At 63.6% G+C, this 55,546-nt stretch carries 53 protein-coding genes and 3 tRNA genes (2 of these 56 cut by a window edge); 30 read left to right on the top strand and 26 right to left on the bottom strand.

Annotation, left to right across the window (positions count from 1 at the left end):
- On the top strand, positions 1-934 hold the 3' portion of the coding sequence (locus LRQ04_RS01405; RefSeq protein WP_235517212.1) for an APC family permease. The gene continues 620 nt to the left of window position 1, outside the view; the window shows 934 of its 1,554 coding nt (coding positions 621-1,554); the start codon falls outside the window, past its left edge; the stop codon is at positions 932-934.
- Between the two features lie 126 nt (positions 935-1,060).
- Here the strand turns inward: LRQ04_RS01405 and LRQ04_RS01400 are convergent, their stop codons facing one another.
- The 4 genes from LRQ04_RS01400 to LRQ04_RS01385 all read right to left on the bottom strand — a co-directional run bounded on the left by LRQ04_RS01400 (position 1,061) and on the right by LRQ04_RS01385 (position 4,572).
- On the bottom strand, positions 1,061-1,696 hold the full coding sequence (locus tag LRQ04_RS01400; protein WP_235517211.1) for a DUF2461 domain-containing protein: 636 nt from the start codon (positions 1,694-1,696) through the stop codon (positions 1,061-1,063).
- Positions 1,697-1,808: 112 nt separating this feature from the next.
- Positions 1,809-3,290, bottom strand: coding sequence for a catalase (locus tag LRQ04_RS01395; protein ID WP_235517210.1), 1,482 nt, complete (start codon positions 3,288-3,290; stop codon positions 1,809-1,811).
- Positions 3,291-3,357: 67 nt separating this feature from the next.
- Complete coding sequence (locus LRQ04_RS01390; RefSeq protein WP_235517209.1) at positions 3,358-3,780, bottom strand: Fur family transcriptional regulator; 423 nt, start codon at positions 3,778-3,780, stop codon at positions 3,358-3,360.
- Between the two features lie 30 nt (positions 3,781-3,810).
- Positions 3,811-4,572: a hypothetical protein gene (locus LRQ04_RS01385; protein ID WP_235517208.1), complete on the bottom strand. Its 762-nt coding sequence runs from the start codon at positions 4,570-4,572 to the stop codon at positions 3,811-3,813.
- 85 nt (positions 4,573-4,657) lie between these two features.
- On the opposite strand from LRQ04_RS01385, the gene LRQ04_RS01380 reads away from it, so the two are divergent.
- Together LRQ04_RS01380 and htpX are read left to right on the top strand one after the other, a co-directional pair.
- Positions 4,658-5,929 (top strand): MFS transporter, encoded by a 1,272-nt coding sequence (locus LRQ04_RS01380; RefSeq protein ID WP_235517207.1) that lies wholly within the window; start codon positions 4,658-4,660, stop codon positions 5,927-5,929.
- Positions 5,930-6,033: 104 nt separating this feature from the next.
- Positions 6,034-6,903 carry a zinc metalloprotease HtpX gene (gene htpX / locus LRQ04_RS01375; RefSeq protein ID WP_235517206.1) on the top strand — a complete coding sequence of 290 codons (870 nt, stop codon included), beginning with the start codon at positions 6,034-6,036 and terminating at the stop codon, positions 6,901-6,903.
- A gap of 122 nt (positions 6,904-7,025) precedes the next feature.
- Here htpX and efeB read toward each other — a convergent pair whose 3' ends face one another.
- The 4 genes from efeB to LRQ04_RS01355 form a co-directional block, all read right to left on the bottom strand.
- A complete protein-coding gene (efeB, locus tag LRQ04_RS01370) occupies positions 7,026-8,462 on the bottom strand; it encodes an iron uptake transporter deferrochelatase/peroxidase subunit (RefSeq protein ID WP_374198915.1) in 1,437 nt (478 codons plus the stop codon).
- On the bottom strand, positions 8,459-9,646 hold the full coding sequence (efeO, locus tag LRQ04_RS01365) for an iron uptake system protein EfeO (RefSeq protein ID WP_235517205.1): 1,188 nt from the start codon (positions 9,644-9,646) through the stop codon (positions 8,459-8,461). The genes efeB and efeO overlap by 4 nt, the downstream gene beginning before the upstream one ends.
- A 43-nt stretch (positions 9,647-9,689) precedes the next feature.
- Entirely contained in the window at positions 9,690-10,544 is an 855-nt protein-coding gene (efeU, locus tag LRQ04_RS01360; protein ID WP_235517204.1) for an iron uptake transporter permease EfeU, read from the bottom strand.
- Between the two features lie 1,382 nt (positions 10,545-11,926).
- On the bottom strand, positions 11,927-12,418 hold the full coding sequence (locus LRQ04_RS01355) for a YajQ family cyclic di-GMP-binding protein (protein ID WP_017200185.1): 492 nt from the start codon (positions 12,416-12,418) through the stop codon (positions 11,927-11,929).
- A gap of 182 nt (positions 12,419-12,600) precedes the next feature.
- Here LRQ04_RS01355 and LRQ04_RS01350 point away from each other — a divergent pair, with 182 nt between their 5' ends.
- Complete coding sequence (locus LRQ04_RS01350) at positions 12,601-12,867, top strand: hypothetical protein (RefSeq protein ID WP_211712039.1); 267 nt, start codon at positions 12,601-12,603, stop codon at positions 12,865-12,867.
- Between the two features lie 128 nt (positions 12,868-12,995).
- Positions 12,996-13,077: transfer RNA gene (locus tag LRQ04_RS01345), tRNA-Tyr, on the top strand.
- Positions 13,078-13,212: 135 nt separating this feature from the next.
- Here LRQ04_RS01345 and LRQ04_RS01340 read toward each other — a convergent pair.
- Entirely contained in the window at positions 13,213-13,971 is a 759-nt protein-coding gene (locus tag LRQ04_RS01340; RefSeq protein ID WP_235517203.1) for a potassium channel family protein, read from the bottom strand.
- A 36-nt stretch (positions 13,972-14,007) separates the two neighbouring features.
- Positions 14,008-14,229, bottom strand: a complete 222-nt coding sequence (locus tag LRQ04_RS01335; RefSeq protein ID WP_235517202.1) for a hypothetical protein — start codon at positions 14,227-14,229, stop codon at positions 14,008-14,010.
- Positions 14,230-14,394: 165 nt separating this feature from the next.
- Here LRQ04_RS01335 and LRQ04_RS01330 point away from each other — a divergent pair, with 165 nt between their 5' ends.
- Complete coding sequence (locus LRQ04_RS01330) at positions 14,395-14,940, top strand: thioesterase family protein (protein WP_235517201.1); 546 nt, start codon at positions 14,395-14,397, stop codon at positions 14,938-14,940.
- Here the strand turns inward: LRQ04_RS01330 and LRQ04_RS01325 are convergent.
- The 3 genes from LRQ04_RS01325 to LRQ04_RS01315 are packed head-to-tail and all read right to left on the bottom strand — an operon-like array spanning position 14,937 to position 17,428.
- Positions 14,937-15,737 carry an ABC transporter permease subunit gene (locus LRQ04_RS01325; RefSeq protein WP_235517200.1) on the bottom strand — a complete coding sequence of 267 codons (801 nt, stop codon included), beginning with the start codon at positions 15,735-15,737 and terminating at the stop codon, positions 14,937-14,939. The two genes, LRQ04_RS01330 and LRQ04_RS01325, sit on opposite strands and share 4 nt — an antisense overlap.
- Positions 15,730-16,755 carry an ABC transporter ATP-binding protein gene (locus tag LRQ04_RS01320; RefSeq protein WP_235517199.1) on the bottom strand — a complete coding sequence of 342 codons (1,026 nt, stop codon included), beginning with the start codon at positions 16,753-16,755 and terminating at the stop codon, positions 15,730-15,732. Before LRQ04_RS01320 ends, LRQ04_RS01325 begins: the two co-directional genes overlap by 8 nt.
- Positions 16,721-17,428 carry a TetR family transcriptional regulator gene (locus LRQ04_RS01315; RefSeq protein WP_235517198.1) on the bottom strand — a complete coding sequence of 236 codons (708 nt, stop codon included), beginning with the start codon at positions 17,426-17,428 and terminating at the stop codon, positions 16,721-16,723. Before LRQ04_RS01315 ends, LRQ04_RS01320 begins: the two co-directional genes overlap by 35 nt.
- A 126-nt stretch (positions 17,429-17,554) precedes the next feature.
- Between LRQ04_RS01315 and LRQ04_RS01310 the strand changes: the two genes are divergently transcribed.
- A complete protein-coding gene (locus LRQ04_RS01310; protein WP_235517197.1) occupies positions 17,555-17,932 on the top strand; it encodes a co-chaperone YbbN in 378 nt (125 codons plus the stop codon).
- Between the two features lie 97 nt (positions 17,933-18,029).
- Here the strand turns inward: LRQ04_RS01310 and LRQ04_RS01305 are convergent, their stop codons facing one another.
- The gene (locus tag LRQ04_RS01305) at positions 18,030-18,308 is read right to left on the bottom strand and encodes a putative quinol monooxygenase (RefSeq protein WP_211712056.1); all 279 of its coding nucleotides are present in this window, start codon (positions 18,306-18,308) and stop codon (positions 18,030-18,032) included.
- An 83-nt stretch (positions 18,309-18,391) separates the two neighbouring features.
- On the opposite strand from LRQ04_RS01305, the gene LRQ04_RS01300 reads away from it, so the two are divergent.
- Complete coding sequence (locus LRQ04_RS01300; protein ID WP_235517196.1) at positions 18,392-20,068, top strand: AMP-binding protein; 1,677 nt, start codon at positions 18,392-18,394, stop codon at positions 20,066-20,068.
- Here LRQ04_RS01300 and LRQ04_RS01295 read toward each other — a convergent pair.
- Entirely contained in the window at positions 20,065-21,036 is a 972-nt protein-coding gene (locus LRQ04_RS01295) for a DNA-3-methyladenine glycosylase (protein WP_235517195.1), read from the bottom strand. The genes LRQ04_RS01300 and LRQ04_RS01295 overlap by 4 nt on opposite strands.
- A gap of 142 nt (positions 21,037-21,178) precedes the next feature.
- Between LRQ04_RS01295 and LRQ04_RS01290 the strand changes: the two genes are divergently transcribed.
- The 3 genes from LRQ04_RS01290 to LRQ04_RS01280 all read left to right on the top strand — a co-directional run bounded on the left by LRQ04_RS01290 (position 21,179) and on the right by LRQ04_RS01280 (position 24,244).
- Complete coding sequence (locus LRQ04_RS01290; RefSeq protein ID WP_235517194.1) at positions 21,179-21,571, top strand: VOC family protein; 393 nt, start codon at positions 21,179-21,181, stop codon at positions 21,569-21,571.
- Between the two features lie 64 nt (positions 21,572-21,635).
- A complete protein-coding gene (locus LRQ04_RS01285; RefSeq protein WP_235517193.1) occupies positions 21,636-23,021 on the top strand; it encodes a cystathionine beta-synthase in 1,386 nt (461 codons plus the stop codon).
- Between the two features lie 59 nt (positions 23,022-23,080).
- Complete coding sequence (locus LRQ04_RS01280; RefSeq protein ID WP_235517192.1) at positions 23,081-24,244, top strand: cystathionine gamma-synthase; 1,164 nt, start codon at positions 23,081-23,083, stop codon at positions 24,242-24,244.
- A gap of 82 nt (positions 24,245-24,326) precedes the next feature.
- Here the strand turns inward: LRQ04_RS01280 and LRQ04_RS01275 are convergent, their stop codons facing one another.
- Positions 24,327-26,444 (bottom strand): phosphocholine-specific phospholipase C, encoded by a 2,118-nt coding sequence (locus LRQ04_RS01275; protein ID WP_235517191.1) that lies wholly within the window; start codon positions 26,442-26,444, stop codon positions 24,327-24,329.
- A gap of 158 nt (positions 26,445-26,602) precedes the next feature.
- Between LRQ04_RS01275 and LRQ04_RS01270 the strand changes: the two genes are divergently transcribed.
- Positions 26,603-27,133: a helix-turn-helix domain-containing protein gene (locus LRQ04_RS01270; protein ID WP_235517190.1), complete on the top strand. Its 531-nt coding sequence runs from the start codon at positions 26,603-26,605 to the stop codon at positions 27,131-27,133.
- A complete protein-coding gene (locus LRQ04_RS01265; RefSeq protein ID WP_235517189.1) occupies positions 27,130-28,527 on the top strand; it encodes an MFS transporter in 1,398 nt (465 codons plus the stop codon). The genes LRQ04_RS01270 and LRQ04_RS01265 overlap by 4 nt, the downstream gene beginning before the upstream one ends.
- Positions 28,528-28,602: 75 nt before the next feature.
- On the opposite strand, the gene LRQ04_RS01260 is transcribed toward LRQ04_RS01265, so the two are convergent.
- Genes LRQ04_RS01260 through LRQ04_RS01245 form a run of 4 tightly spaced genes read right to left on the bottom strand, consistent with a single transcriptional unit; the run spans position 28,603 to position 33,246 of the window.
- A complete protein-coding gene (locus LRQ04_RS01260; protein ID WP_235517188.1) occupies positions 28,603-29,778 on the bottom strand; it encodes an acyl-CoA dehydrogenase family protein in 1,176 nt (391 codons plus the stop codon).
- 17 nt (positions 29,779-29,795) lie between these two features.
- Entirely contained in the window at positions 29,796-31,322 is a 1,527-nt protein-coding gene (locus LRQ04_RS01255; RefSeq protein WP_235517187.1) for an APC family permease, read from the bottom strand.
- On the bottom strand, positions 31,319-32,524 hold the full coding sequence (locus LRQ04_RS01250) for a glutathionylspermidine synthase family protein (protein ID WP_235517186.1): 1,206 nt from the start codon (positions 32,522-32,524) through the stop codon (positions 31,319-31,321). Before LRQ04_RS01250 ends, LRQ04_RS01255 begins: the two co-directional genes overlap by 4 nt.
- A 2-nt stretch (positions 32,525-32,526) precedes the next feature.
- A complete protein-coding gene (locus LRQ04_RS01245) occupies positions 32,527-33,246 on the bottom strand; it encodes a Tat pathway signal protein (RefSeq protein WP_235517185.1) in 720 nt (239 codons plus the stop codon).
- A 151-nt stretch (positions 33,247-33,397) separates the two neighbouring features.
- Here LRQ04_RS01245 and LRQ04_RS01240 point away from each other — a divergent pair, with 151 nt between their 5' ends.
- From LRQ04_RS01240 to LRQ04_RS01225, 4 genes are all read left to right on the top strand, one after another.
- Entirely contained in the window at positions 33,398-34,897 is a 1,500-nt protein-coding gene (locus tag LRQ04_RS01240; protein ID WP_235517184.1) for an ATP-binding protein, read from the top strand.
- A complete protein-coding gene (locus LRQ04_RS01235) occupies positions 34,894-35,568 on the top strand; it encodes a response regulator (RefSeq protein ID WP_235517183.1) in 675 nt (224 codons plus the stop codon). The genes LRQ04_RS01240 and LRQ04_RS01235 overlap by 4 nt, the downstream gene beginning before the upstream one ends.
- Before the next feature lie 30 nt (positions 35,569-35,598).
- On the top strand, positions 35,599-36,252 hold the full coding sequence (locus tag LRQ04_RS01230; protein ID WP_235517182.1) for an MOSC domain-containing protein: 654 nt from the start codon (positions 35,599-35,601) through the stop codon (positions 36,250-36,252).
- Between the two features lie 398 nt (positions 36,253-36,650).
- A complete protein-coding gene (locus tag LRQ04_RS01225; RefSeq protein ID WP_235517181.1) occupies positions 36,651-38,798 on the top strand; it encodes a DEAD/DEAH box helicase in 2,148 nt (715 codons plus the stop codon).
- 155 nt (positions 38,799-38,953) lie between these two features.
- Here LRQ04_RS01225 and LRQ04_RS01220 read toward each other — a convergent pair whose 3' ends face one another.
- Positions 38,954-39,103, bottom strand: coding sequence for a hypothetical protein (locus tag LRQ04_RS01220; RefSeq protein WP_235517180.1), 150 nt, complete (start codon positions 39,101-39,103; stop codon positions 38,954-38,956).
- A gap of 9 nt (positions 39,104-39,112) precedes the next feature.
- On the opposite strand from LRQ04_RS01220, the gene LRQ04_RS01215 reads away from it, so the two are divergent.
- The 5 genes from LRQ04_RS01215 (at position 39,113) to LRQ04_RS01195 (ending at position 41,939) form a co-directional block, all read left to right on the top strand.
- Complete coding sequence (locus LRQ04_RS01215) at positions 39,113-39,229, top strand: LysM peptidoglycan-binding domain-containing protein (protein WP_235517179.1); 117 nt, start codon at positions 39,113-39,115, stop codon at positions 39,227-39,229.
- A gap of 118 nt (positions 39,230-39,347) precedes the next feature.
- A tRNA-Thr gene (locus tag LRQ04_RS01210) sits at positions 39,348-39,419 on the top strand.
- Positions 39,420-39,480: 61 nt separating this feature from the next.
- Positions 39,481-39,554 (top strand) — tRNA-Met (locus LRQ04_RS01205).
- Positions 39,555-39,619: 65 nt separating this feature from the next.
- Entirely contained in the window at positions 39,620-40,276 is a 657-nt protein-coding gene (locus tag LRQ04_RS01200; RefSeq protein ID WP_235517178.1) for an NAD(P)-binding oxidoreductase, read from the top strand.
- Between the two features lie 94 nt (positions 40,277-40,370).
- Complete coding sequence (locus LRQ04_RS01195) at positions 40,371-41,939, top strand: Na+/H+ antiporter (protein ID WP_235517177.1); 1,569 nt, start codon at positions 40,371-40,373, stop codon at positions 41,937-41,939.
- 13 nt (positions 41,940-41,952) lie between these two features.
- Here the strand turns inward: LRQ04_RS01195 and LRQ04_RS01190 are convergent, their stop codons facing one another.
- The gene (locus LRQ04_RS01190) at positions 41,953-43,164 is read right to left on the bottom strand and encodes an ROK family protein (RefSeq protein ID WP_235517176.1); all 1,212 of its coding nucleotides are present in this window, start codon (positions 43,162-43,164) and stop codon (positions 41,953-41,955) included.
- Positions 43,165-43,397: 233 nt separating this feature from the next.
- On the opposite strand from LRQ04_RS01190, the gene LRQ04_RS01185 reads away from it, so the two are divergent.
- From LRQ04_RS01185 to LRQ04_RS01165, 5 genes are all read left to right on the top strand, one after another.
- Complete coding sequence (locus tag LRQ04_RS01185; RefSeq protein WP_235517175.1) at positions 43,398-44,669, top strand: extracellular solute-binding protein; 1,272 nt, start codon at positions 43,398-43,400, stop codon at positions 44,667-44,669.
- Between the two features lie 22 nt (positions 44,670-44,691).
- A complete protein-coding gene (locus LRQ04_RS01180) occupies positions 44,692-45,606 on the top strand; it encodes a carbohydrate ABC transporter permease (protein WP_235517174.1) in 915 nt (304 codons plus the stop codon).
- Entirely contained in the window at positions 45,606-46,517 is a 912-nt protein-coding gene (locus LRQ04_RS01175; RefSeq protein ID WP_235517173.1) for a carbohydrate ABC transporter permease, read from the top strand. Before LRQ04_RS01180 ends, LRQ04_RS01175 begins: the two co-directional genes overlap by 1 nt.
- Before the next feature lie 78 nt (positions 46,518-46,595).
- Positions 46,596-48,350, top strand: coding sequence for a glycoside hydrolase family 13 protein (locus LRQ04_RS01170; RefSeq protein ID WP_235517172.1), 1,755 nt, complete (start codon positions 46,596-46,598; stop codon positions 48,348-48,350).
- A 15-nt stretch (positions 48,351-48,365) separates the two neighbouring features.
- The gene (locus tag LRQ04_RS01165; protein ID WP_235517171.1) at positions 48,366-49,319 is read left to right on the top strand and encodes an aldo/keto reductase family oxidoreductase; all 954 of its coding nucleotides are present in this window, start codon (positions 48,366-48,368) and stop codon (positions 49,317-49,319) included.
- A 97-nt stretch (positions 49,320-49,416) separates the two neighbouring features.
- On the opposite strand, the gene LRQ04_RS01160 is transcribed toward LRQ04_RS01165, so the two are convergent.
- The 4 genes from LRQ04_RS01160 to LRQ04_RS01145 are packed head-to-tail and all read right to left on the bottom strand — an operon-like array spanning position 49,417 to position 53,228.
- Complete coding sequence (locus LRQ04_RS01160; protein ID WP_235517170.1) at positions 49,417-50,349, bottom strand: TauD/TfdA family dioxygenase; 933 nt, start codon at positions 50,347-50,349, stop codon at positions 49,417-49,419.
- Between the two features lie 55 nt (positions 50,350-50,404).
- Positions 50,405-51,313 carry an ABC transporter permease gene (locus LRQ04_RS01155; protein WP_235517169.1) on the bottom strand — a complete coding sequence of 303 codons (909 nt, stop codon included), beginning with the start codon at positions 51,311-51,313 and terminating at the stop codon, positions 50,405-50,407.
- Positions 51,313-52,203 (bottom strand): ABC transporter ATP-binding protein, encoded by an 891-nt coding sequence (locus LRQ04_RS01150; RefSeq protein WP_235517168.1) that lies wholly within the window; start codon positions 52,201-52,203, stop codon positions 51,313-51,315. Before LRQ04_RS01150 ends, LRQ04_RS01155 begins: the two co-directional genes overlap by 1 nt.
- Before the next feature lie 2 nt (positions 52,204-52,205).
- Positions 52,206-53,228, bottom strand: coding sequence for an ABC transporter substrate-binding protein (locus LRQ04_RS01145; RefSeq protein WP_235517167.1), 1,023 nt, complete (start codon positions 53,226-53,228; stop codon positions 52,206-52,208).
- A gap of 376 nt (positions 53,229-53,604) precedes the next feature.
- On the opposite strand from LRQ04_RS01145, the gene LRQ04_RS01140 reads away from it, so the two are divergent.
- The 3 genes from LRQ04_RS01140 to LRQ04_RS01130 all read left to right on the top strand — a co-directional run.
- Positions 53,605-54,468, top strand: coding sequence for a CoA ester lyase (locus LRQ04_RS01140; RefSeq protein ID WP_235517166.1), 864 nt, complete (start codon positions 53,605-53,607; stop codon positions 54,466-54,468).
- A 2-nt stretch (positions 54,469-54,470) separates the two neighbouring features.
- Positions 54,471-55,385, top strand: coding sequence for a DUF2797 domain-containing protein (locus tag LRQ04_RS01135; protein WP_235517165.1), 915 nt, complete (start codon positions 54,471-54,473; stop codon positions 55,383-55,385).
- Between the two features lie 105 nt (positions 55,386-55,490).
- On the top strand, positions 55,491-55,546 hold the start of the coding sequence (locus tag LRQ04_RS01130; RefSeq protein WP_211712085.1) for a DUF3188 domain-containing protein. It continues 169 nt past the right edge of the window; only the first 56 of its 225 coding nucleotides appear in the window; it begins with the start codon at positions 55,491-55,493; the stop codon falls past the right edge of the window.

The following is a 55,546-nucleotide window of genomic DNA, read 5'->3' as shown; positions in this document are numbered from 1 at the left end:
GCCGTTCGTCCCGGCCTCGCAGCCCACTGATTCCGGAGCTGCCGATGTCATGAAGCAGTCCTTCTTCGGCTTCCTCACCGGCGCCGCCCCGGCCCAGTACGGAACGTTGGGCGTCTTCGCCGGCGCCGCTCTGGTGTTCTTTGCCTTCATCGGCTTCGACGTGGTGGCAACCTCCGCCGAAGAGGTCAAGAACCCGCAGAAGACCCTGCCGCGCGGCATCTTCGGTGGCCTGGCCGTTGTTACGTTGCTTTACATCCTGGTCTCCCTGGCGCTTACCGGCATGGTCTCCTACACGCAACTGGCAGAGGTCAAGAACCCAACCCTGACCACAGCCTTCGAGGCCGTCGGCAACACGGATGCAGCCAAGGTCATCGCGTTTGGCTCCCTGGTTGGCCTGACCACCGTAATCATGGTGCTCCTCATGGGCCTGTCCCGGGTTGTCCTTGCCATGAGCCGCGACGGCCTGCTGCCGCGCTCCCTGTCCAAGACCAGCGACAAGCGCTCCACTCCAGCCCGTCTGCAGATCATCTGTGGTGCCGCAGTGGCAGTGGTGGCCGGCGTGACCAAGGTGGATCTGCTCGAGGAAATGATCAACATCGGTACGCTCTCCGCATTCGTGATGGTCAGCCTGGGCATTTTGGTGCTGCGCAAGAAGCGCCCGGACCTGAAGCCTGCCTTCCGTGTCCCTCTCGGCAAGGTCATCCCCTGGGTCTCCGCTGTACTCTGCCTTTACCTGATGACCAACCTGGCTGTGGAAACGTGGATCTTCTTCGCGATCTGGCTGGTTATCGGCATGGTCATCTACTTCTCCTACGGCCAGCGCCACTCACGCCTCAACGAGAGGTTCGCTTCTGCCAAGGCTTCTGTCAACGCTCCGGCCGGAAGCAAGCAGTCCAAGGGCGACGAGGACGAAGACACCTTCACCAAGGTCTGACACGACCTACGCCTGACCGTCAGAGCGGCTGCCTGTCAGAGCGTCTGCCTGTCAGACAGCCATGACGAATCAGCCACAAAAGCGTCCGGAAACAACAGTTTCCGGGCGCTTTTGGGTGTCACCACCCTACGGCGCTGCATGCTCACTGACCCACTCCACCAAAGGCCTCAGCACTTCCCAGCGGGCAGCGATCTCATCCTTGGCCCCGGGGGTGGCCAACCATTCAGGCTGGCCCACCTCAACGCCCGCTGACAGGGACTTGTGTTTGAGCAGCTCAGCCCGTGGGTGGTCCTTGTCGAAGCCCCGGGGTACGGTCTTCAGCTTTTCGCCTTCGATGACGAAGCCTGACGCCGCCACAGCATCAACAATGCCCTCCAGTTCTTCACCACTGGCAGGAGCGTCCACTGCGGCCCGGAAACGTGCGAGCTGCGCCGGCGTGTGGGAGTGGTATCCGCCGCCAATCAGCAGGCCATCCGCGCTGATCTGGACGTAGAACCCCACACCTTCCTGGGTTGCCGCGAAGGCTCCCTGCGCTGTCTTATACGGTGACTTGTCCTGGGAGAACCTGATATCCCTGTTCGGCCGGAAGATCTTTGCCGGGCCGAACTGCGGCTCCAGCTCCGAAAGGAGGGCCGTCAGCGGTGCCTTGACCTCGTCGTCGTACGTTGCTTTATGCTCCAGCCACCACTCACGGTTGTTGTTCTCTTCAAGCTCCTCGTAGAAGCGGAATGCGGCCGGGGAAATGCCTTTGAATGTGCTCATGCAAGGATCCTATGAACCGCGCGGTGGTCGGAGCCATAGGTTCAAAGCGCTATGTGGAAAAAGAAACACCCCGTTGCGGAGATCCGCAACGGGGTGTTCCTGAAGGCAACGCTTAGAGCTTGTTGGCTGCTTCGGCGTCGGACTCGGTCTGGCCTGCGCCGAGGTTGGCGCGGAGCTTGGCGCCGAGGTCGGCGTCAACGTTGGTCCAGTACTGGATGGCGCGTTCCTTGATATCGGCGTTCTTCACGCCGCCAACAGCACCGGTGATGGTGTCCAGGAGGCGGGCCTTGGCGGCGTCATCGTAGACCTCGCGGTACAGCGTACCGGCCTGGCCGAAGTCGTCGTCCTCAGCGTGCAGGGTGTGGGCGGCGAGGGTGAGCTCGCCGTCGTTCTCCCAGCCACCTGCGGGTGAGGTGGGCTCGACAGCAGCCGGGCCACCCACGGAGTTCGGTGCGTAGACCGGCGTGGAGGGGGAGTTGAACAGGTAGCGTCCCTGTCCGTCCTGGCTGTAGTTGTTCACAGCGTTCTTCGGCTGGTTCACGGGGATCTGCGCGTGGTTGGTGCCAACGCGGTAGCGGTGTGCATCCGCGTAGGAGAAGATGCGGGCCTGCAGCATCTTGTCCGGGGAAGCAGCGATGCCCGGTACGAAGTTCGACGGCGCGAAGGTGGCCTGTTCGATCTGCGCGAAGTAGTTCTCCGGGTTCTTGTTCAGCTCCATGGTGCCCACGTGGATCAGCGGGTAGTCCGAGTGCGGCCAAACCTTGGTCAGGTCGAACGGGTTGAAGCGGTACGTCTTGGCGTCTTCGTACGGCATGACCTGGACGTGCAGTTCCCAGGAGGGGAAGTTGCCGGCGTCGATGTTTTCCTTGAGGTCGCGGATGTAGAAGTCCGCGTCCGAACCGGCAAGCTCTTCAGCCTGGTCGCCGGTGATGGTCTTGACGCCCTGGTTGGACTTGAAGTGGTACTTGACCCAGAAACGCTCGCCTGCGGCGTTGATCCACTGGTACGTGTGCGAGCCATAGCCCTGCATTTCACGCCAGGAAGCCGGGAGGCCACGGTCGCCCATGAGCCAGGTGACCTGGTGTGCGGACTCGGGAGACAGGGTCCAGAAGTCCCACTGCATGTCGGCGTCGCGCAGGTGGCTGCCCGGGAGGCGCTTCTGGGAGTGGATGAAGTCCGGGAACTTGATGCCGTCGCGGATGAAGAAGACGGGGGTGTTGTTGCCAACGAGGTCGTAGTTGCCCTCGGAGGTGTAGAACTTCACGGCGAAACCGCGGGGGTCGCGCCACGTGTCGGGGGAGCCGTTCTCGCCTGCGACGGAGGAGAAACGGATCAGCATCTCGGTCTCGGCGCCCGGCTGCAGGAAAGCCGCCTTGGTGTAGGCCGAAACGTCCGAGGTGGTCTTGAACGTACCGAATGCGCCGCCGCCCTTGGCGTGCACTACACGCTCCGGCACCCGCTCGCGGTTGAACTGTGCGAGCTTTTCCACCAGGTAGTGGTCGGTGAGGATGATGGCACCGTCAGCGCCGACGGACTTCGAGTGCGCGTCGGAGGTAACGGGGGCACCTGACTGGGTTGTTGAAATGGCAGTCATTGTTCTCCTATTTCTATTTCTGAGTTACGGAAGTTGCGGGAAGCTGTTGTTTGGACTGGCAGTCCTGTCAGATGCCTTGGTACAGGACATCTGCGATCTGGATGGTCATTGGCTTGGAGTTTTCATCCCAGTGCGGTGTGAGGCACGGGGCGTGTCCAACGGCGCAATCCACGTCTTCCACCCTGCCGCAGCTGATGCACACAGCGTGGTGGTGGTTATCGCCAACCCGGGTCTCATAAAGCGCCGGGGAGTGCGGAGGTTCGAAGCGGCGCAGCATCTGCAGGTCCGTGAGATCGCTAAGCACTACATAAACGGACTGCGCCGTCAGTTCAGGAAGCTCTTTGCGGGCAGCAGCAAGGATGCCTTCCGCCGGGGAGTGCGGGTGGTGCTGGACGGCGGCGAGGACTGCCAGACGCTGTTTGGTCACACGCCGGCCGTGGGCATGCAGGGCTGCGGCCCATTCTGCTTGCTCGGCTGTGTGATCGGTCATGTATTCAGTAAAACACTTATTATGAGGAGTTCACAATAAGGCAAGACTAACTTCGGGTGAACACAGCAAAGACTCCAAGGGATTCGCTTCCTCTGCGGCCGACCGTCCCATTGCATGGACGCGTACTGTGGCCCCGTTGTCTGGCGCCAGGCAGCTGAACCCGCTGAGCCCGCCGGCCAGGGGCAGCGAGCCCAGGGCAGCGCCCATGGCCAAGAGCTCCGCCGGAGAGACTTCCGCGATCGACCCCACGGCCCTGATCGGTTGGATCACTGCGTGGTTGCGCCCCGCGCCCGTCGATTCAACCAGCCCGCCCGGGTCCAGGACAGGCTCGACGGCGGTACCCACCCCGTCCGGCAACGGAGCCGTTGCTGCTGGTCGGGCACGTACCAGCGCATCCCTGATCGCATCGTCGGTTGCTTCCAGCCGTTCCAGCGGTTCCCCCACGCGTCGGTGCGCCGGCAACAGCAACTGGTGTCCCGGCGTCGTGGTTTCACCCGGTCCACGCCCGAAGAGGTGGAAGGTGGGTGTGGAGGATTCGGCGACGGGTTCGCCGATCGCAGCACCGAGCGGGTGCCAACGGTAGCTGAACATGATGGGGCAACGGACAACGCCCATGACATCGCGGAGTGCCGTCCGGATCAGGTTGTGGCAGAGCAGCCAGTCGGTCGCCGAGGGGTAGGCGAACTCCGTGGAAGGGTCAGACAACCTGAGCAGCACATGGCCGGCGGTGAGGGGATGGCGCGGCCGGGCTATCTCCCAGAAGGCCGAACGGTACAGCAATCGTCGCGACATGACGTGTCAACTCCCTCCCCGGGGTGAGCCTACCAAGCAGGGAGCCGCGTGCGGGAGGCGCCCTCATGCTGGTTAGGGTTGGACGGTGGCGAAACTACTGGCAGACATCACTCCGTTGAAGGAGAGTCCCGCTTTCCGACGACTCTGGCTGGGAGCCTCGGTGGCCGCCATTGGTACCCAACTGACGTTGGTGGCCGTCAGCCTGGAGGTTTACAGGCTGACCCAGGAGAGCTTCTACGTTGGTCTACTGGGGATCTTCGCACTGGTTCCCTTGGTCATTGCAGGGCTCTACGGAGGCTCTGTCTCGGATGCCTACGATCGCCGCAAGGTGGCGATCATCGCTTCACTGGTCCTCTGGGCAACCACGGCAGGACTGGCGTTGCAGGCCTGGCTGGGGATTGGCAACATCTGGATCCTCTACGCCCTGGTGGCGATCCAAAGCGGAGCGCAGGGCATCAACGGTCCGGCCCGTAGCGCCATCATTCCGCTCCTTGTCCGGAAGGACCTGCTTCCGGCCGCCAACGCCCTGAGCATGCTGACCTTTGGCTTGTCCATGACGGCCGGACCACTGCTGGCCGGTGTCCTCGTTGCCACCATCGGGTTTGGTTGGACCTACACCATTGACGTCATCAGCTTCACGTTTGCCCTCTGGGGGCTCTTCCTGCTTCCGCCACTGCCACCGTCCAAGGACGCGGTGCGGCCGGGGCTGCGTTCAGTGGTGGAAGGCTTCCGCTTCCTGGGAACCCGGCCCAATGTCCGCATGACCTTCATCATCGACCTCATCGCCATGATCTGCGCCCAACCCAGGGCGCTCATGCCTGCCATTGGCGCCGTCATGATCGGCGGAGGCGAAACAACGGTGGGCGTATTGCTGGCGTCCACAGCCGTGGGGGCCTTCCTTGCCGGGCTCTTCTCCGGGCCCCTCGGCCGGGTACGGAAACAGGGGAGCGCCGTGGTGTGGTCCGTGGTTGGCTGGGGAGCCTCGATTGCCGGATTCGGACTGGTGGTGCTGCTGGCCGGGGACTCGGGCCGTGAAGGCGTCACGCCCTGGTTGCTGCCTGCGGCCCTGTGTTGCGCGCTCGCGGGGATCTCCGACTCCATCAGTGCCGTCTTCCGCACCACCATTCTTCAGTCGGCTACCCCCGACCATCTCCGGGGACGGCTCCAGGGCGTCTTTATTGTGGTGGTTGCGGGCGGACCGCGGGTCGGCGACATGCTGGCCGGCGGGGTCACCCAGTTCCTTAGCGAAGGCGGGGTGCTGTTGTTCGGCGGGCTTTTGTGCATTGTCCTGGCATGGCTGACCACGCGCATCCAGACAGGCTTTGTCGCCTACGATGCCAAGCATCCCGTGCCCTAGCTCCGCCAACCGGGCCGCCGACGTAGGCTGATAACGGAACCCGGGGACCGGCGTCGGCGTTAATCCGTACAAAACCCCAGCAAGAGCGGAAGAAAGCGATAACCGTGCATAAACACAACAATGGACTCAAGACAGCAGCGCTTTTCGGTGTGCTGTGGGCTGTGTTGTTGGGGTTGGGCGCCATCATCGCAGCCGGGACCCGGAGCACCACGCCTATCTGGATCATGGCGCTGATCGGCGTCGGGACCACGGCCTACGGATACTGGAACAGCGACAAGATCGCCATCCGCTCCATGGCCGCGTACCCGGTCACTGAAGCGCAGGCGCCGCAGCTTTACCAGATTGTCCGTGAGCTCTCAGTGCGAGCCAACAAGCCCATGCCGCGGATCTACCTTTCGCCCACCATGACACCCAATGCATTTGCCACGGGCCGGAACCCGAAGAACGCCGCAGTGTGCTGCACCGAGGGAATCCTGCATCTGCTTGATGCGCGTGAACTCAGGGGCGTGCTGGGGCATGAACTGATGCACGTGTACAACCGCGACATCCTCACCTCGTCGGTCGCGGCAGCCGTGGCCGGTGTTATTACCTCGGTGGGCCAGATGCTGCTGATCTTCGGCAGCGGTGATCGCCGCAACGCCAACCCGCTTGCCACCATTGCCATGGCATTGCTGGCACCGTTCGCGGCTTCACTGATCCAGATGGCTATCTCCCGGACACGCGAGTACGACGCCGACGAGGACGGCGCCCAGCTGACGGGTGATCCGCTGGCCCTGGCTTCGGCCCTGCGCAAGATCGAGTCCGGCGTGAGCCAACTGCCGCTGCCGCAGGACCAGCAGCTGGTCAATGCCTCGCACCTCATGATCGCCAACCCGTTCCGGGGCGGTGGCATGCGGCGGATGTTCTCCACCCATCCTCCGATGAAGGACCGGATCAGCAGGCTGGAGCAGATGGCCGGGCGGCCGCTCTCCTAGCCAGCGCCTGCTCGGCTGCGGGGTCTCGGCTGCCGCGCCTCGGCTGATCCGTCGCCAACCCGCTGATCCGTCGCTGGCCAACAACGGAACAGCGGGCCAGCGACGTTGCCACTTCCGGCGGACTACGCGAACAGCCCCTGGCCGATAAACCCGCCCGCCTCCACGCCCGGAGGCACCGCGAAGAGACCCGAACCGGTGTGCTTCAAGTACTCCACGGACAGGGTGTCACCCTTGGCCAGTGCCAGTTGCATGGGGACGTAGTGCGTCCGTGGATCCTTGACGAAAGCAATGAAGAACAGCCCTGCGTCCAGGTGTCCCAGGCCGTCTGAACCGTCGGTGAAGTTGTAGCCGCGGCGCAGCATCCTCACACCGCCGTTCTGGTCCGGGTGGGCGAGGCGCATGTGGGAGTCGAGTGGGATGAGCGGAGCGCCTTCCCGGCCGGCCAAGGCAAAGTCGGGGGCGGTAAATTCATCGCCGCCTGACAGGGGAGCGCCCACGCCCTTGGTCCGGCCGATCAGTCCCTCCTGTTCCCGGAGCGAGGTCCGGTCCCAGGTTTCGATGTGCATTTGGATCCTGCGCGCTACCAGGTAGCTGCCGCCGGCCATCCACTGCTCGGACGAACGAGCTGTGGGGGAAACCCAGACGTGCTCGTCCAGCAGTGCATTGTCCTCAACCTTGAGGTTGTTGGTGCCGTCCTTGAAGCCAAAGAGGTTCCGTGGTGTCACCTGCGCCCTGGACGTCGACGACGTTCTGCCAAAGCCCAGCTGCGACCAACGGACCCGGACCTTGCCGAAGCCAATCCTCGCCAGGTTCCTGATGGCATGCACGGCAACCTGCGGGTCGTCGGCGCAGGCCTGGATTACAAGGTCTCCGCCGGTGCGCGCTGGCTGCAGGTCGTCACCCGGGAAATGCGGGAGATCGATCAAAGCCTCGGGGCGGCGCCTCTCCAGACCAAAGCGGACCTTGCCGTCCTTTTCAAACAACCCAGCGCCGAAACCGAACGTCAGGGTCAATTTTGCCGCCGGCAGGTCCAACGCTTCACCGGTGTCCTCCGGTGGGGCATCGTAAGGTCCATCCACCGCGCCGGTTTTACCCGTCGGAGCGCCGGTGGTCATGGCCTCAGCTGCGGCCGTCCAATCCTTGAGGAGCTTGATGAGTTCCTTGCGGTCCTCGGTGGTGACATCGAACGCGGCCATATGTAGACGGTCCTGCGCAGGCGTCGTGATGCCGGCCTGGTGCTGGCCGAAGAACGGGACGACGCCTGACGCAGCATCTGGTGTTGCTGCCTTCGCTTCGGCAGCCGTCACCACGTCGTGGCCGAGGAAACCGGCCGCGAGGCCCGCAACGGCGCCCGCGCCGCCAACACCGGCGAGGGACAGGAGCCCGCGGCGGGAAAAGCGCGACCTGCCGGTTCCCGCAGCAGCTGCCGTACCGCCGTCGGACGCTTCCGGCGAACTCACGACGGCGGCAGTCCCGCCGGAACGTTCGACGCCGGCAACCTCACCAGTGCGGTCCGCGTCGGCGGGACCGCTGGTGTGCCCGTAGGGGCAGCCGCTCACAACACTACGGCTGACGTGAGCCTGGACAGGGGCTCACCCAGCGAATCGACCAAAGCGGCGAGCTGCTGGACCTGCTCAGGGGTCAGCTCGTTGTAGTAGGCGAAGCCCTCGCCCTTTGCGTGCTTCTTGAGCTCAGCCTGGAGGGCGTCGAACTTGCCTGCCAGGGAGGTGGCGAGCTCAGGGTTCTTCTGCTCCAAGGCCGGCTTCAGGCTCTCGAAGGCGATCCGGGCCCCGTCAACGTTGGCCTGGAAGTCCCACAAATCGGTGTGTGACCAGATCTCTTCCTCGCCCGTGACCTTGCCCGTGGCTACTTCGTCCAGCAGTTCCTTGGCTCCGTTGCCCAACTTGTCCGCCGTGAGCTCCTCTGTACGGGTGCGCTTGGCAAGGTCCTCGGTGTCGGCGACGAGCTGCGTGGAGATGGCGGTCCGCTCGGCGGAGGTCATGGCCGTGTAGCCTGCCGGCGAGAAGAGGTCCTTCTCGGCCCGGTGCCAGCCAGTCCATTCCTGGCCGGGCTCAAGGTCCGCTTCGCGGGCGTCGAGCTTGGGGTCCAGATCGCCAAAGGACTCCGCGACGGGTTCAATGCGCTCCCAGTGCATTCGTGTGGCGGCGTACAGGTCACGAGCCTTGGCGGCGTCACCGGCAGCGAAAGCGTCTGCGAACGCCTTGGTGCCCGTGACCAACTGCTCGGTCTGGTCCTTGACGTAGGCCGCGTACTGCTGGGTCCCCGTGTCCACGAGCTTCTGGAGATCGGCATCGACGCTGGGCTTGTTGCCGGACTCAGTGACTTCGAAGGACGCCCGGATGCCGTCACCCTGCATGCCCGGCTTGCACGCCGTGGTGTACTTTCCTGCGGGAGCAGTCACCACCAGGTTTCGGGAAATGCCCGGGCCGATGTTCTCCACTTCACCAATGATCCGCAGGCCATCCTCGGCGAGCAGGTAGAACTCGGTGACTTCGGTGCCCTCATTCTTCACGGAAAAGGTCAGGTTGCCGCTGGGTGCGGTTTCCGTGGACACCTTGCACTCGTTGGCGGTGCTGGAGACCTGGATGGGTCCATCGGTGGCGCTCGCCGGCTTGGTGTTGTCCGTGCAGCCCGTCAGGACCAAAGGCACGGCAGCCGCTGCTCCGATGACGGCAAGGGCCTTTCGGAACGTGGGGGATGAGGGCAGGAAAGTGCCAAACATAGGTGTTTCCTTCGTTGAGGGGGAGTGGCGTCGGGGCGCAGGATCAGGGGTGGGCCGCGACGACGGGAGCGGACGTCTTGCTTGCTGCCTGGGTTGAAGGCTTGCGGTTGGCCCGGATGTACAGGAACAAGACGGGAACAACGTAGAGGAGCCAGGCCGCGGCTTCAAGCCAGGTGGTGGCCGGGGAAAAGTTGAGGGTGCCCTTCAGCAATGTCCCGTACCAGGACGACGGCGGGATGGCAGCTGAGACGTCGAAGGCAAGGTTGTGGAGGCCCGGGAGGATTCCGGCTTCCTGGAGATCATGGATTCCGTAGGCCAGGACGCCGCCTGCGATGACGATCAGGCCTACCCCGGTCCAGGTGAAGAACCGGCCCAGGTTTACTTTGAGGACGCCCCGGTGGAGCAGGTAGCCCAAGCCCGCGGCGGCCAGCAGGCCCAACAACGCGCCGAGCAGCGGGAACGTGGTTTGTCCGGTGGCTTGCGCCGCGGCCCAAATAAACAGCGCTGTCTCCAGCCCTTCCCGTCCCACGGCGAGTGCTGCCACGAGCACCAGGCCCCAGGCGGCGCCGTCGGCTGCTTTGTCGACGTGGGAGCGAAGCTCGCTGCCCAGGCTGCGCGCAGTGCGTGCCATCCAAAAGACCATCCAGGTCACCAGACCTACCGCGACGATGGACAGTCCGCCGCCAATGGCTTCCTGGGCTTCGAACGTCAGGCCGCGCGGACCGAAGGTGAGGACTGCACCGAAGGCGAGGGAAACTGCGATGGCGAGTCCCACTCCGGCCCAGAGCCGGGGGATCAGGTGCCGCCGGTCGGTCTTGACGAGGTAGGCCATCAGGAGGACCACGACGAGTGATGCCTCAAGGCCTTCGCGCAGGCCGATCAGGAAGTTGGCGGTCATGTAGGTTTCTTTCACTAAGGGGAGCCGTACTTAGGCCCGCCTAAGGAAGAAGAATACTGGGTTCCATCGATTACGCAAACTATTCATGTCCTAATTTGGGGCTGCATTACGGTGATCATGTCGCCGAGGGGCTGGGGCTCGCTGCCTGCTTGCCCGGTTCCTTATGGATTCGCAACTCCGTGGCCGACCTTGTATCGAAGTCGGCTGAGCTACCCAGGGAGTTCACTCGGGTAGCCGTCAACCGAATAGAGCCGGCGAGCAGGTCGAGACGCTTCCAGCTTCTGCGGGGGGTCACGACTGACTCCCTGACGCTATGAAGCTATTTAGCCATTTGTTGGATTTATTGGTTGGGTATTGATAGTCTCGGCCATGTCCGGCCCCGGTGGTGTTGCCGCCGGCGGTTTTATGATTGTCACTTTGGGGGTTTCTATGTCGCGTGTGTTGTCTAATGCCAGCGGTTAAGACGCATATAAGGATTCTCACGGCCGCGACGGCTGTGCTCTTGATGGGAACGACAATATCCGCATGCGCTGAGAAGGAGCCAAACGCGACAATGTCAGACAAGCCGTCATCGGAAAATGCAGTCAGCGCCAGAGAAGGGCGGGACCGGGCGGTCGAACTCGTCATCAACACCACCAAACAGCTCGACGCCACAGGCTGGTAGCCCCGCAACGGCGTCGCGTGGGCGCAGGAGTGCTCCCTCGGGTAGGGCGAGAAGGGAGCCAGCTACGGCTACGACCGCTGGGCACCCCAAGGAACTAACCATGTTGAAGACGCCAAACGCGTCGCCGAGTATTGGAAATCCCTGGGCATGACCGTACGCACCGTAAATCCAACGACACACCCGACCGTATTCGCAGAGGGTGGTCCCGTCCTTCGGGCTGAGTTCGATACAGATGCATCTGACAAGTCGTACAGCATAGGAGCTACTGCCCCCTGTTCACCGGGCGACGCAGTTACTTTGAACGACGAAGACGAAACAGAACGTAAACGAGGCAAAGTACTCCCCGGAGACGAAGGCCTGGTCGTTCGAGAAGACCCCACGCAATAGCTCCGCGAGGCGACCACACCCGCTGTCCGCCACGCGGTCCTTACTGTCGCTCCCGCGAGGCAGCCGGGATAGGGGACTTCACCCTTCACGAGTTCAGCCACTTATCATCCGGTCTGATCGCCGATGGCTGCGACGTCGTGACCGTACAGCGGTCGCTGGGGCATGCGGCGCCGTCGACCACGCTAAACACCCACTCTCACCTGTGGCCTACCGCCGAAGACAAAAACGAGGACCGCAGGATCAAGGCTGATCGCTGCGGTCCTCGGAGATTCTGCGGACCCTATGCGGACTACCGGGACAAGTGCCCAATAATCACGCGGCCAGATCCGGCTTAGCTGCGGAAGTTCACGAACTGAAGGTCGGCCTCTTCGAACTTCTTGAGGATGTTCATGGTCTCCTGCAGATCGTCGCGCGACTTGGAGGTAACCCGGAGTTCATCGCCCTGGATCTGGGACTTGACGGATTTGGGAGCCTCGTCGCGGATGATCTTGTTGATCTTCTTGGCGATGTCCTGGGCAATGCCCTCCTTGATGGTGCACTCAAGGCGGAACTCCTTGCCCGACGGGAAGGGCTCACCCTGGTCCAGGGACTTCAGGGAAATGCCGCGCTTGATCAGCTTGGACTGGAAGACATCCAGGACAGCCAGGACGCGGTCCTCGGAGTTGGCCTTCATGAGGATCTTCTCGCCGCTGAAGTCGATCTCCGCGCCGACGCCCTTGAAGTCGTATCGCTGCGCGATTTCCTTCTGGGACTGGTTGAGCGCGTTGGCGACCTCTTGCTTGTCTACCTTGCTGACGACGTCGAATGTGGATTCGCCTGCCATGACTCTCCTTAGGTTTGGGGCCCTGTAGGGCGGGGTTGGTCTGCCATCCAGCCTAATACGGAAGGCGCCTTTAGGGGCGGTGGACGGCTTTCACAGTTCGCTCACAGCACACGCAAGGTTGGAACTGAGGCAATGCCCCGAGAGTTGTACCAGTTGGAAGAGCGCAACGTCGGAGGAACAGCATGAGCAGCAAGGCCGTCCAGTCCATCAGCAAGTCCGCTTCCGCGGCAGCGGGCTCCATTGGGACGGCGGCGGTGGCTGCGGCGAGTGCGGTGGCAGCGGCGGCTGTGGCAGCCTCGATTGTCCTGAGTCCCGTTCCGGATGCAACGTCCCGCATGGACGGTGTGCACGCGGACCTGCTCCGGGCCGTACAGCTCAACCAGATCACTCCTGAGCAGGCCGAGAAGTTCGAAGCGAAACTGGCCGGCCGGATCCTCGGCGAAGCCTGAACCACGTGGAATTTCAGCGTGCTGAGCCTCGATTAGATTCTTCGCACAAACTTCTGTAAGGTTGTCTCTGCCTTCGGTTACCGGATCGAAAAGAAACGGTCTCCGGAAGTGATCTTCTTTTGAAGTTCGGCAGATTACCCGAGCGGCCAAAGGGGGCTGACTGTAAATCAGCTGGCAACGCCTACGGGGGTTCGAATCCCTCATCTGCCACCCAGGAAAAATCCCCGGAACCAATGGTTCCGGGGATTTTTTTGTGCCCAAAAGCGCGCGGGGTCCAGCGCGGGTCCAGCGGGGCGCGCGAGCCCGCGGGATCCAGCGGGGCATGCGAGCCCGCCGGGCCTATAACTAGGGGCGTTCGGTGATCCGCCGGAGCTCGGCGATCTCCATCCTCAGTGCGGCGATTTCAGCAACGAGGTCCGCCATCTCCGCGCGGACGGGCTCCTCGGCCGCTGCGGCCTTCACTTCGGCGGCCGCCGCCATGCCCTCCGCGTTCTCCTCGATCCTCTGCACGAGCCAGGATGCGATGGACGCGGTGACGATACCCAGGACGGCGATGCCGCTCATCATGAGGGCAGCGGCCACCACCCTGCCAATGGGGGTAACCGGGTAGAGGTCGCCGTAACCCACTGTCGTGATGGTGGTGACAGCCCACCAGGCGGCGTCGCCGAAGGTCAGGATTTTGGCGTCGGGGGCATTTTGCTCGACGTCGAGGACCGCAAGAGCGCCAATGAGGATGAGCATCGCGGCGGCCCCCGCCACATAGGTGGCCACGCGCCCTCGCAGCGTTTCTCCTACCGTGCGTTGGAGGACCGAGAGGAGTGTCACCAGCCGCAACAGACGCAGGGGGCGGAAGAAGGGAAGCGCGACGATCAGGAGTTCATGCAGGTTCCACAGGAACCAGCGTGTTCTGTTCTCGGCAAGCCAGAGGTTGACGAAGTAATCCAGCGCGAAGATGCCCCATGTGATCCACATGATGATTTCGAAGGGCGTACCCGCTGCACCGTCGACGCGCCCGATGACCTGCCAGGCGTAGGCAGTGAGGAAGATAAGTGCCGTGGCCATGAGCGGCCATTCCACCAGGTCGCGGTATCGCGATTGAGTCATAGGGGAATACTAGCCACCGCGGAAGCCACGCCTGCGTTAGGCGGCAGGTGCTTCGAGCCAGTAACCATCCAGGTAGTGAATCAGTTGCCGGCCCAGGCCGCCTTTGAGTTGGATCCACAGGGTGCTGCGGTCATTGGTCATACCGTCAATGGTTCCTTCGATGCGGTTGCCGCGTGCATCCTGAAGGACAACGACCTGGTGGCGGGAGAGTTCCGGCCAGACTTCACCGTGAGGCGTGGTGGTTTGCAGCGTGCTCAAAGGGGTCCCCTTGTATGTTCTTCCATCGATACAGTTCCAGATATTGTGCACGGGTTTGATGAACCGGCGGTAAACGTTAGTGCAATCGTTGGACATAAAGTGCGGCATGCGTCCAATCCGGACTCGTCTATTCCCTCGGAAGTTACCCGCGGGTAACATTGCGGTATGCACCTGTTACTTCGCACTCTCATGCTGCTTTTCACCTCGTCACGACGCCCCCGGCTGGGCGTGTGGGAGGAGTCGTCCCTGCCTTTGCGGGTGCTGCCGACGGACATTGACATCGCCATGCACGTCAACAACGGCATGTATTTCTCGCTCATGGACCTGGGCCGGTTCGACCTCATGGTCCGCAGCGGTATCTGGAGCAAGATGCGCAAACGCGGATGGACCCCGGTTGCAGCCGGGGAGACCATTGCCTTCCGCAAATCCCTGCAGCTGTGGCAGCAATACAGCATCGAAACACGCATCATAGGCTTGGACACCAAGGCCATCTACTTTGAGCAGCGGATGGTGGTGGACGGCGAGATCTACGCCCGCGCGCACATCGCTACCCGCTTGGTCCACAAGGGCAAGCCGGTCACGCAGGAAGAAATCATCGCAGAATTCGGTGCACCTCCCGTAGGCCTGGAACTGCCGGAATGGATCCATGAATGGCGGGAGAACAATGCCCTTCCGGGAGCACGCCGCCCCGCCCCGCATGCGTGGAGCTAGACTCCCACATCCCTCCGCTGCATTGCCACGGCCGCCAGCACGATCAGTGCTGCCGAGATCCCGAGCAATCCCGCGGCAACTCCCCAATCGGCCCCATTGACCACCGGGGAGTTGCCGTATGCCCAGTGGTAGGGCGAAAGGTTCAGCAACCACTCAACCTTGGGGCTTTGCCTGCCCACGGCGTTGAAGACGTAGCCCAGGACCGCCACGGCGGCACCAGCCGCGACGCCGAACACCTTCCGGCCCGTCAGGGCGCCCACGAAGAGCGCGGCCGTCGCGCTCAGCAACGCCAGCGCGGCGAACAGCAGGACAGCACCGGCGAGATGCCCGACGTCGATATTCAGTTGCGCCGGACCGTTCAGTCCCAGCACCAACACGAAGACGAGGATGGAGAGGGCTGCAACCCGGACAACGATCGCCAGTGCCCGCTCCAGCACCACCTGAACACGGGTAACGCTGTGCGCCAGAGTCAGTTCCAGCAACCCTGATTCCTCGTCGCCGCCAACAGCGGCCGCGCCCCAGCCAACGGAAGCCATGGACATCAGCAGGAAGCCAATCAACCCGAACAGGGTGGCCTGCGTATAGCCGGGACCGGTCGCGATCTGGTCGTAGTTCAAGGCTTTGGTCATCTGTGGTGGCAACGCATTGATCAGCTCCTGCATCTGCGAGCTGCCCCCGATGGAGGGATAGATCGGCAGGTACAGCATGCACGCTCCGGTGAGGCCCAAAGCCCACGCGAGGGTGGAGCGCCAGGAGTCCGTCAGGGCTTTTGTGAAGAGTGGGAGGATTCTAGGCATGGTGTGCCCCTTCCTTAAGGTTGCGGCCGGCTCCAACGCTGCGGTTCGCTGCGGCGCCGTCAGATATACCAGTGTTGTCCGATTCCGCAACGTCACTTCCTGCGTAAAGCGTCAGCACCGCTTCTTCAAGATCGGGTTCTTCGAGCACAAGGTCCGTGAGGTTCAAACGCGCTAACTCCTGGACAAGGGCCTGGACGGGTCCGGAGAGCGAGGCGGTGGCCTCCACTGTCCTGGCTGCGTGCCCGTCGGCGGGGAGCTCCCGGACCGCCACGTTGGCGACCCCCGGCACCCGGGCCAGCAACGCGCCGACGTCGTCCGTCCGTGTGCCTATTGCGTTGAACTTCAGCTGCCGGACGGCAGCGGTGCGGAGGGCTTCCACCGTGGAAACGGTGACAATGTCGCCGTCGCGAAGGATGGCTACCGCGTCTGCTGCCTGCTGGACTTCGCTGAGGACGTGAGAGCTGAGGAACACCGTGGCGCCGGCATCGACCGCCTCACGGACCATCGCGTGGAACTGTTGCTGGACCAGGGGATCCAGGCCGCTGGTGGGTTCGTCCAGCACCAGCAGCTCGGGTCGGTGCATGAACGCCTGCAGAAGACCGAGCTTTTGTTTGTTGCCCTTGGAGAGCTTGCGGGTCTGCCGGTCCAGATCAAGGTTCAGCCGGTCCGCCAACTCGTTGATGTACCGCGGTTCCACTGGCCCGCTGATTGCCGCGAAGTGATCCAGCATGCGACGTCCGGTGGTCCGGTTTTCAAGTTGCAGCTCACCTGGCAGGTACCCGATCCGGCGTCGAAGGCCTGTCCCCGCGCGCCGCGGATCCTGGCCCAGCACCGAGATGGTTCCCGCGCTGGGCCTGATGATGTCCAGCAGGCAGCGCATGGTGGTGGTTTTCCCTGCGCCGTTCGGTCCGATGACTCCGAACACCGTTCCGGCCTCGACGGCGAAGTCCAGTCCGTGCAGGACCTCGCGACGGCCGAACTTCTTACGCAACCCCTCGACGACGATTGCCTGGGTCACGGGGCATGCTCCCTTCGGTGGTGCTTTCTTGTTGTTGGAGGGCTTCGCGGGCCGCATCAAGGAACCGCGAGTCTGTGTAGAAACCGTTCGTGTAGACATCCAGGGCGGGCAACGTCAGCTGCCTCAGCAACTCCGGGCCGATGCCGTGTGGCCCGGACACCGGAGCGCCCAGCACCCGGGACAGGTGCCTGCCCAGCATGAGCATGGACAGGCTGTTGGAAGCGATGACGACGGCGGTGGCCCGGATATCCGCAAAGGCCCGGATGGTTCCGGCCTGAATGCCGGCGTTGATGATGTCCTCTGTCTGGTTGACCACGCCGTCAAAAAACGCGTTGCCGGCATCTGATTCATCGCTCAGTGCGCGCCGGATGTAGGCGATCTCATCGGCGTATTCGTCGGGGTGGTTGAGGTAATCCTGGATAAGCATCCGGGTTGTTCCCGGGTCCGTCTTCTCCCGGCCTTGGGTGGCGGTCAGGGCCAGAACGTGCTCGTCGCAAGCTGTGCGGAGCCCGGCCTTGCTGCCGAAGTGATGGATGACCAGGGCGGGGCTGACGCCGGCGAGCGAGGCCACTGAGCGGACCGTGGCACGGGCGAAACCTTCACGTCCGAAGAGCCCGATGGCGGCGTCCCGGATGCGTGCGCGGGTGGTCAGATCCTCTGCGACTGAACGCATGTTTCAAACACTAAACACCTGTTCAGTCGCTGGCAAGAGGTGTACGGAGGGGGCTGGTTTTATTCCCTGTGACGCGGGAAGCGAACACCGCGGGACATAGCAGGCAGGGTCGCGTACCGTGGAAACATGGCTACAGTTGACATCACTGGAGAACAGTTCGCATCGACCATCGAGGACAACGATATTGTCTTGGTGGATTTCTGGGCTGCCTGGTGCAGCCCGTGCCGCCAGTTTGCTCCCACGTACGGGGCGGCCTCGGAGAAGCACTCTGACGTCGTCTTCGCGAAGGTGGACACCGAGGCTGAGCAGCAGCTCGCCGCCGAAGCCGGGATCACTTCCATACCCACGTTGATGGCCTTCCGCGAGAAGGTTCTGGTCTTCTACCAGCCCGGCGCCCTCAACGGACCCCAGCTGGAACAGGTCATTGAGGCCGTCAAGGGCCTGGACATGGAAGAAGTCCACGCCCACGTTGCCAAGGCCCGTGCCGAGGCCCAGGAAAGCTAAACCCCATCCGGTGAATTCGCCGGAAACGCACCGAGGTCGCCGGAAAATTCCGGCGACCTCGGTGCTTTAAGGCGTTCTCGCAGCCTCCGGCGAATCCTTAGAGCCTGTCGAGCTTGACGGGCTCGGCAAGCAGGGCGCTCAGCGACTCGTTGAGGTCCTGCACCGCGATGCCCTTGGAGTGCTTCTCGAGGAGTTCCTCGGATTCCCAGCGCTCCGTGAGGACGAGCTTTTCTTCGGTGGCTTCCGTCAGTTCGTAACGGATGCAGCCGGGTTCGTTGACGACCTCATCGATCGCGATTTCCAAAGCGAGCTTCACGCGGAAGAACTCGCCCTCGTTGGGGATAAATGTGGCCTGCAGGTCAATGGGTGCACTCATGGTTCCAACCCTACCGGCAGGACACGGCGGCGCTGGAGGTCATGACGGTTCTGTTGCGGGCACTGTCTTGGTAGCGTTCCGTCATGTTGTCCTACACCGCCGGAGACACCGACGTCCCGCTGCTCGAAGAGACCATTGGTGCCAATTTTGAGCGCATCGCCGCCCGGTTTCCCCTCCGGGACGCCCTGATCGAGGCGGCGCCCACACCGGGAGGGGACGCCCGCCGCTGGAGCTACCAAAAGCTGAACGACGACGTCGACCGCCTGGCCCGCGCGTTGCTGGCCACGGGCGTGGCGAAGGGCGAAAGGGTGGGTATCTGGAGCCCCAACTGCGCTGAGTGGACCATCCTGCAGTACGCCACAGCGAAGATCGGCGCGGTGCTGGTCAACGTGAACCCTGCCTATCGCAGCCATGAGCTGGAGTTCGTGGTGAAGCAGAACGGCATGCGGATGCTGGTTGCTGCGCCCTCTGACAGGAACAGCGACTACGTGGGCATGGCGCGTGCCGCGGCTGCCTCCTGTCCGGAGCTTCGCGAGGTGGTGTTCCTCCCGGGCAACCCGGCGACTGGGCTCACGGGCGGCGTCCCGCAAGCCGGCCACGAACTGTCCTACGCCGAGCTGCTGACCCGTGCTGACGGCGTCGGGCCCTCAGCGCTACGCGACCGCATGGCCGGACTGGACCCACACGACGCCATCAACCTGCAGTACACCTCGGGCACCACGGGCTTCCCGAAGGGCGCCACCCTGACCCACCACAACATCCTCAACAACGGGCACTCGATCGGCAGGCTCCTGAACTATACAGAGCACGACCGTGTGGTCATCCCGGTGCCCTTCTATCACTGCTTCGGCATGGTGATCGGCAACCTGAATGCGCTGAGCTTCGGGGCTGCCACCATTATTCCCAGCCGTGGGTTCAGTCCGTCGGCGGCCCTGGAAGCGGTGCAGGACTTCGGCGGGACCTCGCTGTACGGCGTTCCAACGATGTTCATCGCGGAGCTGGCCCTGGAGGATTTCGACTCCTATGATCTGTCGACTCTGAGGACAGGTGTCATGGCAGGATCCCTGTGTCCCATCGAGGTCATGCGGCGGGTCATCGATGAGATGCACATGGTGGATGTGGCCATTTGCTATGGCATGACCGAGACCTCGCCCGTGTCCACCATGACGCGCGCCGGAGATACGTTGGAGCAGCGGACCAGCACCGTGGGACGGACCATGCCGCACCTCGAGAGCCGGATCGTTGATCCTGGAACCGGTGAGGTGGTGGAGCGGGGAGTGATTGGTGAGCTCTGCACCAGGGGCTACGCCGTGATGCAGGGGTACTGGGACCAGCCGGACAAGACCGCCGAGGCCATCGACGACGAGGGCTGGATGCACACCGGCGACCTGGCCCGCATGGACCAGGACGGCTACCTCGTGATCGAGGGCAGGATCAAGGACATGGTGATCCGCGGTGGTGAAAACATCTACCCGCGTGAAATCGAGGAGTTCCTGTACTTGCACCCGTCCATCCAGGACGTGCAGGTAATCGGCGTCCCCGACGAAAAGTACGGCGAGGAGCTCATGGCCTGCATCATCCTCAAACCCGGAGCCGGTCCGCTGACTGCCGCGGACCTGGCCGAGTACTGCCGGGGCAAACTGGCCCACTACAAGATCCCGCGCTACGTGGATGTCCGCGAGAGCTTCCCCATGACGGTGTCCGGCAAGGTACGGAAAGTGGACATGCGCCAAGAGGCGGTCTCCCGCCTCCACCTCTAATGGGAGCGGTGGTCCTGCACTGTCATCCGGGGCCCGAACGTGGGCTTCCGGAAGCCACTCAAGTACAGCATCCGGACCACCCGTTGCCGCTGCCCTTGCCAGGGCTTCATCAGCTCGATCATGCCGGCGTCGTCGGTCTTCTGTCCGGTCAGCGCGTACCCGACGTAGGAAGCCAAATGGTAGTCGCCCACGGAAATCGAGTCGGGGCAGCCGTGGGTCCTTTGGACCACCTCGGCGGCGGTCCAGATCCCGATGCCCGGGATGGTCTGCAGCTTGGCTCCGGCTTCCGCTGAGTCCAGTTGCGCGAGACGTTCAAGCGCGACGGCGGACTGCAGCGCCCGCATGACTGTTGCCGAGCGCTGTGGCCCGACTCCGGCTTTGTGCCACTCCCATGATGGGATGGCCAACCACTGCCGGGCGGTTGGGGGAACGAGGAGCCCCGCGGGGGCCATGCCAGGGGCCGGCGTTCCATACCTGTACATCAGGTACCGGTACCCGCGCCGTGCCTCCAAGGTGGTGACTTTCTGCTCCAGGATGGTGGGCACCAATGAGTCAACCATCCGCCCGGTGGAGGGTAGCCGCACAGCCAGGTTCCGTCGTCGTGATTCTGTGACCAGACGGGGGAGCGTGGCATGGAAGGCGGGTTCATCGAAACCGGACCAGTCGTCGGCGGCGCCGAGCAACCTGGGCACCCCGGCCACGGCATCCGCGGCGCCGGGGCCCCACGCCTGGGCATCCACGAAGCAGCCAGCCCCGAGGCCGCCTCCCGAGAGACGCAGCGTAACCGGTCCCGAAGCAGCGGTGAACGCCATCCAATAACCGGAGGAGTGCGAAGCGAAAGATGGATCGGCGTTGCCCCGCATGAGGGGGAACATGGTCTGATCCAAACGGAAGGAACTGCCGGGATGCCACCTGATGGCTGCATCTGCCGCGGCCGCAATGCGTGGCGGGGCTTCTGCGATGGTCATGTTTTCATGGTCCCACGCCCGGCTGACAATCCCATTAATAGCCCCTTACGGCAGCGGCCGCCCGGGTCTAGACTCCCTGATGTGGCACGGGTGGGCCGCGCCGCATCCCAGGAAAGACTTCCAGGAACAAGGAGCGCCAACCATGGCCGCAATAGTGCATTTCGAGATCCCCACGGATGACAAAGAACGGGCAAACACCTTTTACCAGAGTGCTTTCGGCTGGAACCTCAGCCCCATGCAGGGGATGGACTACACCATCGCCATGACCACCCCATCCGACGAGAAGACCGGTGCCCCCAAGGAGCCAGGTGCCATCAACGGTGCCCTGTTTCCCCGGACGGAGGCGCTGAGGACTCCCATCCTGACCATCGACGTCGATGACATCGGCGCGGCCCTTGCGCAGGTGGAGTCGGCCGGAGGCAGTGTGGTTCAAGGGAAAGACGCGGTACCAACCATGGGCTGGTACGCCTACTTCAAGGACACCGAAGGAAACATCATGGGCCTCTGGCAAACGGATCCGGGGGCGGGTAGCTAGTCGGCGGTGGCTGCCCACAAGGCCGAGGCAGGGCTGGGCGCAGGCAAGCGGTAGCTTTGTATCTATGAAGTACGCCCAGTCCGTGTTGGACCTCATCGGCAATACGCCGCTCATCAAGCTCAACCACGTCACCGACGGCATCAAAGCCACCGTCCTGGTCAAGCTCGAATACATCAATCCCGGCGGGTCCATCAAGGACCGGATCGCCGTGAAGATGATCGAAGATGCCGAGAAGGATGGCCGGCTCAAGCCGGGCGGAACCATCGTTGAGCCGACGTCGGGCAACACAGGCGTGGGTTTGGCGCTCGTGGCCCAGCAAAAGGGCTACAAGTGCATCTTCGTGGTGCCGGACAAGGTGGGAGAGGACAAGCGTGCGGTCCTGAAGGCGTATGGCGCTGACGTGGTGGTAACGCCCACTTCCGTTGCTCCCGAAAGCCCGCAAAGCTACTACGGCGTGTCCGACCGCCTGGTCAAGGAGATCCCGGGCGCCTTCAAGCCTGACCAGTTCTCCAATCCTGCCGCTCCCGGCAGCCACTTCGAATCCACCGGCCCGGAAATCTGGAACGACACCGACGGCAAGGTCACGCACGTGGTGATCGGCGCCGGTACCGGCGGCACCATCACCGGCACTGGGCGGTACCTCAAGCAGGTTTCAGCCGACCGGGCAGAGTCCGACGGCGGCCCGGTCAAGGTCATCGGGGCGGACCCGGAAGGTTCGGTCTACTCCGGCGGCACCGGCAGGCCCTACTTCGTTGAGGGTGTGGGCGAGGACATGTGGCCGGCCAACTACGATCCCGCCGTCCCTGACCGGGTCATCGCCGTCTCGGATGCCGACTCGTTCTCCATGACGCGACGCCTTGCCCGCGAGGAGGGACTCCTGGTGGGAGGCTCGTCCGGCATGGCCGTGGTCGCGGCCCTCGAGGCGGCCAAGGATTTGGATGAGTCCGCCGTCGTTGTGGTGATCCTTCCGGACTCCGGCCGTGGATACCTTGCCAAGATCTTCAACGACCAATGGATGCGCTCCTACGGCTTCCTTTCCGGTGGCGAGGAAGCATCGGTGGGTGAAGTTCTGAAGTCCAAGACCGGCGAAATGCCGGACCTGGTGCATATCCACCCGAACGAAACCGTCCGCGACGTCATCAATATCATGAACGAGTTTGGTGTCTCCCACATCCCGGTCCTCTCGCAGGAACCGCCCGTGGTCATGGGCGAGGTCCTGGGTGCCGTGGACGAACGCAGCCTCACCAGCAAGCTGTTCCGTGGCGAAGCCAAGCTGGCAGACAAGATCTCCGAACACATGGGTGAACGCCTCCCGGTGATCGGCTCGCTGGAAACCATTTCCGCCGCCCGTGAGCTGCTGTCCGACGTCGATACCGTCATGGTGACCTTCGCGGGGGCCCCGGTGGGCATCCTGACACGTCACGACCTTTTGGCGTACCTGAGCAACTAAGCGTGCGCCCCATCCACCCGCTGAACGAACAAACCTTCAAGAAACAAAGAGGTGTTTCCATGACTGCCAACAACAACGCCGGATTCAACACGCGAGCCGTTCACGCGGGACAGGCTTTCGAGCCCCGGACCGGTGCAGTCGTTCCGCCGCTGCATTTCAGCACCACCTACGCGCAGGACGGCATCGGCAACCTGCGGTCCGGCTACGAGTATGGCCGCGGAGGCAACCCAACACGTGACGCACTGCAGGAGCAGCTGGCCGCCCTGGAAGGCGGTTCGGCCGCGTTTTCCTTCGGCTCCGGGCTCGCCGCCGAAGACTCGCTGATCCGCGCGCTGGCCCGCCCCGGTGACCATATCGTCCTCGGCAACGATGCGTACGGTGGCACTTACCGGCTCATCAACCGTGTATTGGGGGACTGGGGCATCGGCAACACCCCCGTGGACATGTCCGACCTCGATGCCGTAGCTGCGGCAGTCAGGGCCAACAAGACACGTATTGTCTGGGTCGAAACGCCGTCCAACCCGATGATGAAGATCACCGACATTGAGGCGCTCGCCGCCGTAGCGCACGACGCCGGGGCCCTCCTGGTGGTCGACAACACCTTCGCGTCTCCCTACTTGCAGACCCCGCTCGCCTTAGGCGCGGACGTCGTGGTTCACTCGACCACCAAGTACATCGGCGGGCACTCCGACGTCGTAGGTGGTGCCCTTGTGGTCAAGGATGCGGAGCTGGCTGAGAAGATCGGCTTTATCCAGTTCGCAGTGGGCGCCGTTTCCGGTCCCATGGACGCGTTCCTGACGACCCGTGGGTTGAAGACACTGGGCGTCCGCATGGATCGACACAGCGAGAACGGCCAGGCCGTTGCTGAATGGCTGCTGCAGCGTCCCGAGGTTGAAGCGGTGCTTTACCCGGGCCTCCCGGACCACCCCGGCCACGATCTCGCGGCGAAGCAGATGAAGAAGTTCGGTGGCATGGTCTCCGTCCAGTTCAAGGGCGGCGAAGCAGCGGCCCGGAGCGTTGCCGAGAACACCACTGTGTTCACGCTCGCGGAATCATTGGGCGGCATCGAGTCGCTCATGAACTACCCCTCGGAAATGACCCACGCATCGGTCAAGGGCACAGAACTTGCCGTTCCCGTGAACCTCCTGCGCCTGTCCTGTGGCATCGAGGAAGCAGCGGACCTGATTGCGGACCTCGAGCAGGCATTCGCCAAGATCGGCTAACGATCGCGTGAACCCGCTCTTGTCCGTCACACCCACCCTTCTACGGTGGGCGTGACGGACAGAGGCGGGAACGGGGGACCCGCTAGCCCGAGATGCCCTGTTGCCCGTCTTCCTCACGGCCGGTCAGCCGACGCCTGAAGGATCCGTCCTCCGCGGCGGTGACCTGGACGTCGTACCAGCCGTTTGCAGTGTCCCAGCCGATCTTCCTGCTCTGGCCCGGCTTGAGCTTCACCGTTTCCTTGCCGGCAACGTATTGCAACGACTCCAGTGAAACCGTCACGGTCGCATTGCCCGCGTTGCGCACTTCGATTTCCACGGCTTTCTTGCCGCGGCGCCCCGTGACGGCGACGTCGACGCCGGAGGCGGCACCCGCCGTCGTGCCTTTAAGCTCGTACTGGTACCGGTTGGGCCCGGTGACAACGACGTCGAACGTTCCCGTGGCCAGCGGGAGTTCGACCGTCCGGCTGCCCGTGACATCCGCGTGCAGGGGTTCGGAGACTTCGCCCGCGTAGCCGTAGACGGTGAAGTGGGTGGAGCGTGACCCGCTGTTCCCCAGTGCCAGCTTGATCTTCCCCTGCTGAACCGTGGCGGAAACCCGTGGCCGATACGGCAGCGGCCGTGCAGGCCGGGTGCCGGTTTCCTGGATCGGGGCAACCTGGACGGCAGGGGGATTCGGGTGCCAGCGGCTGATCTTGGCGGGCACCGGGGCGGGGTGGTCGAGGGTTGGGGGCGTGCCCGGGGAATCGAAGTTGAAGACACCGGTGAGGTCGCCGCAGACCTCGCGCCGCCATGGCGAGATGTTGGGTTCCTCGACGCCGGTCCAGAGCTCAAGGAATCTCAGGACGGACGTGTGGTCGAAGACCTCGGAGCTGACGACGCCGCCAATCGTCCAGGGGGAGACCACGGTCATGGGGACGCGCGGGCCCAGGCCGATAGGCCGTGCTGTGGTCCAGTCCGTGGATTCGCCGGAGGCCGGGCGCGGCTGGACGGGCGGTGGTACGTGGTCGAAGTAGCCGTCGTTCTCATCGAAGTTCAGGAAAATGGCCGTGCTGTCCCATGTCGCGGGATCGCTGGCAATGGTATCCAGCAGGCGGTACACGAAGTTGGCGCTGCCCACGGGCGTGGAAGCGCCGGGGTGTTCGGAATCCGCCGCCGACGGGACGAGCCAGCTGACCTGTGGCAAAGTGCCGTTGGAGATGTCGTTGCTGAGGCGTTCAAGGAGGGTATTGGGGCGTCCCCTCCACATGGCTTTGTCGAACAGCGACCTTTCGGCATCGGTCAGTGTGCTCCGGCCCGCTTCCAATTGGGCGAGAAGTCGATCCTGCTCTGCAGGGTCCTTGCCGGCGAGGCTGTCGTAGAACTCTTCGGTGGTGCGCAGTTTGCCGTCTACGGAGGCCAGCATCTTCCTGCCAATTGCCTTGAATGTCTGGAAGTACTCCACGGCGTTGTCCGTGAAGTTGTCCCAGTCCTGGTAGATCCGCCACGGGATACCGGCCTGCTCCAGCCGCTCAGGGTAGGTGGTCCAGTCGTATCCGCCGTGGTCGTAGCCGTAGGCTGCGTTGGTGACGGCCCTCTTGCTGCTCCCGGGTTCGTTGCCCGTAGTGCCGCTCCAAAGGTAGGTGCGGTTCGGGTTGGTGGAACCGTTGACGGAGCAGTGGTAGGCGTCGCAGATGGTGAAGGTGTCAGCGAGTTCGTACTGCAGCGGGATGTCCTGGCGCTCGTAGAACGTCATGGTGGAGGCGCTTTTGGCGGGAATCCATTTGTCACACCAGCCGTTGTTCCAGGCCGTGGTGGTGCCGGCGAAGGAGTGGTCGAGGTCGCCAAGGTATTGGATGTCCGAGCCTGGCCGGCCGGCGAGTTCGGCGGCCTTGCGGAGGGAGAAGGGCAACACCGTCTCCCCGGTGGCGCGGGGCTGTTCGAACACGGACTTGCCGTTGGGCAGGCGGGTGACGGACTTGTCGGCGTAGCCGCGGACGCCGCGAAGGGCACCAAAGTAGTGATCGAAGGAACGGTTTTCCTGCATCAGCACGATCACATGCTTGATGGACTGGAGGTTTCCTGGCGGAACGGGTTTGGCCATCGCCGCCTGGACGGACGGAGGCAGCAGGGATCCGGTCGCGGCCAGTGCCGTGGCTGCGGCAGCGGTGCCGAGGAAGCCGCGGCGGGACAGTCCGGCCGAGCCATCGGTTGAACGTTTCACCAAGTCAGGGGAGTGCGAGGACATCAAGGGGCCTTTCATGGTCAGGGTTGACCACGCCAGCTTAGGCACTCCAGATGAACCGATGATGAAACCGCGGCAAACCAGCGGTGCGTGCCGGACTCTGGCTTTCTTTAGGGAAGTCAGCTACTTTGGTGCACATGCCCCTCCGATCTGACTGGTCCGCCCGCACGTGCAGCCTTGCCCGCGGCCTGGATGTCCTCGGCGACCCATGGGGAAGCCTGGTCCTCCGCGAAATCTTCTTTGGAAACGGCCGCTTCGACGCCATCAAACGGCGGCTCGAGGTGGCAGACAATGTCCTGAGCAAACGCCTGGCCTGGTTGGTTGAATCCGGCTTGCTCGTCCAACGCCCGTACCAGGACGGAGCACGTACCCGCCAGGAATACGTCCTCACTCCCAAGGGCGAGGACGCGCTCCCCGTCCTGAACGCCATCATCATCTGGGCCGAAAAGCACCTGGACGCCCCCAACGAGGTCTCCCATATGCGGGTCATCCATACCGACTGTGGGCAAGCGACATCGTCGGCTGACACCTGCGCGCATTGCGGCGTCGCACTGACTGCCGCCAACACCAGCTGGCACAGTTTCAAGCGGAGCGACCATCCCCTTCCCCTCGCCGTGGCACCCCGCGAAAACCACGCTTCCGTCCTCACATCGGAGATTCCCGCATGACCGCTCCCGACCTCACAGGAACCCCCGCCGGAACAAAAGGCGCTCCCTCGGGCAAACGACCACGCCTGCATCCGGCCTGGATCGTTGCCGCGGTAGCCTTCCTGGCGCTGGTTGGCGCGGCCGGGTTCCGGGCGGCACCGGGCGTGCTCATGGTCCCCCTCCAGCAGGAGTTCGGCTGGTCAACCACGGTGCTGTCCTTGGCCGTCAGCATCAACCTGGTCCTGTTCGGGTTGACCGCGCCCTTCGCCGCCGCGCTGATGGAACGGTTCGGCATCCGCAAAGTCACCTCGCTGGCCTTGTGCCTGATCGGTCTGGGCTCGGCACTGACGGTCTTCGTTAACCAGTCCTGGCAGATCCTGCTCACGTGGGGCGTGCTGATCGGGCTCGGCACGGGATCCATGGCACTGGTCTTCGCCGCGACAATTGCCAACACCTGGTTTGCAAAGAACCGTGGCCTGGTCATCGGGATCCTCACCGCGGGAAGCGCAGCCGGACAGCTGGTCTTCCTGCCATTCATCGCGGCGCTCGCCCAGAACCCCGGTTGGAGGGGCGCGTCCCTGCTCATCGCCGCGGGTGCCCTCGCCGTGGTTCCGCTGGTGCTGCGCTGGTTGCGGAACTCACCGGCCGACGTCGGGGTGTTGCCTTATGGCGCAGAAGAACCCAATGCGGAAGCCGCCGACGCCGTAGCCGCCGACGCCGGTACCACGCCGCCGCTGTCAGGCGGAGCCGGCGCTGGGGTTCCGTCGCCGGCAACGTCCGACTCCGCCAACGCTGCCGTGCGTGCCCTGCAGGTCCTCAAGCGTGCCAGCAAAGTCCGTACCTTCTGGGCGCTGGCGGCCGGGTTCGCTATCTGTGGAGCCACCACCAACGGGCTTATCGGCACGCACTTCATCCCCTCGGCCCACGATCACGGCATGCCGGAAACCACAGCGGCGGGCCTGCTGGCCGTCGTCGGAATTTTCGACATCGTGGGGACTATCGCCTCCGGCTGGCTCACCGACCGGTTCAACCCCAAGGTCCTGCTGGCCGTGTACTACCAATTCCGTGGGATCGGCCTGCTGGTGCTGCCGTTGCTGCTGGGCTCATCGGTGGAACCGAGCATGATCATCTTCGTGGTGGTTTACGGGCTCGACTGGGTTGCCACGGTGCCTCCCACTGCAGCGATTTGCCGGTCAGTGTTCGGCGCTGACGGCTCTGTGGTGTTCGGATGGGTATTCGCAGCCCATCAGCTCGGTGCCGCTGCCGCAGCACTGGCAGCCGGGTTCATTCGCGACGCCACCGGACACTACAACTACGCCTGGCTCGGCGCAGCCGCCATGTGCACCGTGGCGGCCGTCATCAGCGCCACCATCCGAAAGGACGCCGCCAAGAAAGTACCAGCCGCGGTGGCTTGATGGCGTTTGTTGGGCCCGCTCTGCACGGTATTTCGGCCGGGGAAAGCGCAGAGCGGGCCTCGCAACTCGGGACGGTCAGCCGCGGAATGCCCCGATCCCGGTGATGTGCTGCCCCAGGATGAGGGTGTGGACCTCGTCCGTGCCCTCGTAGGTCCGAACAGATTCCAGGTTGTTGGCGTGCCGCAAAGGGGAGTAGTCCAGCGTGACGCCGTTCCCGCCCAGGATGGTCCGTGCCTCCCGGGCGATCTTGATGGCCTCACGGACGTTGTTCAGCTTTCCGAGCGAAATTTGCTGCGGCTGCAGGTGGCCGGCGTCCTTCAAGCGGCCCAGGTGGAGGGCCAAAAGGGTGCCCTTCTGGATCTCCACCAGCATGTTGACCAGTTTCTCCTGCGTCATTTGGTATCCGGCCAAGGGGCGGCCAAACTGCATACGTTCGCCCGCGTAGTCCAAGGCTGCCTCGTAGGAATCCCGTGCTGCACCCATCGCGCCCCACGCGATTCCGTAACGGGCCTCGTTCAGGCAAGTGAACGGCCCCCGCAACCCCGCAGCACCGGGGAGGATCGCATCCGCTCCCAGTCCCACGGCGTCGAACGTCACATCGCACTGGATCGAGGCGCGCATCGACAACTTTGGTTCGATCGGCGTAGCGGTCACTCCCGGGGTTCCCGCCGGGACCAGGAAACCGCGGATGCCGTCTTCGGTGTTGGCCCACACCACCATGACGTCCGCGATCGAGGCGAGGCCAATCCAACGTTTGGCTCCGTCCAGGACCCAACCGTCGGTGGTCCGTCGGGCAAAGGTGGTCATGGATGCCGGGTCCGAACCCGCCGTCGGCTCCGTCAGGGCGAAACAGCCGATCAGCTCGCCCGCCGCCATCCGTGGAAGCCATCGCTCTTTCTGCTCCTCGGAACCCCACTTATGGATGGCAGTCATGGCGAGGGAGCCCTGCACCGAGACAAAGGTGCGGATTCCTGAATCGCCGGCTTCCAGTTCCATCGCTGCCAAGCCATATTCCACCGCGGTCCTGCCGGGGCATCCATACCCGTCCAGGTGCATGCCCAGCACCCCAAGCTCACCCAGTTCAGGGGGAATTTCCCGTGGAAAGACGGCCTCCTCATACCAGCGGGCGATGTTCGGCCTGATCCGCTGCGCTGTGTAGTCCCGCACTTTGTCACGGACGGCTACCTCGTCCGCCGTCAACAAGGAATCAAGCGCCAGGATGTCGGAGGGGTTCGTCGTTGAATCGCTCATGCCAGCATCCTAGGCGGCTACTCGCCGCGGACGATCCCAGCCTCGGCACGTTCGCCCGTGAAATACCCACGGGTGGACGGCGCGAACCTGCACACAACGGCCAGCACCACGCCGAGGGCCAGGAGCAGGACGCCGCTGACGAACGCGCCACCGATGCCGAATATCTGGGTGTCGCCGTACGACGGATCCCACATCTGCACGGCCGAGATGAAGAACGCAGCAGTCAGGGACAGCGCGCCGAGCAACGGCAGGATGCCACGGAACCACAGGTTGCGGGCTGAGTCGCGCAGCGTGGAACGGAAGAACCAGACACAGGAGAACCCGGTCAAGGCGTAGTAGAACGCGATGAAAAGGCTGATGGCGCTGATGGAATCGGAGAGCAGGTTCTGGCTGAGGAAGCTCATGGCCACGTAATAGACAACGGCCACCGCGCCCATGACCTGCGTGGAGAATCCGGGCGTCTGGAAACGCTCGTGGATCTTGCCGAAACGCGGAGGGAGGGCTCCGTGAACACCCATGGACAGGGTTCCGCGGGCAGTCGGAAGGATGGTGGTCTGGGTGGAGGACAGGACGGAGGCCAGCACGGCAACAACGATCAACCAACCCCAGGGGCCCAGCACAACGTCCTTCATGGCCAGGAAGACGTCATCCTGGTTGGCTTCATTGCCCAGCCCGATGCCGTCCGTGCCGATGGTGGCGTACATCATGACCAGCAGCGCCACGGAAACGTAGATGGCCAGGAGGACGGTGGCTGAAATGACGGCGCCGCGGCCCGGGGTCTTCGCCGGATTCTCGGTTTCTTCGTTGAGCGCCAAGCACGTGTCCCAGCCCCAATAAATGAACAGCGCCAGGAGAGCCCCGTGCACCACGGCGCCTGGGTCCGCGAAGGCCCCCGTGGGGTTGAACCATTCGATGTCGAACGGCTGCCCCTCAGGCGCGCCGCCGGTGATCCTGAAAACGATGGCCACGGCGAAAATGCCCAAGGCAATGTACTGGATGTACGTCAGGGTGCGCTGGACGTGCTCGCCAAGCCGGATCCCGCGATGGTTTACGTACGTCATGAACACAATGAAAAGCACTCCCGTGGCCGTCACCAACCAGGTGTTGTCCGCCAGGGAACCGTCGCCGACCAGCAGCCAAAGATACTTGCCGGCGATTTGTGCCAGGTTGGCCAACACCACGATCCCGGCGAGGGCAACCCCCCAGCCACCAAGCCATCCAGCCCACGGACCAAAGGCCTTGCGGGCCCAGAAGAACGTGGTGCCGCAGTCGGGCATGGCGCTGTTGAGTTCCCGGAAGGCATAGGCAATGAACAGCACCGGGATGAAGCCGAGGACCAGGATCAGTGGAGTGTAGTTGCCGTTGACAGCCACAATGAGCCCCAGCGTCGCGGCCAGCGAATACACGGGCGCGGTGGAGGCCAGGCCCAGCATGACGGAGTCGCCCAGGTCCAGGATTCCGGCGCGGAGGCCTTTGGAAGGCACGACGGCGGAACGGTCGCCGCCCGCCGCGCCGCCACCCGGCGTCGTAATTTCAGTGCTCATAGGGCAGCTCCGTAGGCAGTAGCAGGGGGCGCCACAGGCGCCGGGGCATCGATGGTGTTGGGCACGAAGCGGCAGAAGTAGTCCGTAATGGGGCCGTCCGATTCGCGGATGCCGCAGCCCACGGATTCACCATCCACTACCCACAGGCCCAGGACCGGGTGGTTGCCGTCGAAGTCGGGGAGGGAGTGGTACTGCTGGAAGCACCAGCCTTCCCTGCCGTAACCGCCAGGCTGCTGTATGTCGATGCCGGGGGCGTGGATGCGGATGTTGTCGCCTTCACGTCCATGCAGCGGCTTGGCCACCCATTCCTTCAAAGGTCCGGGGTCACCGAGGTAGGCGGGCAGCAGGTTTTCGTGGTTCGGGTACAAATGCCACAGTGCTGCGAGCAGGGCTTTGTTGGACAGCAGCATCTTCCAGGCAGGCTCAACCCAGCGCGGGTTGTGGGCACGCTGCAGCAGCCTTTGCCCAAAAGGTTCCTTCATCATGAGTTCCCATGGGTACAGCTTGAACATGGTGCTGATCATGAAGTTGTCCAGGTCCACGAAGCGGTTGAGGTTCGGGTCCCAGCCGATATCGGACATGTTGATGCCGATGGTGGTCCACCCGCCCTGGCTCGCGACGTCCCGCATGTAGGCGGCCGTCATCCAGTCCTCGCCTGACTCCTCAGCCTCGGAGTGGGCCACGTGCAGGGTGCTCATGCCGGTGCGGAACTGCAGCTTCTTCCACTGCCGGATCAGGGCCTCATGGATGCCGTTCCACTGGTCCTTTTCCGGGAAGACGTCCTGAAGCCAGAACCACTGGGCCACCGAAGCTTCGATCAATCCTGTGGGGGTATCGGCGTTGTACTCCAGCATCTTCGCTGGACCGCCCTTGCCGCCATAGATGAAGTCGAAGCGGCCATAGATGTCCATGTCCGCAGCCAGCAGGGAGTCACTGGCAAGTTCCAGCGCCTGTGGCCCGATCCCGATGTCGCCCATGGCACCGGTAGCGAGGTATTTCGCCGCTTCCAAGCACATGATGTGCATGTCCTCGGCGGTCTTTTCCAGCGTTTCCACCTCGTCCATGGTGAATTCGTAGTACGCCGATTCGTTCCAGTATTCGATCTTGCGGCCATCGGGCATGGTGGTGGTGGAAAAAACCAAGCCCTGTTCTTCGATCTTCTTCTTCCAGTCCGGCCTCGGCACGGAGGGCAGTCGACGCATCCCTAGCCTCCCGAGCTTCCGCCGCTTTTGGAACTGCTGCCAAAGCCACCACGGCTGACTGTGCCGCCCTTGGTGCTGTACCCGGTGGAGGACTTGGCGCCGGACGGCACGTTCTTGGTGTAGCTCGGGTAGGCGGACCTGTTCTGACCGACGGCCGGAACACTGGCGCCCCTCGAGTAGAAGTACCAGGCGTAGACGCCCGAGCTGCGGCCCGCCGAGCTGCTGTTGTCGCACTGGTTGTCGTCAACGCGCTCGCCGGTTTCCTCGTTGAAGCAAACCTGGGCGTAGTCGGCTTCCTGCTCGTTGCTGGCCACGATCGCGGTAATGGTTCCGGCCAACAAGGCAGTCACGCCCAGGCCCACCACGACGGTGCGGCGCTGCGAGCGCTTCTTCTTCTTGGCTGCTTCCGCCGCGCCGCGTTCGCGTTCCTTGGCGAAAGGATCAATAACGGGCAGGGGCTGGCCGGGTTCAGGAGTTCCTGCCTGGTCCGGGGATGCCGCAGCGGGTACGGTGCGCTTCTTGCCTTTGCTGGCGGCGCGGGTCTTGCCTTGCTGTTCTTGGGCCGGTTCTTCAACGGGCGCGAACAGTTCGGGGTGGAGTTCGGGTTTGGGCACCTGCCAGGGCGGGGGCTTGGGCGGATTGTTGCCCGCTGCGAAATCGGGGTTGTTGTCCCCGCCGTTGCCGTTGGTGCCGGCAGCGTCAGGGTTGTCTTTTGGGCCCATGCGTATCCCCCTGGATAGACCGTGGAAGTGTCCGGCGCCACGCCGGACCAGAATGCTCAGAGCAAGCCTAGTACCTGTGCGCATCGCTGGCACCGGTGACAGTCCCACATGGGGACAACTGCCCACCAAGCAACCGTGTAAGGATGTAGCCATGGCGGCACCTGAGACACACGGCAACGGCGAGGACGGCGTACTGCTGCGGCTTCCATCGGTGCGGGGCATCGGCCAGGGTAGGGTCATCAGCGGGCTGGTCCTGGCACTATTGCTGCCTCCCGCCGTCGAACTTCTCGTCACGGTGCTGGGTTTCCGTAACTTTGCGATGATCATGCTCCTGCAACTGGCGGTTGCAGTGGCCGTGGCCGCGATCGGGGGCTTGTGGCCGGCTGTAGTGGCAGCTGTGCTGGGCAGCTTCCTGCTCAACTACTTCTCAGCGGACCCTGTGGGTTCGCTCTCCATCGCGGACCCCAGCACCCTGTTCACCGTGGTGGTCTTCCTTGCCGTGGCGTGTGGGGTAGGGCTTGCTGTGGGCCTGGCCACCCGGCGGGCGCAGGAAGCTGCGAGGTCGGGGGCGGAGGCCACGGCGCTCAGCGAGCTGGCCCTGCGGATCCTCAGCTCCGACGGCAGCCTGGAGTCGTTCCTTGAGAAGGTCCGTGGCAATCTGGGCATGGAGGCGGTGACACTGCTGGGGAGCCAGGGAATTACGGCGCAGGGTGCGGCACCGGAGTGGCGTGTCCTTGCCACTGCCGGCTCAGATGCACCGGTGACCCATGCCGCCGCAGACCATGCCGCCGTCGTCGATCCCCACTACACCCTGTTGCTGCGCGGCGGGCCGTTATCGCCGCAGCACCAGCGGATGCTTGCGGCCTTCGGCGCTTTTGTTGTTGCCGTGCGCGAGCGCCAGCAGCTGGTGCAGAGCCGGCGCGATAACGTGCGGTTGTCGGAGGGCAACAAAATGCGCACGTCTATCCTGCGCGCCGTGTCGCATGACCTGCGGACGCCGTTGGCCGGGATCAAGCTGGCGGTCAGCAGCCTGCGCCAGGACGACGTGGATTTTCCGCCGGATGTGGAGCGGGAATTGCTGGAGACCATTGAGGATTATGCGGACCGGCTGGACCACTTGGTGGACAACCTCCTGGACATGTCGCGCATCACTGCGGACGCCGTCAATCCGTTGCTGTCCGGTACTGCGTGGGCCGACGTGCTGCCGGAAGCCGGGCAAGGCATTCCCCGGGACCGTATCCGCAACGAACTGCCGCCCAACCTCCCACCGGTCCAGGCTGATACCGGCATGCTCGAACGCGTGGTGGCGAACATTGTGGAGAACGCTGTGAAGTATGCACCGGACTCGGACGTGGTGCTGAGGGCCTCGGCCGGTGCGGGGATCACCTTGGGGGAGCGGCCGGCCAGCGAGTTGCGGATTGTCGATCACGGGCAGGGGATAGGCCCACAGGAGGTCCTCACCATGTTCCAACCGTTCCAGCGGTTTGGAGATGCGCCCACACCGGGCCCTGCCGGTGGGATCGGGCTGGGGCTTGCGGTCGCCAAAGGATTCACCGAGGCCATGGGTGGAAGCCTCGCGGCGGAGCCGACGCCGGGTGGTGGACTGACGCTGGTGGTCACGCTGCCGCTGTGGACCGGGGAGCAGCTGTGACTTTGGTGCTGATCGTTGAGGACGAGGCGCGCATCGCACGCGCCATGCAGGTCACCCTCCAGGCCCACGGCTACCAGGCCCTGACCGTGGGAAACGGCGCCGATGCCTTGAATGCCGCGGCCAAGCAACCGGTCAAGATTGTGGTCCTGGACCTCGGCCTGCCTGACATGGACGGTGTGGAGGTCATTCGCCGTATCCGCGGCTGGAGCAACATGCCCATCATCGTGCTGTCCGCCCGGCACGCGTCCGAAGACAAGGTGGAAGCGCTCGACGCCGGTGCGGACGACTACGTGACCAAGCCTTTCGGTCTGGATGAGCTTCTTGCCCGGTTGCGCGTTGCCTCCCGCAGGGTAGTCACCGGAGAAGAAGAACCCACCCTGGCCACCGCCGACTTCGTAGTGGACCTGGCGGGCAAGAAGATCGTCCGGGATGGTGCGGACGTGCGGTTGACCCCCACCGAGTGGAACATTCTGGAGTTGCTGGTCCGCAACAAAGGGAAACTGGTGAGCCAACAACAGATCCTCACCCAGGTTTGGGGCCAGGCGTACGCCAAGGAAACCCAATACCTCAGGGTGTATATCGCCCAGCTCCGGCGGAAACTGGAGAGGGATCCTGCGGAGCCACGCCACCTCCACACGGAAGCGGGCATGGGCTACCGTTTCGATCCCTAGTTCGGTGTGGGCATCCGTACACTGTTGTCCATGAACACCGCTTCCCTCCTGGCCGTCTGCCGTGTCCACCAGTTGCTGCCCGATCCCGGCAACGTGGGCGTCACCGCCATTGACAAGCGTCCCGTTGAAGGGCCGGTCAAGGTACACAAACTCGGGCTCCATGGTGATGTGCAGGCGGACCGGGCCAACCACGGCGGAGAGGACCAGGCACTGTACGCCTATTCGCAGGAGGACGCTGACTACTGGTCGGCGGAGCTGGGACGGGAGCTCGCACCAGGTTTCTTCGGCGAGAACCTGCGCGTCACCGGAATCGAAACCACGGGCGCGGTGATCGGCGAACGCTGGAGGATCGGTCTGGACGTGGAACTGGAAGTGACCTCGCCTCGGGTTCCCTGCGCCACCTTCCAACGGGCAGTCGATGAGCCACAGTGGGTGAAGAGGTTCACGCAGGCCGGCAGGGTTGGCAACTACCTCAGGGTGATCCGGGCCGGCACCATCTCGGCAGGGGACCACATCCACCGCACGTTCGTTCCGAAGCACGGTGTCACCGTGGGCCAGTGGTTCAGTGAACCCACCCCGGAGCTCATCCAGGCCCTTTTGGATGCCGAGGCAGACGGGGAGATCCGGCTGCAGGACGAATATCACGCGAAGTTCGAAAAGGTCCTGCGCCGCAGCGGCCTCTGAAACCGGCTTTGCGGGCCTGCGTTCACTACCCGGCCGGGAGAATGTGAACAAGCTCACCGGACTTCGGGTCGCGGACCTTACGTCCTGTGCCCTACACTTGAAATATCCCCCACTCCGGAAATCCCTTTATCCTGCCCAATTCTTGAGGCAGGACTGGTAAGTGTTGGGGCCCGCAACTGTGTGCGGGCATTTTCATAGGGAGAGCCGGCTAAAGAAAACGCTGTACAGACTGCTGGGATAGCAGCCAAGAGATGCAGCGGGAAGTCCTGCCATGGGATTGCGATAGCGCCGGACTTCTTGCGAAAGCAGGGCACCTTTTTCCCTGTCTCTTCGCGACGAGTACTGCGGCCAGCCCAACCGGGTCGCGCCGATGCCCTATGGATGAGGAATTTCCCCTTATGACCGAAAATCTCAACGAAGACTTCGACGCCCAGAACACCGTCTCCGCAGAAGCCGAGACCACCGCTCCCGCCGAAGCCGAAGCACCGGCTGCTGCCGCTGCCCCCGTCGAGACCGCTGCAGCCGAGACTGCAGCCCCCGCCTCCACCGACGCTCCCGCCCCCAAGGCTGAGGACGACGAAGAAGGCGTCCGCTTTGCCGAGCTCGGCATCGATGGCCGCGTTCTGGCCGCACTCCAGGATGTTGGCTACGAAAAGCCGTCTCCCATCCAGGCCGCCACCATTCCGCTGCTCCTTGAGGGCCGCGACGTCGTGGGCCTGGCCCAGACCGGTACGGGCAAGACCGCAGCGTTCGCTGTTCCTGCCCTGTCCCGCCTGGCAGAGCTCCACGACCTCAACGGTCCCTCCCGCAAGACCCAGGCACTGGTCCTGGCTCCCACGCGTGAACTGGCCCTCCAGGTTGCCGAGGCATTCACCTCCTACGCCAAGCACATTGATGACTTCACGGTTCTCCCGGTATACGGTGGCTCGGCATACGGTCCGCAGCTTGCCGGCCTTCGCCGTGGCGCACAGGTTGTTGTCGGTACCCCCGGCCGCGTGATCGACCACATCGCCAAGGGTTCCCTGGACCTGTCCGAACTCCAGTACCTCGTGCTGGACGAAGCTGACGAGATGCTGCGCATGGGCTTCGCCGATGACGTGGAGCAGATCTTCCAGCAGACCCCCGAGGACCGCCAGGTTGCCCTGTTCTCTGCCACCATGCCGGGCCAGATCCGCCGCATGTCCAAGCAGTACCTGAACAACCCGGCTGAGATTTCGGTGAAGTCCAAGACCACCACCGGTGCCAACACCCGCCAGCGTTACCTGCAGGTCATGGGCCCGCACAAGCTGGACGCACTCACCCGCATCCTCGAAGTTGAAGAGTTCGACGGCGTTATTGCCTTCGTGCGCACCAAGATGGCTACCGAGGACCTCGCCGACAAGCTGAAGTCCCGCGGGTTCCAGGCTGCCGCCATCAACGGCGACATTCCGCAGCAGCAGCGTGAGCGCACTGTTGACGCGCTGAAAGAAGGCCGCATCGATATCCTCGTGGCCACCGACGTCGCGGCCCGTGGCCTTGACGTTGAGCGCATCAGCCACGTCATCAACTACGACATCCCCCACGACACCGAGTCGTACGTCCACCGCATTGGCCGCACCGGCCGTGCAGGCCGTTCGGGTGACGCCATTCTCTTCATGACGCCGCGTGAGAAGTACCTGCTGCGTTCCATCGAGAAGGCCACCCGCCAGCCGGTGGAGCAGATGCACCTGCCCACCGCCGAGACCGTGAACACGCTGCGCCTTGGCAAGTTCGCCGAGCGCATCACCGAGACCCTGGCGTCCGAGGATGTTGCAGCATTCCGCGACCTCATCTCCTCCTACGAGGAAGAGCACAACGTGCCGGCCTCGGAGATTGCCGCAGCCCTGGCCGTCATGGCCCAGGGTGGTCAGCCCCTCCTGGTCAAGGAACTGCCTGCAGCTCCTGAGTACCAGAAGCGTGAGCGCTCCAAGGACGGCTTCGGTTCCCGCGGCCCGACCCGTGCACTCACCGAGGGCAATGCAACCTACCGGATCGCCGTCGGACGCCGCCAGCGCGTCATGCCGGGGTCGATCGTGGGCGCCATTGCCAACGAGGGCGGCATTTCCTCCGCACAGATCGGTGGCATCGACATCCGCTCGGACCACTCCCTGGTGGAGCTCCCGGCAGACCTCAGCCCCGAGCAGCTGCGCGCACTGTCCCGCACCCGCATTGGTGGCGAACTGATCCACCTTGAGCTGGACAACGGCCGCAGGCCCAACAGCGAACGTGGCGGCTCCGGCGGTGGACGTGGTGGCTACGGCGACCGCGAAAACCGTGGTGGCGGCAACTTCAAGGGCAACGGCGGCTTCAAGAAGGACTTCCGCAAGAACGACGGCGAGCGTACCTCCGCTGACCGTGGCGGACGCTCCTACAGCGACCGTTCCGAGCGCACCGCAGGCAGCTTCGGCGACCGCGACCGCGGCCAGGCCAGCGGATCCCGCTTCGGTGGTCACGGCGACGGCGCACGCAAGCCCCGCAGTGGCGGCGAAGGCGGACACCGCGACTTCAACCGTAAGGGCAAGTGGTAAACACGGCCCGGTGGTAATCACCGCTTGGCGGTGACCACTCAGTAGTTCCCTCAGGGGGTCGGCTTTCGAGCTGGCCCCCTGTTGCGTTTAAGCACTGTCCCGGGATTGTTGGCCTGGCCCGCCCTTGTACGCCGGCTGTTTCGTACGAGACCGGGTTACGGTTCGCGGGCGAGCAGGCGGCCAGGCAGCCGGAGGCAGGCACCGACAGCGCCAGGCAGCCGCAGGAAGCCCAGGAGGGCGCCCCTGAGGGCTCCGCTGGGCTCTCCCCGGGTGCCGGCAGGGTCACCGAGGTGGTGGTTGAGCACGGGGACACCATGAGTGGGATTGCGGCCCAGTTTGGCGTGGACCTTGGCGCCCTGATTGCAAGCAACGCGGACACCGTGCCAAATCCCGATTTTCTCTACCCCGGCCAGGTGCTCCGCTTGCCCTGATCTTCTCCATTCGGAGATCAACTCCGGGGCACTTTTGCAAATTGTGTCGCGGCGGTTTTTCCGCGTCGTTTCGCCGATTTGTAGCTTCTGAAAACGTCCGGTAGAGTATTTACTCGTTGCCCCCCTAGCTCAGTGGTAGAGCGCGTTCTTGGTAAGAACGAGGTCACCGGATCGATTCCGGTGGGGGGCTCTGAATGAGGGCCTGTGTCAGGGCGGTTTTGACCGGCTTGACACAGGTTTTTCTCATTCGTGGCGGTGTAGCTCAGTTGGTTAGAGCGCACGACTCATAATCGTGAGGTCGGGAGATCGAGCCTCCCCACCGCTACAGGGCAAGACCCCGCAGAATTCACCTGCGGGGTCTTTTTTCGTTTCCTGGGACAGAATGGGTCCATGAGCCGAATCGCAATCATTGGCGGCCACGGCAAAGTGGCCCTGCATCTGTCCAAAATCCTCAGTGGCGAAGGTCACGATGTCACGTCCTTCATCCGAAATCCCGACCATGTGTCCGATGTCACGGAAACGGGAGCCTCTGCTGAGGTGCTGGATGTGGAGAACTCGACGACGGCGGAACTCGCCCAAGCGCTCGGCGGCCACGACGCCGTGGTCTGGTCGGCCGGAGCTGGAGGGGGCAACCCGGACAGGACTTATGCGGTGGACCGGGACGCCGCGATCCGCTCCATGGATGCTGCGGGGCAAGCCGGCGTTTCACGATATGTGATGGTCTCCTATCTTGGGGCCGCCAAGGACCACGGCGTGCCACCGGACAATCCTTTCTTCGCCTACGCGGAGGCCAAGGCTGCCGCCGACGATTACCTGCGGAGCACAGACCTGGACTGGACTGTCCTGGGTCCGGGCACGCTGACGAATGAGCCGGCCACGGGGTTGATCGAAACGGACCCCCGCAACACAGCAGACGGGACCCAAACGTCACGGGCGAACGTTGCGCTGGTGGCCGCTGCCGTCCTGGAACTACCGGGGACAGCCCACCGGACGATCCCCTTCAAAGACGGCACCGAAGACGTGGTGGACGCCCTGACCAAGGACTGACTGCTCCTGGCCGGGGGATGACCCGGGATATGTTGGTAGGGAACTTTTTCGGCAATGCCGGGAAGGGCCGTACAACATCTGGGGAAGCAGGGTTATGGATCAGTTGGCGCTCATTATCGGGCTGCTGCTTGCGACGGTGGTGGCTGTGGGCCTTGGCGACCGGCTGCGCCTTCCTTATCCGGTGCTGATGCTGCTGCTCGCTGTAGCACTGACGTTCATTCCGGGCTTTCCCGAGTTTGAGATCTCGCCGGACCTGATCCTGCCGATCTTCCTCCCGCCACTGCTGTTCGCCACGGCGCAGAAGAGTTCCTGGGCAGTCTTCCGCGTGCGCTGGCGGACACTGCTGCTCATGGCCGTGGCCCTGGTAGTGGTGTCCACTGCCACGGTAGCCGGCGCCGCGTGGCTGATGATTCCCGGCATCGGCATACCGGCGGCCATTGCGCTGGGGGCCATGGTGGCGCCCCCGGACCCTGTAGCCGTGGAATCCGTAGCAGGACGCGTCCATATGCCGCGGCGGCTCATCACCGTCCTCCAAAGTGAAGGCCTGTTCAACGATGCCGCGGCCATCGTGATCTTCCAGGCCGCCGTGGCGGCAACGGTCTCAGGCAGTGACGTGGGACCGAACGTGATACTCCAGTTCGTGGTGGGCGCGGCTTTGGCCATCCTCATCGGCATCGCGATGGGCTGGGTGACCAAGGTCATCACCAAGCTGGTTACCTCCATGGTGGCCAGAAGCGCTGTCACCCTTGTGGTGCCTTTCGCCGCGTACATCCTCGCGGAAGAGCTGCACGCCTCAGGCGTGGTGGCCGTCGTCGTAACCGCCTTGGAACTGCAACGCCATACGCGACCCCAGGACGCTGCCGAACGGATCACCCGGACGGCTTTCTGGGACGTGGTGGAACTGCTCGCCACGGGGTTGGCCTTCGGCCTGGTGGGCCTCGAAATCCGTCACGTCATCCGGGACGAGGGGACGGCCATTTTCGGGATGATCGGCATGGCCGTGGTGATCTGCGTCCTGGTCTTCGTGGTGCGCTTCCTCTGGCTGGGCCTGCTCTCCCTGACAGCCCGACGGCGGCGTAACCTCCTGCCGACGTCCCCCAAGGAGGTGCTGATCCTGACGTGGTGCGGTATGCGTGGGCTGGCAACGCTGGCCTTGGCGCTGGCGCTTCCCATGACTTTGCCCGACGGCAGCGATTTCCCGGCCCGGCACGAGATCCTGGTCATTGCGTGCGCCGTCCTCCTGGCCACTTTGGTCCTCCCCGGTTTGACGTTGCCGTGGCTGATGCGGGTCCTGAAGGCCACCGAGGATGGCTCGCACGAACAGGACGCAGCGCGGGTCCTGGCACGGCGTGCCCAGTCGGCGGCCGTTGCGGCGCTGAAGGAACACGACCTCATGAAGGAATTGCCTGCTGAGAAGGTGGCCTTGGTCAAGGAGAAGATGCGCCGGCTTCACGCCGAGCTGCTGGATGGCACGTTGCAGAACGAGACCACGGCCGAGAAACGCAAACGCGGGCGGGAACTGTCAATCGCCGTTCAGACGATCGCGCTGGACGCCGCCCGACAGGAAGTGGTCTCAGCACGCAACGAGCCCGGGACCGACCCGGAGGTGGCTGACAGGGTGCTGCGGCAATTGGACCTCCGGACCATGTCGATGCCCGACTAAGTCCCGGGCAAGCCTAGGCTCTGTTCAACGACGCAGGGGAGAGGTCCAGGGCATTCTCTTCCACGTAGTCCAGTGCGTGACGAACCGCTCCGAGAGACACGATGCCATCGCCCAGGGTGGAGCTGGCAAGTCGTGGGGGAGTGAAGGTGAACTCCGGCAACTGCTGTTCGATGGCGGGAATCAGGGCGTTGGCGGACGCTGCGACACCGCCCGCGATCACTACCAGTTCAGGATTCACCAGGGTGCTGATCGAGCCGATGACCCGGGCCATTCGATGTGCCAAACGGTCCAGGGCGCTTTGCGCGGCCGGGTCGCCGTCGGCTGCCGCTGCAAAGACCATCTCAGCGGTCAGGGCTGATGGGTCACCTCCACACAGGCCGCCGAGCGCCGAGGCAGCGTCGTTTTTGAGGGCTTCGCGGCCCCACAAGGCAGCGTAGTGGGCAATTCCGTAGGTGTCGCCGACGCCGTCGACGTTGTCGAGGTAGCCGAGCTCGCCGAAGCCGCCCAGTTGGCCGTGGAGCAGGCGTCCTGACTCGAGGATGCCCGAGCCCAGGCGGTCACCGGCCAGCATGACCACCAGGTTGTCCACTCCCTGGGCTGTTCCCTGCCACCGTTCGGCCAGGGCCGCAGGGTTGGCGTCGTTTTCGAGTAGCACATGCCAGCCATGCCGTTCGGAAACTATTCGGCGCACATCGAACGAGCGCCAGAATTCCTGGACCGTGGGCACTTCGCCTTGGCGGTTGACGGGGGCAGCTACGCCGACGGATACGGCGAGGACGGAGTTGGCCGTGATGCCGGCCTTGTGCATGGCATCTGCAGCGATGCGGTCCAGGACGTCGGCCCGTTCATCGGCGGCCACGTTGTCGGTCCGGAAGGGCATGGTGACCTGGGACAGGGGGGTGCCGGCCATGTCCGCCGCGATGGTGGTGATCTTGGTGGCACCGATGTCTATGCCCAGGACGTGGGCCGCACTGTTGTCGAAGACGAAGCGGCGGGCCGGGCGGCCCTTCACGTAATCTCCGGCCACCCGTTGATTTTCCAGTTCCTGGAGCCATCCCAGCCGGACCAGTTCATCGCAGATCGAGATGACGGTGGCACGCGACAGTTCGGTGGAGGCCATCAGTTCGGTGCCTGTAACGACTCCCGCGCCGCGCATTGCCTTGAGCATTGCGCTGGCGTTAACCCGGCGGACCAGCTGCGTTGACGGTGCGGTACCGGTCAGCATGCTGCTTCCTCACTTTCCCGACCGCCTGCAGGAACTGAGACAGCGGCCTCTCTAAATTTAGTTCATAAATTTAGATCCCGACACATTTCGCCGAAAGTCTTGACGGTGTGGCGGCCGTCACCCAAGCTTAGCGATAGGTTGTAAATTTATCTCCTATCTAAACTCGGCGGGCAGGACGGATGGCCCTCTGATGGTGACGCGGCCGTTGGGGTCCGCAGGATGAAAGGACTATGGTGTCTGCACAATCGACACGCAAGAAACGCCTGGCAGCGATGGGGCTGGGGCTGGCCCTGCTGGCAGGCCTCCTCTCGGGTTGCACGGGCGAACCGGGCAAGGAAACAATCCGGTTCACGTTCAGTAAGCGTGAGGCCATCGGCTTCATGGGCAAACTCGTTGCCGACTACAACGCTTCGCAGGACAAGACGCAGGTTGTCATGGACACCTCCGGCGTCGACGTCGTCTCAGCCAGCTTCGTACGAGGCAACCCGCCGGACATTGCACTGGCCAACTACAACATGGAATCGTCCCGGTTCGTCCAGCGCGGGGTTTTGAGCGATCTTTCCGGAACCAACGCTGCCTCCCGCATCAGGGAAGACCTCCAGCCGTTGATGGACCAGTACGGCAAGTACCCAGGGCGTACCAGTGCCCTTCCCTATTCGGTGATGGCGTCCTCCGTGATCTACAACAAGGACATCTTCGCTGCGAACAACATTGAGGTCCCGACAACCTGGAGCCAGCTGATCGCCGCCTGCGAGAAATTGAAAGCCGCTGGCGTGACGCCGTTCTACGCCACGTGGAAGGACGACTGGACCATCGCGCAGGGATGGTTCGACTACTCCGTTGGCGGTCAAGTGGACACCCTTGACTTCTTCAAGAAGCTCGCCGATGAAGGAACGGGCGTCGGTCCGGATTCCTCGGTGTCGTTCCAGAAAGACTTCGACCAGCCGGTTTCCAGGATGCTGCAGTTGACCAAGAACTACGTCAATAAGGATGCGGCGAGCCGGGCCTATGGCGACGGAAACCTGGCCTTTTCACAAGGCAAGGCGGCCATGTACCTGCAGGGGCCTTGGGCATTCAGCGAAGTGGCCAAGACCGCACCGGACCTCAAGCTCGGGACTTTCCCGTTGCCGATGACCGAGAATCCGGAGGACCTGCGCGTCCGCGTCAACGTGGACCTCGCCGCGTGGATTCCTGAGGCGTCCAAGCACAAGGACGCCGCACGTGACTTCCTTGAGTATCTGTACAAGCCGGAAGTGATGGACGCCTATAACAAGTCCCAGCTCGGTTTTACCCCAACCAAGGACTCCACGGTGGTCCCGGACCCGCGGATCGCGGGCATGGCCGGGTACTACGAGCAGGGAAAGGTCTATCAGGGCCCCTCGGTCCTGGTGCCAAAGACCATCCCGATCATGAACTACACCCAGGCGCTCGTCTTCGGCGCGGGACCTGAATCCACCCTCCGCACCCTCGACGCAGATTGGGCGCACCTGGCGTTTCGCCAGTAGCGCCGGACCCTGGAGCCAAGAAATGTCAATCCTCACCAACAAAACCACCTCCGGCAGGGGCCTTCCCCGGCAACGCGCCAAGCGTCCCGTCGAACCGATCTTCTACCTCTTCCTTCTGCCCAGCCTTCTCTTGTTCACCCTTGCCATCACCGTCCCGGCCATCATCGGTATCTTCTTCAGCTTCACGGATTCCATTGGCATCGGTGACTGGAAGTTCGTTGGCCTCACCAACTATGTTGCAATCTTTGGTGATCCTGCGATCCTGCAGAGCTACCTTTTCACCTTCGGTTTCTCGCTGGTTACGGTAATCGCCGTCAACGTCGTGGCCTTCCTCCTGGCAGTGGGCCTGACCTCGCGTATCCGGATGAAGTCTGCGCTGCGCACCGTCTTCGTCATCCCCATGGTGGTTTCCGGCATCATCATCGCCTACGTCTTCAACTTCCTGTTTTCCAACTCGCTGCCCGCGGCCGGGGCGGCAGCAGGGATTCCATGGCTGGAAAGCAGCCTGCTGGCCAACCCGGACCTGGCATGGATTGCCATCGTGCTGGTGACCGCGTGGCAGGCAGTTCCCGGCGCCCTGCTCATCTACATCGCGGGCCTGGTCGCTGTTCCCGGGGATGTTTATGAGGCAGCGGACATCGACGGCGCCAGCAAGTTCCAGCAGCTCGTCAAGATCACCCTCCCGCTGGTGGCCGGATACGTGGTCATCAACATCATTCTCGGGTTCAAGGGCTTCCTGAACGCCTACGACATCATTGTCGGGCTGACGAACGGCGGCCCGGGAACCTCGACCCGAAGCATCGCAATGACCGTGATCGCCGGCTTCAACGGCGGCGACTACGCCTACCAGATGGCCAACGCAACGATCTTCTTCGTTGTCGCCATCCTGATTTCCCTTGTACAGCTCTCGTTGACCCGCGGACGGAATGCCCTCTGATGACCAATCAAGCCACCATCGAAACCGAAGCCCGGCAAACCAAGCCACGCACCGCCGTCGGACGTTCCCGCTCCGCTGCGGGAGTTAAGCCGGAGCGGGCCAACTGGTCGGGGACCGCCATCCTCCTGTTGTGCGCCGTTACTGTCCTGCTTCCCCTGTACGTCACGGTTTCCATGGCGTTCAAGACCCAGGGGCAGGCAGTTGATGGCAATGCGTTCTCCTTCCCGGCGCCATTCAGCCTGGACGGCTTCGTCCAGGCCTGGACGTTGACGAACTTCCCCGTCGGCGCTGCCATGTCGCTGCTGGTCACGGCAGGCACGGTGGTGGCAACCATCATCCTGGCTGCGTTCGCGTCGTACGCGATAGTGCGTAACTGGGAGCGCAAGCTGTTCCGGTACTCGTTCTTCTACCTGCTCGCGGCCATGTTCATCCCGTTCCCTGTGGTTGCACTGCCGCAAATCCAGCTCACCGGCCGGCTGGGCCTGGACAATCCCTTCGGCGTCATCCTGCTCGCCACCATGTTCCAACTGAGCTTCAGCGTGTTGCTCTTCACCGCGTTCCTCCGTTCAATCCCCATGGAGTTGGAAGAGAGCGCCCGGATCGATGGTGCCACGACGTGGCAAACGTTCTGGAAGCTGATCTTTCCGCTGCTGGCGCCGATGAGCGCAACGGTGGGCATCTTCGCGTTCCTCTATGCCTGGAACGACTTCATGATGCCGTCCCTGATCATTTCCGATCCGGCCCTGCAGACCCTCCCGGTGCGGCAGAACCTGTTCCAGACCCAATTCAGCAATAACTACCACGTGTCCTTCGCGTCCTACCTCATGGCCATGGCACCCGCGATCGTTGCGTATCTCTTTACCCAGAGGTGGGTCATGGCGGGCGTCACGCAGGGCGCAGTCAAGGGCTGACCCACTGTTGACCTTCCCGCGTCCAGCGTTTCATACTGGTCCGGGATCTAAATTTAGAATCTAAATCAAAGGAGTTCCGTGAGCACCCCCACTACGCAGGCACACCGTACCGACGCCGGACGCATGACGGATCCGAACTGGTGGCGCCAAGCAGCGGTCTACCAGATCTATCCCCGCAGCTTCCACGACGCGAACGGGGATGGGCTGGGCGACATCAAGGGCATCACAGCCAAGGTCCCGTACTTGAAGGAACTGGGAATCGATGCCGTCTGGCTCAGCCCGTTCTATCCCTCGGCCCTGGCTGACGGCGGCTACGACGTGGATGACTACCGCAATGTGGACCCCAAGCTGGGAACCCTGGAAGACTTCGACGAGATGGCAGCAGCCCTGCACGCGGCAGGGATCAAGATCGTGGTGGACATCGTGCCCAACCACTCTTCGGACCGTCACGAATGGTTCAAGGAGGCCCTGGCATCGCCGAAAGGGTCGGCCGCCCGCGAGCGCTACATCTTCCGTGACGGCAAGGGCGAGAACGGTGAGCTTCCTCCCTCCGACTGGGATTCCGTCTTTGGCGGTCCCATCTGGGAGCGCATCACCGAGCCGGACGGCACTCCCGGGCAGTGGTACATGCACATCTTCGCCAAGGAACAGCCGGACTTTAACTGGGAGAACCCGGAAATCCGCGAAGACTTCCTCAAGACCCTGCGTTTCTGGTCGGACCGTGGTGTGGACGGCTTCCGCATCGATGTTGCCCACGGCATGGCCAAGGACCTGTCCGAGCCGATGCCCATGAAGGCAGACCTGCTGAAGAAGGCGCACGGAACCGACGGTTTCACCGATGGCTCCCACCCTTTCTGGGACCGTGACGAGGTGCACGAGGTCTACGCCGAGTGGCGCAAGCTCTTCAATGAATACAACCCGCCGCGGACAGCCGTTGCCGAGGCATGGGTCCACGAGTCCCGCCGGGCCCGGTACGCCAGCCCTGAGGGACTGGGCCAGGCCTTCAACTTCGACCTGCTCCAGTCCGACTTTGACGCCGCATCGTTCAGGAAGATCATCACGGACAACCTGGTCCACGCCAAGGAATCCGGCGCATCTTCAACGTGGGTCTTCTCCAACCACGACGTCGTCCGCCACGCCACCCGTTACGGGCTGCCGAAGGGCGGCTCAGTGGCACAGGGAACCAACGCCGCGCAGGACATCACCGGCAGCGAACCCAAGGGCCAGGACGGCAAGGGCTGGCTTCTGGCCGGCGCGCCGGCTGAGGAGCTCGACGTCGAACTTGGCTTGCGTCGGGCCCGCGCCGCAACGCTATTGTTGCTTGCGCTGCCGGGCTCCGCGTACCTGTACCAGGGTGAAGAGCTGGGCTTGCGCGAAGTGACGGAGATTCCCGACTCCGAGCGTCAGGACCCGTCCTTCTTCCGCAACCCGGGAGTGGAGATCGGCCGTGATGGGTGCCGTGTCCCGCTGCCGTGGACAGCGGAGGGCCCGTCGTTCGGTTTCGGCTCCGGCGGCGCGCACCTTCCGCAGCCTGCGTGGTTTGCGGAGTACGCAGTGGCCAAGCAGGACGGCGTTGAGGGTTCCACGCTTGAGCTGTACCGGAAGGCGCTGCACCTGCGAAGCGAACTCCAGGCCGATGAGGAACTCGAATGGGTGGAGACCGGCAACCCGGATGTGCTGCACTTCAGCCGTCCCGGAGGCTGGCATACGCTGACCAACTTCGGCAGCGAGCCCGTTGATCTGCCTGAGGGCGAGGTTGTGGTCTCCAGCGGACCATTGGAAGAGGGCAAACTGCCGTCGGACACCACTGCCTGGGTTGTCAGCAAGGCGTAGGGGAGTACTGACGCTATGGCGAACGGGCGTGGACGCCTTATATACGGCTGCATGGGACTTGGCGGTTCGTGGGACGGTACGTCCTACGGAGCTGCGGAAATCGACCAGGCCGCTGCAGTGATTGACGCCGCGCGCGGGATCGGTGTTGAGCTGTTCGATCATGCGGACATCTACCGCAGCGGCAAGTCCGAGGCAGTCTTCGGGGAGGTCCTCTCCCGTTCGCAGGGCCTGCGCGAAAACATCCAGTTGCAGACCAAGTGCGGGATCAGGCTGGGGGAGCGGGGGTTGGATACGCACTACGACCTCAGCCGGGAAGCCATCCTTGAACGGGTCAACGGGAGCCTGAAACGTCTTCAAACGGATTACGTGGACCTGTTGCTCCTTCACAGGCCCGATCCCCTGATGGACCCGCATGAGGTGGCGGCGGCCGTCGGGCAGTTGATGGCAGAAGGAAAGGTGCGGCAGTTGGGGGTGTCCAACATGTCCGGCGCGCAGATTGCCTTCCTCCAGGACGAGTTGGAGACACCCATCGTGGCGAACCAATTGGAAATGAGCCTGCTGCGGCGGGACTGGGTGGAGAGCACCGTGCTGGTGAACCATCCGGAAGGCAGTGGCTACAGCTTTCCGCACGGGACCGTCGAGTACTGCGTGGCTAATGGGGTGGAGCTTCAGGCGTACGGGTCCCTGGCCCAAGGCCGTTATACGGGGGCGCCGTCTGCGGAGTTTTCGCCGGCCGAATCGGCAACTGCCGACAAGCTCGCACAGTTGGCGGCCGGGAAGAACACCACGCCGGAATCAGTGCTGCTGGGCTGGCTGATGAAGCACCCGGCCGGGATCTCGCCTGTTGTAGGGACCACTAACCCCGCACGTATTCAGGCATGCGCTGATTCCGCCTCTGTGGCCGCCGGCATGTCCCGTGCCGAGTGGTACGGACTATGGGTGTCGGCGAGGGGAAACAACATCCCGTAACTCTGGTTTTAACCCAACTGAGTCGCAGCTGTGTGCGTGATGACCTCTCAAAACGCGTTCAGCTGCGACTCAGTTGGGTGCTTACAGCAACACATGGCTACGAGACAGGGCTGGCCGGAGCCACCACGGAGTACGTGCTGGAGTCACCCTGGATCGCCTGGCTGGGCTTTCCGTCGATGCCTACCGGGATGTCGCCGGCGATGGTCACTCGGTTGAGCTTGCGCGGCTGGCCATCGTAGTTATCAGGTGCGTAGTGCTGGGTGATGCGGTTGTCGAACAGAACCACCTGGTTGGGCTCCCAGTTCACGCGGACCACATTTTCCGGTCGCGTCACATACGCCTGAAGCAGGCGGATGATGTCCTTGGACTCCGTGTTGGACAGGCCCACGATGCGAAGCCGCTGCGCGAAGCCCCCAATGAACAATCCGCGCTCGCCGGTCAACGGGTGGACCCGCACCACGGGGTGGGCGGTCTCGAACTTCAGCCGGGTGAACTCCTTGCGACGTTCCTCGGCGTTGGAGTGCTCCAGGTTCTTGGGCACCGAGTAGTCGTAGTCATTGGTGTGGATGGCCCACAGGCTGTCCGCGAAGGTGCGCAGTTCCTCGGGCAGGTCCTGGTAAGCCCCGGCCGAGGAGGCAATCAGCGTCTCTCCGCCGTAGGCCGGAAGGTCGATGCTGCGCAGGGTGGATGCCTGCGGCGGGTTCACCACGAACGTGACGTCCGTGTGCCAGTTGTTGGCCGAGCCGTTTTCGCTGTCGACGGGCAGGACGTTCTCTTCCCCTTCCACCGAAGCCACGGTCGGGTGGGCCTTGGTCAGTGGTCCGAAGTGTGAAGCAAACTTCACCTGGGCCTCATCCGTGAGGATGTTGGCCTCGCGGAACACCAGCGCCTTGTGCTCGTTGAGGGCTGCCCTGATCTGCGCCACGGTTTCCTCGCTGAGGTCTCCGCTGATGTCCAGCCCACGGATTTCGGCACCGATGCGGGAGCCGAGCTTGGCGAACTCGAGTTTGGTTTCGGTAATGACGGTCATTGTTTTTCCTTTTCGTTTCTGTGATGTGTGTGGCTGGGTCGCCACGGGTAAAAATTCAGGAGGCTGCAGAACCGACGGCGGTCCGCCACCGGGAGAAGTGCCGTTCCAAGGCCACCAGCAGGAAGTTCACACCGAGGCCCAGCAAGGACACCGTGAGGATGCCCGCGTACATGTCCGGGATCAGGAAGCTGCTCTGCGCATTGACAATCAGGTAGCCCAGGCCAGCCTTCGCGCCCACCATTTCGGCGGCGATCAGCACCAGGATGGATGCGGTACCGGCCATGCGGATGCCCGTGAAGATCGTGGGCACCGCGGAGGGCAGGATGACTTTCTGGAAGAGCCGGAAGCTGTTGAGTCCCAAGGAACGCGCTGCCCTGATCAGGAGCGGATCCACGGTCTTCACTCCGGCGATGGTGTTCAGCAGCACCGGGAAGAAGGCCGCGTAGGCCACGATGCTGATCTTGGATTCCTCGCCGATGCCCAGCAACAGCGTGAACACAGGCAGGAGCGCCAGGGCCGCCGTGTTGCGGAACAGCTCCAAGAGCGGGTTCAGGACCGAGTTCAGCCGCCCGTACCAGGCAATGAGCAAACCCAGCGAGACACCCGCGACCAGCGCGGCGCCGAAGCCCGCAACTGAGCGCGTGAGGCTGGCCGCGATGTGGCCCTGGATGGTGCCGGATTCAAAAAGCTTGCCCCAGGCCAGGAGCACTTCGTGCAGCGGTGGCAGGAACACCCGGGTGGAGGGACTCGCCAAGTACGTGGGCCCCAACTCCCACAGCGCCAGGAACGCCAGGACCGCCGCGGACTTCCACACGGCTGAACCAAGCACCGCGGCGACACGACGCACTATGCCGGGTGCCGGCGTCGTACCCTCTCCGGGGGCTGCCCTCACGGAAGGTTCGACGGCGGTGCGTGCGTCAGCCGCGGAGGCTGCGGTTTCTGGATGTGCCAACGTGGTGGTCATCAGGCCGCGCTCCTTTCAATAGTGGTGGTCACAGGTTCGTCCGGTGCGCTGCCATCCGGGAGGATCTTGCGGTGCCCGGCGTCCTGTGCCCGGCGGACTTCGTCGTGCAGCAGGGTCCAGACCTGGTGCCGGTGCTCAACAAAGGCAGGGTTGGAACGGATGTCTTCGTCGCCTTCACGGTCCGGGATGTCGATGTCCACGATCTCCTTGAGCCGCCCCGGTCGCGCGCTCAGCACGGCAACGCGCTCGCCGAGGTAAACGGCCTCGTCGATGCCGTGGGTGATGAACACGATCGTTTTGCCCGTGGCCTTCCAGATCCGGAGCAGTTCGTCCTGCAACTGCTCACGGGTCTGGGCATCCAGTGCGGCGAACGGCTCATCCATGAGGAGCACGTCCGGCTCATAGGCCAGGCTGCGGGCGATGGCAACCCGCTGCTTCATTCCGCCGGAGAGTTCATGCGGGTAGCGGTCCTCGAAGCCGGCAAGGCCTACCAACGCCAAGTACTCCTTGGCTTTTGCCGCACGTTCCCGGCGATTCAGCTTCTTCCCGTCGGGACCCACCCCTTCGAGGCCGATCGACACATTGGCTGACGCCGTCCGCCACGGAAACAAGGCGTACTGCTGGAACACCACGGCCCTGTCCTTGCCCGGACCGGTAACCGGTTTGCCGTCCACCAGCACTTCTCCTGACGTCGGGGTGGACAATCCGGCGAGGAGGTCCAGCAGGGTGGTCTTGCCGGAGCCGCTTGGTCCCACCAGGGTGAGGAATTCGCCGTCGCGGACATCGAGGCTGAGCCCATCGATGGCGGTCAACCGGGTGGCCGCAGCAGTCTTGGTGGCGCGGACCGTGAATTCCTTGGTGACGTTGCGCAAGCTGATTTTCGCCGTCATGGCTATCCCTTCTTCGCGAGGTCGTTGAAGTCGTTGGTGTAGTACTTGGACGGCGCCAGGTCGCCCTTGAGGATGCCCGAGGACTTGAGCCAGGCCTCCCAGCGGGTGAAGTCCTCGTCCTTGATCACGCCTGCGTCGGGAACGCCCGGGCTCTTCCAGAACTTCAGGTTGGCTGTGCTTTCGTTTCGGCCGCGGCTTTCGATGATCTTGGTGAAGCGGGCGATCACTTCTGCGCGCGGCGTTTCCGTTGCCCACTTGATGGCCTTGGCCACGCCTGTGGTGAAGGTGCGGGTGGTGTTGGGGTTCTTCTCGATGAAGTCGTTGCGGAGCACGATCTGCCCGCCGGCAAACGATCCAAACAATTGGACATCGCTGAAGAGGGAGCGCAGTCCGCCTGCTTCAACGGCACGGTCCTGCAGGATCCCGCCGAGCGTTCCGGCATCGACCTGGCCGCGGCGGATCGCTTCCTCGGTGTCGTTCGGTGCCAGCGGGACAAGCTGGACCTGCTTGATTTCGTCCTGGCTCAGTCCGTTCTTGGTCAGCCACGTGTTGATGACTGCCTCGTGGTGGGCACCGAGGGTGTTGACCGCGATCTTCTTGCCGATCAGGTCCTTCGGACCTTTGATGTCGCTGTCTGCCTTGACGTAGTAGCCGCTGAAGTTCTTGTCGTCAGAGCCGTAGTAGTTCACGACGCCCTTCACGGGCGCTCCAGCCTCGATCAGTTTGACTACCGCGCCGGAGAAGGCGCCGCCGAAGTCGGTCTGGTTGGTTGCTGCCGACTGGATGTCCTGCGGGCCGCTTGTGGTGTTGCCCACCCAGTTCAATTTCAGGTCGCCCAGGTAGCCCAGGTCCGCTGCGAGTTCGGGGAAGGTCACGTTGTTCGCTGAGCCCTGGTAGCGGAGTTCCTTGACCTCGTTGCCCGCTTGGTTGGCTTGTCCGGCTTCGGCTGCACCGCCGCAGCCGGACACCGTCAGCGCTAGTACGACGGCGGCCGCGACGCTCAGGAGGGGCAGATGCAGTTTCATGGGAGCTACTTTCAGATGATGGGGGGTGTTGGGTGGTCGGCCGATGCCGGAGATGTAATACCCGTGCAACGGCTTGGGAACGATGAAAGCCCATTTCGACGGTGGCTGGAAAGTGCCGCGGTAACGCCCGGAAACGCAGCGAAACAGCCCGACACGGGAAGAAATCGCGGGCAATTCCCGGCAACCGGGGGACACAAGACGCTGCGTTGAGCCCTGTGAACAACAACGTCCGGTGGGCGTCGTGTGACTGGCGGGTACCGCCGTCGGGCGTTCATACTGCCGGACCCCACAGTCATATGGGGTTTAGTTCGTATTGATCCTCACAACCGGGCGAAATTCTTCGCCTCGCGGCACGCTGGCCGGATACGGTAGATACATGACGTCTAGCATCGCCGCCGAGTCCATTCGGCCTACCCGCAATATTCCTGCCGATATCGCCCGTTCCTGGCTTCTTGTCAATGCCATGAAAACGGAGCTTTTTGAAGAATCTGCGGGTTCGCGGGCAGACGCGATCATCCTCGACATTGAAGACGCCGTAGACCCCTCCCAGAAGGATGCCGCCCGCGAGAACGTGGTGAACTGGCTGACCGCAGGTGGCCAGGCCTGGGTCCGTATCAACGACGCCACCAGCCCGTTCTGGGCCGACGACCTTGCCGGACTGCGTGGCACGCCCGGACTTCTGGGTGTCATGCTCGCCAAGACCGAGTCCGCTGACCAGGTCACCGAGTCGTACCACCGCATGGATGGCAAGACCCCCGTTGTGGCCCTGGTTGAATCGGCCCTCGGCATCGAGGAAGCCAACCACATCGCCCGTGCGCAGGGCGCTTTCCGCCTCGCCTTCGGTTCCGGCGACTTCCGCCGCGACACCGGCATGGCGGCCACGCCCGAGGCCATGGCCTACCCGCGCGCCAAGCTGGTTGTCGCCAGCCGCGTCGGTAACCTGCCGGGCCCCATCGACGGACCCACCGTGGGAACCAACCACCCGATCCTGCGCGAGCAGACCGGCATCACCGTGACCATGGGCATGACCGGCAAGCTGTGCCTGGCCATTGACCAGACCACGGTCATCAACGAAGTCATCAGCCCCACCCCGTCAGACGTCGCCTGGGCCACGGACTTCATGAACGACTTCGAAGCCAACGGCCGTGTCATCCGCGACGGTTCCGACCTTCCGCGTTTGGGCCGTGCCGAGAAGATCATGAAGCTCGCAGTGGCTTTCGGAGTCCAGCCTTCCCTGTAGGGATGCTGGTCCACGGAGTCTCATGGGACTCTTCCGGCCCTGCGTTGAGGCTGTGGTCGCCGCAGGCGGAATTTACTGATGTTGCGTTGGCCCGGGGTACGTCCCTGGGCCTTCGCGTTGCCCCCGGTTTGTGGTGCCTTGGCCATACAAAGGTCCACGGACCCGGAGGCCGGACGTATGTTCCCTGCCCCAGTGGTGCCCCGGCTGAGCGGGGCAAGCAGTGCGGTGCGTGCTTTGCGCGCGACGAGCCGCGGTTGATGCATGACTTCCACCGCGGTGGCTCCGTACCGTCAGGGCTGAGGGCCTACCTCATGCAACCGCACTGGCTCTACGTGGCCACCTTCGCGACCGGCGCAAGCAAGGTCGGGACAGCTTCAGCGCCACGCAAGTGGAACCGCCTTGCTGAACAGGGCGCCGTGCATGCCTCCTACGTGGCGTACGCGGAAGACGGCCGCATTGTCCGTGTCCTGGAGGACCTGGTAACCCGCGAACTCGGCCTCGTCCAGCAGGTCCGCTCGGCGGCAAAGGTGACCGGCCTGGTGGAGCCGCGTTCCGGCGTCGAGCTTGCCGCTGTGAACCGCCGGCATGCCGGGCGCGTGCGGGAACTGTTGGGCGGCCTGGCCATGACCGGTTACGCGGTGGTGGAGGAAGAGTGGGAGCGGCCCGCGCTGGCCGATACCCTCTGCGCCGCGCACACCGGCCTTCGCCACCGTTATCCGGCAACGTTCGACGGCGGTGGGCACGGTGTGCGGGTCCGCTCGCTGAGCGGAACAATCGCCTTGGTTGGTCTCCCCGATGCTTCGGGAAACGAGGTGGAGGGCAGTTTCGTGGCAGACCTCGGTGCCCTGAAGGGCCGCAAAGTGGAGTTCGGCCCGCACACCACCGAGATCCCGGCCCTGCAGGACTCGCTTTTCTAGCCCCCTCCCGTTGTGGGGCCTGTTGTGCGGGGTATTTCGTGGTCGTGGGGCGCAGAGTGGGCCCCGCAACGCAACCCCTTCAACGCCCGCCGGTAGACTTGGACGGTGCTTGAACAATTCTGGGCCACCGCCCCTACGTCCTACAAAGTGCTCGTCTTTGG

The organism is Paenarthrobacter sp. AR 02, assembly GCF_021538675.1.
In the GTDB taxonomy this organism is placed as follows: Bacteria; Actinomycetota; Actinomycetes; order Actinomycetales; family Micrococcaceae; genus Arthrobacter.
This window is presented reverse-complemented; position numbering and strand designations above follow the sequence as displayed.

Excerpts from the sequence above, each read along its gene's own strand:
- LRQ04_RS01195 (WP_235517177.1), top strand. The coding sequence starts at position 40,371 with ATGGATCAGTTGGCGCTCATTATCGGGCTGCTGCTTGCGACGGTGGTG.
- efeU (WP_235517204.1), bottom strand. The coding sequence starts at position 10,544 with ATGACCGCCAACTTCCTGATCGGCCTGCGCGAAGGCCTTGAGGCATCA.
- LRQ04_RS01245 (WP_235517185.1), bottom strand. The coding sequence starts at position 33,246 with ATGGGCCCAAAAGACAACCCTGACGCTGCCGGCACCAACGGCAACGGC.
- LRQ04_RS01385 (WP_235517208.1), bottom strand. The coding sequence starts at position 4,572 with ATGTCGCGACGATTGCTGTACCGTTCGGCCTTCTGGGAGATAGCCCGG.
- LRQ04_RS01395 (WP_235517210.1), bottom strand. The coding sequence starts at position 3,290 with ATGACTGCCATTTCAACAACCCAGTCAGGTGCCCCCGTTACCTCCGAC.
- LRQ04_RS01325 (WP_235517200.1), bottom strand. The coding sequence starts at position 15,737 with ATGCCTAGAATCCTCCCACTCTTCACAAAAGCCCTGACGGACTCCTGG.
- LRQ04_RS01175 (WP_235517173.1), top strand. The coding sequence starts at position 45,606 with ATGACCAATCAAGCCACCATCGAAACCGAAGCCCGGCAAACCAAGCCA.
- LRQ04_RS01155 (WP_235517169.1), bottom strand. The coding sequence starts at position 51,313 with ATGACCACCACGTTGGCACATCCAGAAACCGCAGCCTCCGCGGCTGAC.
- LRQ04_RS01150 (WP_235517168.1), bottom strand. The coding sequence starts at position 52,203 with ATGACGGCGAAAATCAGCTTGCGCAACGTCACCAAGGAATTCACGGTC.
- LRQ04_RS01355 (WP_017200185.1), bottom strand. The coding sequence starts at position 12,418 with ATGGCAGGCGAATCCACATTCGACGTCGTCAGCAAGGTAGACAAGCAA.
- LRQ04_RS01135 (WP_235517165.1), top strand. The coding sequence starts at position 54,471 with ATGCTGGTCCACGGAGTCTCATGGGACTCTTCCGGCCCTGCGTTGAGG.
- LRQ04_RS01340 (WP_235517203.1), bottom strand. The coding sequence starts at position 13,971 with ATGACTCAATCGCGATACCGCGACCTGGTGGAATGGCCGCTCATGGCC.
- LRQ04_RS01240 (WP_235517184.1), top strand. The coding sequence starts at position 33,398 with ATGGCGGCACCTGAGACACACGGCAACGGCGAGGACGGCGTACTGCTG.
- LRQ04_RS01280 (WP_235517192.1), top strand. The coding sequence starts at position 23,081 with ATGACTGCCAACAACAACGCCGGATTCAACACGCGAGCCGTTCACGCG.
- LRQ04_RS01180 (WP_235517174.1), top strand. The coding sequence starts at position 44,692 with ATGTCAATCCTCACCAACAAAACCACCTCCGGCAGGGGCCTTCCCCGG.
- LRQ04_RS01350 (WP_211712039.1), top strand. The coding sequence starts at position 12,601 with ATGAGCAGCAAGGCCGTCCAGTCCATCAGCAAGTCCGCTTCCGCGGCA.
- LRQ04_RS01310 (WP_235517197.1), top strand. The coding sequence starts at position 17,555 with ATGGCTACAGTTGACATCACTGGAGAACAGTTCGCATCGACCATCGAG.
- LRQ04_RS01290 (WP_235517194.1), top strand. The coding sequence starts at position 21,179 with ATGGCCGCAATAGTGCATTTCGAGATCCCCACGGATGACAAAGAACGG.
- LRQ04_RS01140 (WP_235517166.1), top strand. The coding sequence starts at position 53,605 with ATGACGTCTAGCATCGCCGCCGAGTCCATTCGGCCTACCCGCAATATT.
- LRQ04_RS01260 (WP_235517188.1), bottom strand. The coding sequence starts at position 29,778 with ATGAGCGATTCAACGACGAACCCCTCCGACATCCTGGCGCTTGATTCC.
- LRQ04_RS01330 (WP_235517201.1), top strand. The coding sequence starts at position 14,395 with ATGCACCTGTTACTTCGCACTCTCATGCTGCTTTTCACCTCGTCACGA.
- LRQ04_RS01300 (WP_235517196.1), top strand. The coding sequence starts at position 18,392 with ATGTTGTCCTACACCGCCGGAGACACCGACGTCCCGCTGCTCGAAGAG.
- LRQ04_RS01400 (WP_235517211.1), bottom strand. The coding sequence starts at position 1,696 with ATGAGCACATTCAAAGGCATTTCCCCGGCCGCATTCCGCTTCTACGAG.
- LRQ04_RS01315 (WP_235517198.1), bottom strand. The coding sequence starts at position 17,428 with ATGCGTTCAGTCGCAGAGGATCTGACCACCCGCGCACGCATCCGGGAC.
- LRQ04_RS01250 (WP_235517186.1), bottom strand. The coding sequence starts at position 32,524 with ATGCGTCGACTGCCCTCCGTGCCGAGGCCGGACTGGAAGAAGAAGATC.
- LRQ04_RS01200 (WP_235517178.1), top strand. The coding sequence starts at position 39,620 with ATGAGCCGAATCGCAATCATTGGCGGCCACGGCAAAGTGGCCCTGCAT.
- LRQ04_RS01145 (WP_235517167.1), bottom strand. The coding sequence starts at position 53,228 with ATGAAACTGCATCTGCCCCTCCTGAGCGTCGCGGCCGCCGTCGTACTA.
- LRQ04_RS01255 (WP_235517187.1), bottom strand. The coding sequence starts at position 31,322 with ATGAGCACTGAAATTACGACGCCGGGTGGCGGCGCGGCGGGCGGCGAC.
- LRQ04_RS01265 (WP_235517189.1), top strand. The coding sequence starts at position 27,130 with ATGACCGCTCCCGACCTCACAGGAACCCCCGCCGGAACAAAAGGCGCT.
- LRQ04_RS01165 (WP_235517171.1), top strand. The coding sequence starts at position 48,366 with ATGGCGAACGGGCGTGGACGCCTTATATACGGCTGCATGGGACTTGGC.
- LRQ04_RS01285 (WP_235517193.1), top strand. The coding sequence starts at position 21,636 with ATGAAGTACGCCCAGTCCGTGTTGGACCTCATCGGCAATACGCCGCTC.
- LRQ04_RS01225 (WP_235517181.1), top strand. The coding sequence starts at position 36,651 with ATGACCGAAAATCTCAACGAAGACTTCGACGCCCAGAACACCGTCTCC.
- LRQ04_RS01305 (WP_211712056.1), bottom strand. The coding sequence starts at position 18,308 with ATGAGTGCACCCATTGACCTGCAGGCCACATTTATCCCCAACGAGGGC.
- LRQ04_RS01215 (WP_235517179.1), top strand. The coding sequence starts at position 39,113 with ATGAGTGGGATTGCGGCCCAGTTTGGCGTGGACCTTGGCGCCCTGATT.
- LRQ04_RS01270 (WP_235517190.1), top strand. The coding sequence starts at position 26,603 with ATGCCCCTCCGATCTGACTGGTCCGCCCGCACGTGCAGCCTTGCCCGC.
- LRQ04_RS01160 (WP_235517170.1), bottom strand. The coding sequence starts at position 50,349 with ATGACCGTCATTACCGAAACCAAACTCGAGTTCGCCAAGCTCGGCTCC.
- LRQ04_RS01295 (WP_235517195.1), bottom strand. The coding sequence starts at position 21,036 with ATGACCATCGCAGAAGCCCCGCCACGCATTGCGGCCGCGGCAGATGCA.
- LRQ04_RS01230 (WP_235517182.1), top strand. The coding sequence starts at position 35,599 with ATGAACACCGCTTCCCTCCTGGCCGTCTGCCGTGTCCACCAGTTGCTG.
- LRQ04_RS01390 (WP_235517209.1), bottom strand. The coding sequence starts at position 3,780 with ATGACCGATCACACAGCCGAGCAAGCAGAATGGGCCGCAGCCCTGCAT.
- LRQ04_RS01190 (WP_235517176.1), bottom strand. The coding sequence starts at position 43,164 with ATGCTGACCGGTACCGCACCGTCAACGCAGCTGGTCCGCCGGGTTAAC.
- efeO (WP_235517205.1), bottom strand. The coding sequence starts at position 9,646 with ATGTTTGGCACTTTCCTGCCCTCATCCCCCACGTTCCGAAAGGCCCTT.